Annotated in this window: 55 protein-coding genes (1 of these 55 cut by a window edge); 27 read left to right on the top strand and 28 right to left on the bottom strand. The window is 74.7% G+C overall.

What is annotated here, in order from left to right:
* From PH191_RS12755 to PH191_RS12810, 12 genes are all read right to left on the bottom strand, one after another.
* Positions 1-620 carry the 5' portion of a prepilin peptidase gene (locus tag PH191_RS12755; RefSeq protein ID WP_274194970.1) on the bottom strand. Its footprint begins 13 nt before the window's first position, so the window shows 620 of its 633 coding nt (coding positions 1-620); the start codon lies at positions 618-620; the stop codon falls past the left edge of the window.
* A gap of 240 nt (positions 621-860) precedes the next feature.
* Positions 861-1,727 (bottom strand): shikimate dehydrogenase, encoded by an 867-nt coding sequence (locus PH191_RS12760; protein WP_274194971.1) that lies wholly within the window; start codon positions 1,725-1,727, stop codon positions 861-863.
* Positions 1,728-1,729: 2 nt separating this feature from the next.
* Positions 1,730-3,349, bottom strand: coding sequence for an endolytic transglycosylase MltG (locus tag PH191_RS12765; RefSeq protein ID WP_274194972.1), 1,620 nt, complete (start codon positions 3,347-3,349; stop codon positions 1,730-1,732).
* Entirely contained in the window at positions 3,346-3,795 is a 450-nt protein-coding gene (gene ruvX / locus PH191_RS12770) for a Holliday junction resolvase RuvX (RefSeq protein ID WP_274194973.1), read from the bottom strand. The genes PH191_RS12765 and ruvX overlap by 4 nt, the downstream gene beginning before the upstream one ends.
* 19 nt (positions 3,796-3,814) lie before the next feature.
* The gene (alaS, locus tag PH191_RS12775) at positions 3,815-6,487 is read right to left on the bottom strand and encodes an alanine--tRNA ligase (RefSeq protein ID WP_274194974.1); all 2,673 of its coding nucleotides are present in this window, start codon (positions 6,485-6,487) and stop codon (positions 3,815-3,817) included.
* A 51-nt stretch (positions 6,488-6,538) separates the two neighbouring features.
* Complete coding sequence (locus tag PH191_RS12780) at positions 6,539-6,841, bottom strand: hypothetical protein (protein WP_274194975.1); 303 nt, start codon at positions 6,839-6,841, stop codon at positions 6,539-6,541.
* Positions 6,838-7,233 carry a DUF948 domain-containing protein gene (locus PH191_RS12785; protein ID WP_274194976.1) on the bottom strand — a complete coding sequence of 132 codons (396 nt, stop codon included), beginning with the start codon at positions 7,231-7,233 and terminating at the stop codon, positions 6,838-6,840. Before PH191_RS12785 ends, PH191_RS12780 begins: the two co-directional genes overlap by 4 nt.
* 156 nt (positions 7,234-7,389) lie before the next feature.
* Positions 7,390-8,151 carry a hypothetical protein gene (locus PH191_RS12790; protein ID WP_274194977.1) on the bottom strand — a complete coding sequence of 254 codons (762 nt, stop codon included), beginning with the start codon at positions 8,149-8,151 and terminating at the stop codon, positions 7,390-7,392.
* 177 nt (positions 8,152-8,328) lie between these two features.
* Positions 8,329-9,747, bottom strand: a complete 1,419-nt coding sequence (locus tag PH191_RS12795; protein WP_274194978.1) for a replication-associated recombination protein A — start codon at positions 9,745-9,747, stop codon at positions 8,329-8,331.
* Positions 9,748-9,766: 19 nt separating this feature from the next.
* Complete coding sequence (locus PH191_RS12800) at positions 9,767-10,204, bottom strand: hypothetical protein (protein ID WP_274194979.1); 438 nt, start codon at positions 10,202-10,204, stop codon at positions 9,767-9,769.
* A gap of 13 nt (positions 10,205-10,217) precedes the next feature.
* Positions 10,218-11,102, bottom strand: a complete 885-nt coding sequence (locus tag PH191_RS12805) for a polysaccharide deacetylase family protein (protein ID WP_274194980.1) — start codon at positions 11,100-11,102, stop codon at positions 10,218-10,220.
* 14 nt (positions 11,103-11,116) lie between these two features.
* Entirely contained in the window at positions 11,117-12,073 is a 957-nt protein-coding gene (locus PH191_RS12810; protein ID WP_274194981.1) for an asparaginase, read from the bottom strand.
* Positions 12,074-12,125: 52 nt separating this feature from the next.
* On the opposite strand from PH191_RS12810, the gene PH191_RS12815 reads away from it, so the two are divergent.
* Together PH191_RS12815 and PH191_RS12820 are read left to right on the top strand one after the other, a co-directional pair.
* The gene (locus tag PH191_RS12815) at positions 12,126-12,605 is read left to right on the top strand and encodes an Lrp/AsnC family transcriptional regulator (RefSeq protein WP_274194982.1); all 480 of its coding nucleotides are present in this window, start codon (positions 12,126-12,128) and stop codon (positions 12,603-12,605) included.
* Complete coding sequence (locus PH191_RS12820; RefSeq protein WP_274194983.1) at positions 12,605-13,774, top strand: aminotransferase class I/II-fold pyridoxal phosphate-dependent enzyme; 1,170 nt, start codon at positions 12,605-12,607, stop codon at positions 13,772-13,774. Before PH191_RS12815 ends, PH191_RS12820 begins: the two co-directional genes overlap by 1 nt.
* Before the next feature lie 39 nt (positions 13,775-13,813).
* Here the strand turns inward: PH191_RS12820 and PH191_RS12825 are convergent, their stop codons facing one another.
* On the bottom strand, positions 13,814-14,599 hold the full coding sequence (locus PH191_RS12825; protein WP_274194984.1) for an isocitrate lyase/PEP mutase family protein: 786 nt from the start codon (positions 14,597-14,599) through the stop codon (positions 13,814-13,816).
* Positions 14,600-14,779: 180 nt separating this feature from the next.
* Here PH191_RS12825 and PH191_RS12830 point away from each other — a divergent pair, with 180 nt between their 5' ends.
* The 13 genes from PH191_RS12830 (at position 14,780) to PH191_RS12885 (ending at position 24,749) form a co-directional block, all read left to right on the top strand.
* Positions 14,780-15,787, top strand: coding sequence for an NADH-quinone oxidoreductase subunit B family protein (locus tag PH191_RS12830; RefSeq protein ID WP_274195291.1), 1,008 nt, complete (start codon positions 14,780-14,782; stop codon positions 15,785-15,787).
* 10 nt (positions 15,788-15,797) lie between these two features.
* Positions 15,798-17,603 carry a nickel-dependent hydrogenase large subunit gene (locus PH191_RS12835; RefSeq protein WP_274194985.1) on the top strand — a complete coding sequence of 602 codons (1,806 nt, stop codon included), beginning with the start codon at positions 15,798-15,800 and terminating at the stop codon, positions 17,601-17,603.
* Positions 17,603-18,133, top strand: coding sequence for a NifU family protein (locus PH191_RS12840; RefSeq protein ID WP_274194986.1), 531 nt, complete (start codon positions 17,603-17,605; stop codon positions 18,131-18,133). Before PH191_RS12835 ends, PH191_RS12840 begins: the two co-directional genes overlap by 1 nt.
* Positions 18,130-18,816: a DUF5947 family protein gene (locus PH191_RS12845; protein WP_274194987.1), complete on the top strand. Its 687-nt coding sequence runs from the start codon at positions 18,130-18,132 to the stop codon at positions 18,814-18,816. The genes PH191_RS12840 and PH191_RS12845 overlap by 4 nt, the downstream gene beginning before the upstream one ends.
* Entirely contained in the window at positions 18,813-19,484 is a 672-nt protein-coding gene (locus tag PH191_RS12850; protein ID WP_274194988.1) for a DUF6084 family protein, read from the top strand. The genes PH191_RS12845 and PH191_RS12850 overlap by 4 nt, the downstream gene beginning before the upstream one ends.
* Entirely contained in the window at positions 19,481-20,830 is a 1,350-nt protein-coding gene (locus PH191_RS12855) for a hypothetical protein (RefSeq protein WP_274194989.1), read from the top strand. The genes PH191_RS12850 and PH191_RS12855 overlap by 4 nt, the downstream gene beginning before the upstream one ends.
* Complete coding sequence (locus PH191_RS12860; protein WP_274194990.1) at positions 20,827-21,354, top strand: hydrogenase maturation protease; 528 nt, start codon at positions 20,827-20,829, stop codon at positions 21,352-21,354. The genes PH191_RS12855 and PH191_RS12860 overlap by 4 nt, the downstream gene beginning before the upstream one ends.
* Positions 21,351-21,455 carry a DUF6893 family small protein gene (locus PH191_RS30080; RefSeq protein WP_420791802.1) on the top strand — a complete coding sequence of 35 codons (105 nt, stop codon included), beginning with the start codon at positions 21,351-21,353 and terminating at the stop codon, positions 21,453-21,455. The genes PH191_RS12860 and PH191_RS30080 overlap by 4 nt, the downstream gene beginning before the upstream one ends.
* Before the next feature lie 4 nt (positions 21,456-21,459).
* On the top strand, positions 21,460-21,831 hold the full coding sequence (locus PH191_RS12865; RefSeq protein WP_274194991.1) for a hydrogenase maturation nickel metallochaperone HypA: 372 nt from the start codon (positions 21,460-21,462) through the stop codon (positions 21,829-21,831).
* Entirely contained in the window at positions 21,831-22,121 is a 291-nt protein-coding gene (locus tag PH191_RS12870) for a HypC/HybG/HupF family hydrogenase formation chaperone (RefSeq protein WP_274194992.1), read from the top strand. The genes PH191_RS12865 and PH191_RS12870 overlap by 1 nt, the downstream gene beginning before the upstream one ends.
* Positions 22,118-23,269: a hydrogenase formation protein HypD gene (hypD, locus tag PH191_RS12875; RefSeq protein WP_274194993.1), complete on the top strand. Its 1,152-nt coding sequence runs from the start codon at positions 22,118-22,120 to the stop codon at positions 23,267-23,269. Before PH191_RS12870 ends, hypD begins: the two co-directional genes overlap by 4 nt.
* Positions 23,270-23,349: 80 nt before the next feature.
* On the top strand, positions 23,350-24,405 hold the full coding sequence (gene hypE / locus PH191_RS12880) for a hydrogenase expression/formation protein HypE (RefSeq protein ID WP_274195292.1): 1,056 nt from the start codon (positions 23,350-23,352) through the stop codon (positions 24,403-24,405).
* 20 nt (positions 24,406-24,425) lie between these two features.
* The gene (locus tag PH191_RS12885) at positions 24,426-24,749 is read left to right on the top strand and encodes a hypothetical protein (RefSeq protein ID WP_274194994.1); all 324 of its coding nucleotides are present in this window, start codon (positions 24,426-24,428) and stop codon (positions 24,747-24,749) included.
* A gap of 56 nt (positions 24,750-24,805) precedes the next feature.
* On the opposite strand, the gene hypF is transcribed toward PH191_RS12885, so the two are convergent.
* From hypF to PH191_RS12900, 3 genes are read right to left on the bottom strand one after another with little or no spacing between them, the layout of a single operon-like run.
* Positions 24,806-27,052: a carbamoyltransferase HypF gene (hypF, locus tag PH191_RS12890; RefSeq protein WP_274194995.1), complete on the bottom strand. Its 2,247-nt coding sequence runs from the start codon at positions 27,050-27,052 to the stop codon at positions 24,806-24,808.
* Between the two features lie 24 nt (positions 27,053-27,076).
* Positions 27,077-27,340, bottom strand: a complete 264-nt coding sequence (locus PH191_RS12895; protein ID WP_420791803.1) for a HypC/HybG/HupF family hydrogenase formation chaperone — start codon at positions 27,338-27,340, stop codon at positions 27,077-27,079.
* The gene (locus tag PH191_RS12900; RefSeq protein WP_274194996.1) at positions 27,337-27,684 is read right to left on the bottom strand and encodes a helix-turn-helix transcriptional regulator; all 348 of its coding nucleotides are present in this window, start codon (positions 27,682-27,684) and stop codon (positions 27,337-27,339) included. The genes PH191_RS12895 and PH191_RS12900 overlap by 4 nt, the downstream gene beginning before the upstream one ends.
* A 118-nt stretch (positions 27,685-27,802) precedes the next feature.
* Here PH191_RS12900 and PH191_RS12905 point away from each other — a divergent pair, with 118 nt between their 5' ends.
* A complete protein-coding gene (locus PH191_RS12905) occupies positions 27,803-28,456 on the top strand; it encodes a hypothetical protein (RefSeq protein ID WP_274194997.1) in 654 nt (217 codons plus the stop codon).
* 6 nt (positions 28,457-28,462) lie between these two features.
* Here the strand turns inward: PH191_RS12905 and PH191_RS12910 are convergent, their stop codons facing one another.
* From PH191_RS12910 to PH191_RS12930, 5 genes are all read right to left on the bottom strand, one after another.
* Positions 28,463-29,716 (bottom strand): hypothetical protein, encoded by a 1,254-nt coding sequence (locus PH191_RS12910; RefSeq protein ID WP_274194998.1) that lies wholly within the window; start codon positions 29,714-29,716, stop codon positions 28,463-28,465.
* 13 nt (positions 29,717-29,729) lie between these two features.
* Positions 29,730-30,695 carry a DUF389 domain-containing protein gene (locus PH191_RS12915; RefSeq protein WP_274194999.1) on the bottom strand — a complete coding sequence of 322 codons (966 nt, stop codon included), beginning with the start codon at positions 30,693-30,695 and terminating at the stop codon, positions 29,730-29,732.
* Between the two features lie 40 nt (positions 30,696-30,735).
* Entirely contained in the window at positions 30,736-32,550 is a 1,815-nt protein-coding gene (gene aspS, locus PH191_RS12920) for an aspartate--tRNA ligase (RefSeq protein WP_274195000.1), read from the bottom strand.
* A gap of 67 nt (positions 32,551-32,617) precedes the next feature.
* Entirely contained in the window at positions 32,618-33,031 is a 414-nt protein-coding gene (locus PH191_RS12925) for a PPOX class F420-dependent oxidoreductase (RefSeq protein ID WP_274195001.1), read from the bottom strand.
* Positions 33,032-33,119: 88 nt separating this feature from the next.
* The gene (locus tag PH191_RS12930; RefSeq protein ID WP_274195002.1) at positions 33,120-34,694 is read right to left on the bottom strand and encodes an Rv2578c family radical SAM protein; all 1,575 of its coding nucleotides are present in this window, start codon (positions 34,692-34,694) and stop codon (positions 33,120-33,122) included.
* A 65-nt stretch (positions 34,695-34,759) separates the two neighbouring features.
* Between PH191_RS12930 and PH191_RS12935 the strand changes: the two genes are divergently transcribed.
* The 4 genes from PH191_RS12935 (at position 34,760) to PH191_RS12950 (ending at position 40,072) form a co-directional block, all read left to right on the top strand.
* Positions 34,760-35,617: an SCO6745 family protein gene (locus tag PH191_RS12935; protein WP_274195003.1), complete on the top strand. Its 858-nt coding sequence runs from the start codon at positions 34,760-34,762 to the stop codon at positions 35,615-35,617.
* 63 nt (positions 35,618-35,680) lie between these two features.
* Positions 35,681-37,051 carry an acyl-CoA dehydrogenase family protein gene (locus PH191_RS12940; RefSeq protein WP_274195004.1) on the top strand — a complete coding sequence of 457 codons (1,371 nt, stop codon included), beginning with the start codon at positions 35,681-35,683 and terminating at the stop codon, positions 37,049-37,051.
* A gap of 337 nt (positions 37,052-37,388) precedes the next feature.
* A complete protein-coding gene (locus PH191_RS12945; protein WP_274195005.1) occupies positions 37,389-38,588 on the top strand; it encodes a YibE/F family protein in 1,200 nt (399 codons plus the stop codon).
* Positions 38,585-40,072 carry a hypothetical protein gene (locus tag PH191_RS12950; protein ID WP_274195006.1) on the top strand — a complete coding sequence of 496 codons (1,488 nt, stop codon included), beginning with the start codon at positions 38,585-38,587 and terminating at the stop codon, positions 40,070-40,072. Before PH191_RS12945 ends, PH191_RS12950 begins: the two co-directional genes overlap by 4 nt.
* Before the next feature lie 189 nt (positions 40,073-40,261).
* Here PH191_RS12950 and PH191_RS12955 read toward each other — a convergent pair whose 3' ends face one another.
* The 5 genes from PH191_RS12955 to PH191_RS12975 all read right to left on the bottom strand — a co-directional run bounded on the left by PH191_RS12955 (position 40,262) and on the right by PH191_RS12975 (position 45,525).
* Positions 40,262-41,248 carry a hypothetical protein gene (locus PH191_RS12955; protein ID WP_274195007.1) on the bottom strand — a complete coding sequence of 329 codons (987 nt, stop codon included), beginning with the start codon at positions 41,246-41,248 and terminating at the stop codon, positions 40,262-40,264.
* Positions 41,249-41,429: 181 nt separating this feature from the next.
* Positions 41,430-42,158 (bottom strand): ethanolamine ammonia-lyase subunit EutC, encoded by a 729-nt coding sequence (gene eutC, locus PH191_RS12960; RefSeq protein WP_274195008.1) that lies wholly within the window; start codon positions 42,156-42,158, stop codon positions 41,430-41,432.
* Positions 42,155-43,528: an ethanolamine ammonia-lyase subunit EutB gene (locus PH191_RS12965; protein ID WP_274195009.1), complete on the bottom strand. Its 1,374-nt coding sequence runs from the start codon at positions 43,526-43,528 to the stop codon at positions 42,155-42,157. The genes eutC and PH191_RS12965 overlap by 4 nt, the downstream gene beginning before the upstream one ends.
* Positions 43,525-44,961, bottom strand: a complete 1,437-nt coding sequence (eat, locus tag PH191_RS12970; RefSeq protein WP_274195010.1) for an ethanolamine permease — start codon at positions 44,959-44,961, stop codon at positions 43,525-43,527. The genes PH191_RS12965 and eat overlap by 4 nt, the downstream gene beginning before the upstream one ends.
* A 132-nt stretch (positions 44,962-45,093) precedes the next feature.
* On the bottom strand, positions 45,094-45,525 hold the full coding sequence (locus PH191_RS12975; RefSeq protein ID WP_274195011.1) for a MarR family winged helix-turn-helix transcriptional regulator: 432 nt from the start codon (positions 45,523-45,525) through the stop codon (positions 45,094-45,096).
* An 88-nt stretch (positions 45,526-45,613) separates the two neighbouring features.
* Between PH191_RS12975 and PH191_RS12980 the strand changes: the two genes are divergently transcribed.
* The 7 genes from PH191_RS12980 (at position 45,614) to PH191_RS13010 (ending at position 54,217) form a co-directional block, all read left to right on the top strand.
* Complete coding sequence (locus PH191_RS12980; RefSeq protein WP_274195012.1) at positions 45,614-46,390, top strand: crotonase/enoyl-CoA hydratase family protein; 777 nt, start codon at positions 45,614-45,616, stop codon at positions 46,388-46,390.
* Complete coding sequence (locus PH191_RS12985; protein ID WP_274195013.1) at positions 46,390-48,318, top strand: acetoacetate--CoA ligase; 1,929 nt, start codon at positions 46,390-46,392, stop codon at positions 48,316-48,318. The genes PH191_RS12980 and PH191_RS12985 overlap by 1 nt, the downstream gene beginning before the upstream one ends.
* On the top strand, positions 48,315-49,193 hold the full coding sequence (locus tag PH191_RS12990) for a 3-hydroxyacyl-CoA dehydrogenase NAD-binding domain-containing protein (protein WP_274195014.1): 879 nt from the start codon (positions 48,315-48,317) through the stop codon (positions 49,191-49,193). The genes PH191_RS12985 and PH191_RS12990 overlap by 4 nt, the downstream gene beginning before the upstream one ends.
* A 55-nt stretch (positions 49,194-49,248) precedes the next feature.
* On the top strand, positions 49,249-52,152 hold the full coding sequence (locus tag PH191_RS12995; RefSeq protein ID WP_274195015.1) for an ATP-binding protein: 2,904 nt from the start codon (positions 49,249-49,251) through the stop codon (positions 52,150-52,152).
* Positions 52,153-52,219: 67 nt separating this feature from the next.
* Positions 52,220-52,951: an oxygen-binding di-iron domain-containing protein gene (locus PH191_RS13000; RefSeq protein ID WP_274195016.1), complete on the top strand. Its 732-nt coding sequence runs from the start codon at positions 52,220-52,222 to the stop codon at positions 52,949-52,951.
* A complete protein-coding gene (locus tag PH191_RS13005) occupies positions 52,948-53,718 on the top strand; it encodes a maleylpyruvate isomerase family mycothiol-dependent enzyme (protein WP_274195017.1) in 771 nt (256 codons plus the stop codon). Before PH191_RS13000 ends, PH191_RS13005 begins: the two co-directional genes overlap by 4 nt.
* Before the next feature lie 82 nt (positions 53,719-53,800).
* The gene (locus tag PH191_RS13010) at positions 53,801-54,217 is read left to right on the top strand and encodes a DoxX family protein (protein WP_274195018.1); all 417 of its coding nucleotides are present in this window, start codon (positions 53,801-53,803) and stop codon (positions 54,215-54,217) included.
* Positions 54,218-54,225: 8 nt separating this feature from the next.
* On the opposite strand, the gene hisS is transcribed toward PH191_RS13010, so the two are convergent.
* Both hisS and PH191_RS13020 read right to left on the bottom strand, forming a co-directional pair.
* Positions 54,226-55,500 carry a histidine--tRNA ligase gene (gene hisS, locus PH191_RS13015; protein WP_274195019.1) on the bottom strand — a complete coding sequence of 425 codons (1,275 nt, stop codon included), beginning with the start codon at positions 55,498-55,500 and terminating at the stop codon, positions 54,226-54,228.
* Positions 55,497-56,189, bottom strand: coding sequence for an MBL fold metallo-hydrolase (locus PH191_RS13020; protein ID WP_274195294.1), 693 nt, complete (start codon positions 56,187-56,189; stop codon positions 55,497-55,499). Before PH191_RS13020 ends, hisS begins: the two co-directional genes overlap by 4 nt.
* Positions 56,190-56,261 lie beyond the last annotated feature (72 nt).

Below are 56,261 nucleotides of genomic sequence, written 5' to 3' on the forward strand. Positions count from 1 at the left end.
ACGGTCGCGGCGAGGGTGAGCCACGTCGCTGCGAGCAGCGGAGGGCCGTACGGGACGCGGCGCGCACCACCGGCGAGCACGAGGACGAGGACCCCGACGGCGGCCAGCACCGGGGCCGCCAGCAGCCCACCCCAGGACGCCGCGGCCAGGGGCGCGCCGAGCGCGGGGGCCAGCTTGACGTCGCCCGCCCCCAGGGCGCCCGGGGCGGCGAGGTGCACCGCGGCGAACGCCCCGCCGAGGACGACGGCGCCGACGAGGCCCGCGCCGAGGTGCCCCGCGCCGAGCGGGACCAGAGCGGCGAGGGCGAGCACCGCGCCCGGCACCGTGACGGCGTCCGGGAGGCGCCGGGCGACCAGATCGGTGGCGCTGCCGGCGACGACGACCACGCCGAGGACCAGCCACGTCGGGAGCCACGTCCCGGGCACGAGACCGGCGGCGACGACCCCCGCCGGCGCGGCCCAGAGCGCCGCCAGCGCCCCGGCGGTCGGCAGGGCCGGGACGAGCACCCCGCGCCGCGTCCGCGCGAGCACGACCCGCACGCCCACCCCCGCGAGAGCGCCCGCGGACCCGGCGCCGAGGACCGCTGTGAGGACCGCGGTGAGGGCCGTTCCGATGACCACGCCGTCGAGCCTGGAACAGCACGCCCACCCCCGTCACGCGTCGTCTCGAGGCCTGTGGACACCTCCGGCGGATGGGGACGGCGGACGGAGCAGCGAGCAGGGTCGAGCCCCGCCGGCAGCGCTGCGGACGCTTCGGTTCCCGAAGCATCTCGCGCGGAGGAGGCCGGGCCCGCCGAGCGACGTGGGGGATTCCCTGACGTCTGACGTGAGCGTGGCCCCCACGCTGACACCCGCGCGCGCTCAGCCCGGCAGCGGCAGGAGGGTCACGTCCGTGGTCGCGGCGAGGGCCTCGTGCATCGCCTCGCGCGGCGCCGGGAGGCCCGTGAACTGCTCGACCTGGCCGAAGGCCTGGTGCAGGAGCATGTCGAGGCCCGTGGCGACGGGCAGGCCGCGGGCCGCGGCGGCCGCGGCCAGGGGTGTCGGCCAGGGGTGGTAGATCGCATCGAGGACGACCGACCACGGGGGCAGTGCCGCGACGATGCGCTCGGCCAGCCCGGGCTCGAGGGCGTCGGCCGGGGTGGTGTTGATCAGCGACTTGGCCGTGACCAGGTGGCCGACGTCGAGGTCGTCCCAGGTGACGGGGCGGCGGTGGAACCCGTGGGAGCGGGCCACCGCGAGGGTGCCGGCGGCCCGGGCGACGTCGCGCACCACCAGCGTCACCGAGTCGCTGCCGACCTCGAAGACGCCGGCGATCGCGGCGCACGCCGTGGCCCCGCTGCCCAGGACGACCACGTCCGCGATGCCCGCGGCGATGCTCCGGAAGTCCCGGACCTGCGCCGCGCGCAGGGCGCCGGCGATGCCGTCGACGTCCGTGCAGTCCGCGGCCCAGCCGCCGTCCCGGCGCACCAGCGTGTTGGCCGCCCCGACCCGCCGGGCCCGGGGGGTCACGCTCGACGCCAGCTCGAGAGCCGCGCGCTTGCCGGGCATCGTCACCGACAGGCCCGCCCACGACGCGTCGCGGGCCGCGACCCAGCCGGGCAGCTCCTCGGCGGTGCACTCGACGGCCTCGTAGGTCCAGTCGTCGAGGCCCAGCGCGGCGTAGGCGGCGCGGTGCAGGACCGGGGAGCGGGAGTGCGCCACCGGCGATCCCAGGAGTGCGGCGCGCACGGTCAGTAGACCCCTCGTTCCTGGGCGAGGCGGCGGTTGGCGTCGTGCTCCTCGGGGGCGACCGCGAAGCAGGAGATGCCGTCGGTCTGGCACTTCACGAAGTACACCCACGGCCCGGGCGTCGGCTCGAGGGCCGCCCGCAGCGCCTCCGGGCTCACGGCGCCGATGGGGGTCGGGGTCAACCCGAGGTTGAGGTAGGTGTTGTACGGACCGGGCCGCGCGCGGTCGAACGGGCTGGTCAGGAGCGTCTGACGGTCGAGGGGATAGTTCACCGTCGAGTCGAACTGGAGGCGCATCGGGACGGCGAGCCGGTTGTAGATGACCTGCGCGACCTTCCCGAAGTCGGCCGCGACGCCCTCCCGCTCGGCGAGCGAGGCGACGATCAGCGCGTCGTAGGGCGGCACCCCGCGCGCCTCGGCCTCCTCCACGAGACCGGACGCCTCGATCCGCGGCACCGATGCGCGCACCACCTGCTCCAGCGCCTCCCGGGCACCGATCCCCGGTGCGAGGTCGACGGTGCCGGGGGCGAGCAGACCCTCCAGCCGGCGCGCCGGCTCGGCGCGCCGCACCCCGTCGAGCGCCCAGGTGGGCACACCGAGCTCGGCGGGGTCGGTGTCGACCATGGCGGCGCGCAGGTCCGCCACGGACGCGCAGCGCTCGGCGCCGGCGTCGTCGACGGTGCAGGTGGCCCGCGAGATCAGCGACAGGACGCCGGGCACCGTGGAGTCTCCGGCGCCGACGGTGTCGTCGAGCTGCACCCCGCTGCGGATCTCCAGGCGACCGACCCGGGTGGCCGGGTCGAGCAGGGCCTCGACCGCGCCGGCCGAGGACATCTGGCGGCGCAGCTCGTAGAAGCCGGGCTGGATGCCCCGGCCGTTCGGGTTGTCCTCGGCCGCGTCGCCGAACGACCGGGCCGAGGCCACGACGTCGTCCGCGACGAGCTGCTCGCCGATCTCGCGGGTGGACGAGCCGTCCGACACCTCGACGACGACCCGGCCGGTGCCGGGGCCGTCGTAGTCGGGCGGGAAGACGATCGGGAGCAGGTCGCGCGCGAAGAACACCCCGCCGGCGAGGACGACGACCAGCAGCACCGCGATGCCCGGCCACAGGAGCCGTCGGCGGGGCCGCTCCTCGCGCCCCTGCGGCAGGGCCTCGGTGAGAGCATCGCCCCGCGGGGCGGGCGGGTCGTCGCCGAGGAGCCAGCCGGGGTCCGCCTCCGGTTCGGCGGGCTCCGGCTCGGGCTCCGGGTCGCGACGGCTCGTGTCGCGACGGCTCGGGTCGCGACGGTCCGGACGACGGTCTGATCCGTACGCACCGAACGCGGTCCCGGCGACGTCGGTCTCGGCGTCGGCGTCGGCCGCGTCGCGCGCGATCTGCTCGGGGCGCAGCCACGCCGAGGCGTAGTGGCGCTCGGTCTCGGCGTCCCGGTGATCGCCGGAGCGGTCGACAGCGCGGTCGACCGGCCGCGCGACGACCGGCCGTCCCGTCGTCTGCCCGCGCCCGGCGACGGGGCGTCCGGCACGCACCCCCGGCCGCTGGGTGGTCGCCGACATCTTCACGATCCGACGCCCGGACGGCGTCCCGTTCTCCGGCGCGTCCGGCCGCCCGTGACGTCCGGTCACGTGTCCTCCGCGGTCGCGCCGCCGGCGGGACGCGCGCGGCGGGCGTCGAGGTAGCCCTGCAGGATGCCGACGGCCGCGGCCTGGTCGATCACCTTGCGCTGCTTGCGGCCCTTCACGCCCCGGTCCGAGAGCGTGCGCATGGCGGTGACGGTGGTCAGGCGCTCGTCGGACAGCACGACCGGCACGTCGCGCCCCGCCGCGGACAAGCGCCCGCGCAGGGCGGTCGCGTAGTCCTGGGCCTTCTGCGCGGCCGGACCCTCACGTCCGGCCAGCGTGCGGGGAAGCCCCACGACCACCTCGACCACCTCGTGCTCGTCGACGAGCTCCACCAGCCGGGCCAGGTCGGCACCGGCCGATTCATCGTGATCGAGGGTAACGAGCGGTGTCGCGAGCACCCCGCCGGGATCGGACAGGGCGACGCCCACGCGCACGCTGCCGACGTCCACGCCGAGGCGCCGGCCGCTGTCAGCCGCCAGCGCGGGCCACCTCCGTGCGCAGGGCGGCGATGGCGTCGTCGATGCCGCCGACACCGCTGCCACCGCCCTGGGCCAGGTCCGGCTTGCCGCCGCCCCGGCCGTTCACCGCGGGCGCGAAGGCCTTGACCAGGTCGCCGGCGGCCAGGCCGCGCTCGCGGGCGCCCTCGGTGGTGGCGACGACGAACGAGACCTTGTCCCCGTCCGGGGCGAACAGGGCCACGACGCCCGGCCGGGCCTGCAGCCGCCCGCGCACGTCGCCGGCGAGCGAGCGCAGGTCGCCCCCGCCCACGCCCTCGGGCGTGCGGGCGGCGACGAGCGCGATCCCGCCGACGTCCTCGGCGCCGTCCACGAGCGACCCCGCCGAGGAGAGCACCTCGCGGGCCCGGATCGTCTCGAGCTCCTTCTCGGCGGCGCGCAGGCGGTCGACGACCCCGCCGATGCGCTCGGGCAGCTCCTCGGGCTGGGCGCGGAACTGCTCGGCGAGCTGGTTGACCAGCACGTGCTCGCGGGCCAGGAACCGGAAGGCGTCGATGCCGACGAGGGCCTCGACGCGGCGGACACCGGACCCGATGGAGCCCTCGCCCATCAGCTTGACGAGGCCGAGCTGCCCGGAGCGACCCACGTGCGTGCCGCCGCAGAGCTCGCGGGAGTACTCGCCGACCTCGACGATGCGCACGGCGTCGCCGTACTTCTCGCCGAAGAGGGCGACGGCGCCGAGCTTGCGGGCCTCGTCCATCGACGTGACGAAGGCGCGCACCTCGTCGTCGCCGAGGAGCACGGTGTTGACCTCGTCCTCGACGTCGGCGAGCACGCTGGCGGGCACCGCGCCCTCCGGCGAGGTGAAGTCGAAGCGCAGCCGGCCGGGGGCGTTCAGCGAGCCCGCCTGGGCGGCCGAGTCGCCGAGGGCCTTGCGCATCCCGGCGTGCACGAGGTGCGTCGCGGTGTGGGCGCGCGAGATCGCGGCGCGGCGGTCGACGTCGATCTGGGCCGAGACCGGGGCGTCGCGGGTGGCCTCGCCGTGGAGCACACGTCCGCGGTGCACCGACAGGCCGGGCACCGGGGTCTGCACGTCGGTGATCTCGATGGTGAACCCGTCGCCGAACAGCCGTCCGGTGTCGGCCTGCTGGCCGCCGCCCTCGGCGTAGAACGGGGTGCGGTCGAGCATGACCTCGACCTCGTCGCCCTCGGTGGCGGCGGGGACGCCGACGTGGTCGACGATCAGCCCGACGATCGTGGCGTCGGCGCGCTGGTCGGAGTAGCCGAGGAAGTCGGTGAGCCCGGTGCGCTCCAGGACCTCGCGGTAGGCGCTGGCGTCGGCCCCGCCGTGCTTGCGGGCGGCGGCGTCGGCCTTGGCCCGGGACCGCTGCTCGTCCATCAGCGAGCGGAAGGCGCCCTCGTCGACCGAGAGCCCGGCCTCCGAGGCCATCTCCAGCGTCAGGTCGATGGGGAAGCCGTAGGTGTCGTGCAGGGCGAAGGCGCTGGACCCGGGCAGCGTCGTCGAGCCGGAGGCCCGGACGTCGGAGACCGCCGACTCGAAGATCCGCGAGCCGGTGGCGAGCGTGGCGAGGAAGGCCTCCTCCTCGCGGCGCACCACGGCGGCGATCCGCTCGTAGGAGGTGACGATCTCCGGGTACGACGGGCCCATGGCGTCGCGTACGACCCCGACGAGGTCGACGAGCACCGGCTCGGTGATGCCGAGCAGGCGGGCGTTGCGCACGACGCGGCGCAGCAGGCGGCGCAGCACGTAGCCGCGGCCCTCGTTGCCGGGCACGACGCCGTCGCCGATGAGCATGGCGCCGGTGCGGACGTGGTCGGCGATGACGCGGAACCGGACGCCCTGCTCCTCGGTCCCCTCGTCGTAGGAGCGGCCCGAGAGCTCCTGCACGCGGTCGATCACCGGGCGCAGCAGGTCGGTCTCGTAGACGTTCTCCACGCCCTGGAGCAGGAACGCGACACGCTCGACGCCGAGGCCGGTGTCGATGTTCTTCTGCGGGAGCTCGCCGATGGGGGCGGCCCCGTACTTCGGGCTCGCCTCCCCGCGGATGTCCTGCATGAAGACGAGGTTCCAGATCTCGACGTAGCGGTCCTCGTCGACCACCGGACCGCCCTCGAGCCCGTGCTCGGGACCGCGGTCGTAGTAGATCTCCGAGCACGGCCCGCCGGGACCGGGGATGCCCATGTCCCAGTAGTTGTCGCGCCCGTCGCGGCGCTGGATGCGCTCGGGCGGCAGGCCGGCGACCTCCTGCCACAGGCGCTCGGCCTCGTCGTCGTTCTCGAAGACGGTGACCCAGATGCGCTCCGGGTCGAAGCCGAACCCGCCGTCCTCGAGGGTGCCGGTGACCAGCGTCCAGGCGTGCCGGATCGCGCCTTCCTTGAAGTAGTCACCGAACGAGAAGTTGCCCGCCATCTGGAAGAACGTGTTGTGGCGGGTGGTGTGGCCGACGTTCTCGATGTCCCCGGTGCGCACGCACTTCTGGATCGACGTGGCCGTGTCGTAGGGCGCCGGGGCCTCGCCGAGGAAGTACGGCTTGAACTGGACCATCCCCGCGTTGACGAACAGCAGGGTCGGGTCGTCGAGGATCAGCGAGGCGCTGGGGACGGGGGTGTGGCCGGCGTTCTCGAAGTGTGCGAGGAAGCGTCGGCGGATCTCGTGGGTCTGCACGTCTGTCCTGCTTCGCAGAGATGCGGGTGGGGGTGAACGGGCGCGGGGGCCTCAGCGGGCGTGCGAAGCTCCCCGCCGCGGCGCTCGCGCGTGACGGGCGTCCGAGGCGGGCTCGGGCCGCACCGGGATCTCCGTCGTGTCCTCCACCATCGCGTACAGCTCCTCGGAGCGTTCGTTCATTCCGGCGCGCACCTCGGCGCCGAACGCCCCGAGCCCGGCGCCGAGCTCGCGCAGCCCCTCACCGAGGCTGGTGCCGATCCCCGCCGGCGTGGCCTTCTGCGTGATCTCGTTGACCTTGCGGGTCGCGGTGACCCCGACGGCCACCCCGACACCGACCCAGAACAGACGCTTCATGCGCGGGCACTCCGCTTCGACTTCTTCGGGGGCGGGGCGTTCTTCAGCCGGCGGGCCTGCTGGGCCTTGCGGACCCCGTAGGACAGCGCCGCGACCTTGACCAGCGGGCCGCCGAGCGTGGCGGTGAACAGCGTGCTCAGCGCCTTGGTGTTGGCCGCGACGGCCTGGGCGCTGGCGGTGACGCCGTCGACGCGCTCGAGCTGGGTGTTGACCGTCGTGAGCGTGACCCCGGCGTCGGAGAGCAGGGGCTCGGTGCCCTCGTGGGTCTTGCGGATCGCGATCGTGGCCTCGTCGAGCGTGCGACCGAGCTTGATCAACGGGATGGCGAGCAGCACCACCAGGATCACGAACGCCACCGCGGCGATGATCGCCGCGATCTGGCCGACCGACACGGGTCCTCCTCGGTGCTGGGTGCGATACAGGTCCCCGGACCGCCGCCCGGCGACACCACCCCAGGGGGCAGGGTCGTCGGCCGACACCTGGCGCAGGTGGCGGCAGGTTACCGTGCGCCGTCCGGACCTCTCGGGGGGACGGGATCAGTCCGGTGATCAGCAGGGCGGCAGCCCGAGACCCCCGCGGTAGGCCGGCGCGAGGGAGACCTCGGAGATGTAGCCGACCCGCCCGTCGGGGGCCCGCGCGCCCAGCCAGAGCTCCGAGACGGCCGCGTTCGGGTTCTGCCCGATGCTCGTCGACGTGAGGTCGGCATTGGTGATCGACTCGCCCGTGAGCTGGCAGACCGCGACGAACGTGGCCCCGGTCCCCACGTCGGTGCCGGGGATCTTGCAGCCGGGCATGGTCGCGCAGCGCGCGACGGGCCGCGCCCCCAGGTAGGACGGCGTGCGGTCCTCGACCAGCTGCCCCTCCCCGATCGCCACCTTGTTCTGCACCACGACGGTGCGGGTCTCGACGGCCGGCGGGCTCGTCAGCACGACGACGAGCGCGGTCGCGAGGCCGACGACGAGCACGGCGAGGGCGGCGACCACCGCGATCTCGACGCGCCGCCGGGTGGTGCGCCGTCCGGCCGGGGGTCCCGGGGCGTGCCCGGGCTCCGGCGGCGCGGAGGGAGCCGGGCCCCGCAGCGCCTCGTGACGGGCCCCCCAGCCCTCGACGTCGGCGGCCTCGACACCGATCGCGGCCAGCACGTCGGTGACGAGGTCGACGTTCGGCAGCCCGGGCCCGCGCGTCGCCGCCGCGATCGTCGACTTCCCCCAGCCCGAGAGCCCTTCCGCACGCCGGAACGAGACGCCGCGGCGCTGCATCGCGGCGAGGAAGTCGGCGCAGAACTGCGCGGGGGTGTCGCCGGGGGTCACCGCGTCGCCTGTCCGGGACGTCGGCGTCGTCGCAGGTCATGGGCGTCCGGACGGTGTCCCGGACAGCGGCGGACGCCGCGTCGCGAACCGTCGGGGATCACAGTGGGAAGGCTACGACGAGGCGGGCTCGCGGCGATGCGGGCCACGGGTGCTTCCGGGGGGCGCACCTGCGGGACCTCACCGCTCGGGCCCGCCTCCCCGCACCACCTCGCGCAGGCGGGCGAGCCGCTCGCCGCGGTTCCGCTCGTCGCCCCGGCCCGCCGGCCGGTAGTAGTCGCGGCCCACGAGCTCGTCGGGCGGGTACTGCTGGGCGACCACCCCGGCGCGGTCGGCGTGGGGGTAGACGTAGCCGACCGCGTTGCCCTGGGCCTCGGCCCCCGCGTAGTGCCCGTCGCGCAGGTGCGGGGGCACCGGCCCGGCGGCGCCCTGGCGGACGTCGCTCATGGCCTCGTCGATGGCCGTGATCACGGCGTTGGACTTCGGGGCCGTCGCGAGGTGGATCGTCACCTGCGCGAGGTTGATCCGGACCTCGGGCAGGCCGATCAGGGCCACCGCCTGGGCGGCGGCGACCGCGGCCGGCAGGGCGGTGGGGTCGGCGAGCCCGATGTCCTCGCTGGCGTGGACGACGAGGCGGCGCGCGATGAAGCGCGGGTCCTCCCCCGCCACGATCATGCGGGCGAGGTAGTGCAGGGCGGCGTCCGGGTCCGAGCCGCGGATGGACTTGATGAACGCCGAGATGACGTCGTAGTGCTGGTCCCCGGCACGGTCGTAGCGCACGGCGACCTCGTCGACGACGCGCTCGACGTCGGCGAGGGTCAGGGGCCCGGCGTTGCCCACGGCGTCGGCGGCGGCCTCGAGCGCGGTGAGGCTGCGCCGGCCGTCGCCCGCGGCGAGCCGCACGAGGTGGGCGCGGGCGTCGGGGTCCAGGGTCACGGCGCCGCCCAGCCCGCGCGGGTCGGCGACGGCGCGGTCGAGCAGCAGCCCGACGGCCTCGTCGTCGAGGGCGTGCAGGCCGAGGACGAGGCTGCGGCTCAGCAGGGGGGCGACGACCGAGAAGCTCGGGTTCTCGGTGGTGGCGCCGACGAGCAGCACCACGCGGTCCTCGACGGCGGCGAGCAGCGCGTCCTGCTGGGTGCGCGAGAACCGGTGGATCTCGTCGATGAACAGCACCGTGCGCCGGGGCTCCGACGCCGCCAGGCGGCGGCGGGCGACCTCGATGACCCCGCGCACCTCCTTGACCCCGGCGTTGAGCGCGGACAGCGCCTCGAACGCGCGGCCCGTGGCCTGGGAGATCAGGCGGGCGAGCGTCGTCTTGCCCGTCCCGGGCGGCCCGTGCAGGACGACCGACGCCGGGGCGGCGCCCTCGACGAGGCGGCGTAGTGGCGCCCCCGGCGCGAGCAGGTGGTCCTGGCCGACGACCTCGTCGAGGCTCGCCGGGCGCATGCGGACCGCCAGCGGCGTCCCGTCCCCGCTGGTGGGGGCGGGGCGGTCGTCGACCACACCGCGCGTCACCGGACGGCCAAGATCTCTCTGGCTCTCGGGGCCCGTCACCGGCGCCTCCGGCACCTCGACCTCGAACAGCCCGTCCTCGCCCATGCGGCGCACCGTACTGCCGTCAGCCGACGCTCCAGGTCGCGCCGGCCCGCGGGACGACGTCGACCGCGACGCGGCCGTGGGCGTGCAGCCGTCGCGGCACGCCGGGGTCGGGTCCGACGAGGAGCAGTGGCCCGTCCCGGTACAGGGCGGTCACCGAGACGCGCACGACGGCGTCGGCGAGCTCGAGGTCGTCCGCGGGCCCCGCGAGCAGGCCCGGCAGGTCCGGACGGGCGGCCCGGGCACGCTCGACGACCTCGTCGACGCCGCCGGCGGGCGCGAGGGCTCCGTGCGGTCCGGAGAGCGTGTAGCCGCCCGCCCACGGCGCCACCCGCCAGCGCCACGGCGCCAACCACCGGGTCATGGCGGCGGCGAGGCGCCGGGCCGCGCCGGGGTCGGGCGGGCCGACGGTGTCCTCCCACGGGGCGCGGACCCGGCCCGATCCGCAGGCACCGCACATCAGGCGGGGCACATCAGGCGGAGCGGGGGGACCGCGTGACGAAGTCCTGCGCGATCGCGTCGAACGTCGACCAGCGCACGCCCTCGTGGCCGTTGATGTGCTCGATGAGCCGCTCGAGGGCCATCAGCACCTGCGGTCGGCCCGAGACGTCGGGATGGATCGTCATGGTGAAGGCCGCGTAGTCGCACTCGCGGTAGGTCCAGTCGAACTGGTCTTGCCACATCTGCTCGATGTCGCGCGGGTTGACGAAGCCGTGGCTGTTCGGGCTGCCCTTGATGAACATCATCGGGGGCAGGTCGTCGAGGTACCAGTTCGCGGGGATCTCGACGAGGTCGGTCTCGTGCCCGCGCTCGAGGGGTTTCATCCACGTCTGCGCCGGCTGGTCGTAGTCGATCGGCGTCCAGGTGTCCCCGACGCGGACGTAGTACGGCGTGACGTCGCGGTGCATGAGCGAGTGGTCGTAGCGGATGCCGCGGTCGAGGAGGATCTCGTTGGTGACCCGGCTGAACTCCCACCACGGCGCGACGTAGCCGGTGGGACGGCGCCCGCTGCGCCGCTCGATCAGCTCGACGCAGTAGTCGAGGATCGTCTCCTCCTGCTCGCGGGACATGGCCAGCGGGTTCTCGTGGCTGTAGCCGTGCACGCCGATCTCGTGGCCCGCGGCGACGCAGGCGTCGAACTCGTCGGGGAAGGTCTCGACGGAGTGGCCGGGCCAGAAGAACGTCTGGGTCATGTCGTGGCGGCGGAACAGCTCGAGCAGCCGCGGGACGCCGACCTCGCCGGCGAACAGCCCGCGCGAGATGTCGTCGGGCGAGTCCTGCCCGCCGTACGAGCCGAGCCAGCCGGCGACGGCGTCCACGTCCACCCCGAACGCGACGAAGATCTCCTTCTCGGCCATGCGGTCTCCTTCGATCAGGTCAGGTGCTCGTCGAGGAGTGCCCGCGGGCGCGCCGGGTCAGCCGCCAGGGCGAGGCCGAGCAGCATCCGGGCCTGCCACGGGCTCAGCTCGCCGGCGAGGAGCGCCCCGCGGTCGGCCAGCGCGCCGCCGCCGGCCGCGTAGCGCGGCGAGACCGGGCCCTCGGGGACACGGCTCGCGACGAGCACGACCACACCGGCGTCGGCGGCCTCGCCGACCGCCGCGACGACGTCCGGGCTCGCGTTGCCGATGCCCACGGCGGCGAGCACGACGCCCCGGGCGCCCGCGGCGACGGCGGCGCGCACCAGCGTCCCGTCGGCGCCGTGGTGGGCGGCGACGACGTCGACCCGCGGCGGGTCTGTCTCGGTCGCCGGCAGAGTCGCCGGCAGGGCGGGGCGGCGCTCCGGCCGGGTCACGCGCCGGACCGTCCCGTCGACCACGCGGTGCACGACGGTCCCGCCGAAGGCACCGGCGGCGAGCGTGTGGCGCTTGGCGACGCCGCGGGCCGCGAACGCCTCGCCGTCGAAGCAGACGAGCACCCCGTCGCCCCTGGCGGCGGGGTCGGACGCCAGGGTCAGCGCCGCCCGCAGGTTGGCCGGGCCGTCGGCTCCGGGCTCGTCGGCGGCGCGCTGCGCACCGGTCAGGACCACGGGTCGGTGGTCGGCGAGCAGGAGGTCCAGCCCGTACGCGCTCTCCTCCATGGTGTCGGTGCCGTGGGTGACCACGACGCCGTCGGCCCCCTCGTCGAGGGCCGCCGTCACCGCCGTGCGGAGCCGTCGGAGGTCGTCCCACCCCATCGCGAAGCTCCCGGCGGTCGCGAGGTCGGTGACCGCGACGTCGGCGTCCGCTCCCGCCGCGGCCAGGAGCGTGCGTCCGTCGCGCGCGGCGCGCAGCGGGCCCGGGAAGCCGGTGCTGGCGATGGTGCCGCCGGTGGCGACGAGGTGGACGGGCATCGGTGCGCCTCCGCAGGCCGGGAAGGACGGTGGACGACTAGGGTCGTTCCCCATGCGCGAGATCCTCACCGTGCTCGAGGCCGACGCCCGCGCCACGCCGGAACGGATCGCGGCGCTGACCGGGATCGCGGAGGACGAGGTGCGCGCGGCGATCGCGGCCTGGGAGGCCGAGGGCGTCATCCGCCGGTACAAGACGGTGGTCGACTGGGACCGCCTGGGCGACGAGCGCGTCACCGCGTTCGTCGACGTCACCGTCGCCCCCGAGCGGGGTCGCGGGTTCGACGACGTCGCCGAGCGGATCGCGCGGTTCCGGGAGATCCGGGCGGTGCACCTCGTGTCCGGCGCGCAGGACCTGCGGGTCGAGGTGGAGGGCTCCTCGATGAAGGAGGTGGCCGACTTCGTCGCGCAGAAGCTGTCGGGCGTCGAGCGCGTCACCGCGACGAGCACCCACTTCCTGCTGCGCCGCTACAAGGACGACCACCAGCTGCTCACCGAGCCCGAGCCCGACCAGCGCCTGTCGGTGATGCCCTGATGGCTCCCCCGGCCAAGCCCCTGTCGCGGGTCGTCGAGGCCTGCCCGCCCTCGGGCATCCGCAAGTTCTTCGACCTCGCCCAGACGATGACGGGCGTCATCACCCTGGGCGTCGGCGAGCCGGACTTCCCGACGCCGTGGGGCGTGCGGGAGGCGGCGATCCACGCGCTCACCCGCGGGGCCACCACCTACACCGGCAACTCGGGGCTGCTCGAGCTGCGCGAGCTGATCTGCGCCGACCTCGAGAGGCGCCACGGCACGAGCTACCGCCCCGCCGACGAGTGCCTGGTGACCTCCGGGGTCTCCGAGGGCCTCGACCTGGCCCTGCGCGCGCTGCTGAACCCCGGCGACGAGGTGATCGTCCCGGAGCCGTCGTACGTGGCCTACCAGCCGTGCGTGGCGTTCGCGGGCGGCGTGGCCGTGCCGGTGGCGAGCGACCCGGCGCAGGGTTACCGGCTCGACGCCGCGCGGATCGCCGAGGCGGTGACCCCGCGGACCAAGGCGGTGCTGTTCGGGTCGCCGTCGAACCCCACCGGCGCCGCGCAGTCCGCCGACGACCTCACCGCGCTGGTGGCGCTCGCGGAGCGCGAGGACTTCTGGCTGGTCAGCGACGAGATCTACGACCGGCTGACCTACACCGGCACGCACACCAGCACCGCCGCGGTGCCGGGCGCCCGGGACCGGACGGTCGTCCTCAACGGCTTCTCGAAGTCCTACGCGATGACCGGCTGGCGGGTCGGTTACGTCTGCGCGCCCGAGCCGCTGGCGGCGTTGATGCACCGCATCCACCAGTACACGATGCTCTGCGCCCCGCACGTCAGCCAGGTCGCCGCGATCGAGGCGCTGCGCAGCGCGGACCCCGACGTCACCGAGATGGTCGCCGACTACGACCGGCGCCGGCGGCTGTTCGTCAAGGGTCTCGACGAGCTGGGGCTGAGCTGCCCGGAGCCCGGCGGCGCGTTCTACGCGTTCCCGTCCATCCGCTCGAGCGGGCTGTCCTCGCAGGACTTCGCCGAGCAGCTGCTCGAGGAGCAGAAGGTCGCGGTGGTGCCGGGTGACGTGTTCGGCCCGTCGGGCGAGGGCCACGTCCGCTGCTCCTACGCCACCGCGCTCCCCCTGCTCGAGGAGGCCCTCGAGCGGATGGGCCGGTTCCTCAGCACCCGTACGTGAGCGAAGTTCCCGGCTATGGCCGGGAACTTCGCTCACGGGTCAGTTGAGCTTGCGCGTGCCCTCGGGCAGACCGCCGCCGGCGTAGGCGTCCTCGGCCAGCTTGGCCAGGGCCGTGAGGGCGACGTTCTGGCTCCACGGGCCGAAGGAGCAGCGGGCGACGCCGAGCTCGCCGAGACGCCTGGTGCTCGGCACCCCGGGCACGCCGATGACGTTCACCTTCTGCTCGCCGAGCTCCGCGACGAGCGCCTGGATCGTCTCCTCGTCGAGCTTGCCGGGCACGAAGAACGAGGTCGCGCCGGCCTCGAGGTAGGCGCGGCCGCGCTCGATCGCGTCGTCGAGGATCACCTTCGGGTCGCGGTCGCCGCCGCGCACCCACGCGTCGGTGCGGGCGTTGAGGGCGAACGGCACGCCGGCCTTCTCGCCCGCCGCGACGGCCGCCTCGACGGCCTTCACCGCCTCGGACAGCGGCTTGAGCTGGTCCTCGAGGTTGGCGCCGACGATCCCGACGTCGATGGCGCGGGCGATCGTGCCGCCCGGGTCGCCGTAGCCGGCCTCGAGGTCGGCGCTCACGGGCAGCTCGGTCCGGCGGGCGATGAGCCCGACCTCGGCGATCATCTCGTCGCGCGGGATGACCTCGCCGTCGGGGTAGCCGCGCGAGGCGGCGATGCCGTGGCTCGCCGTGGCGAGGGCCTTCGTGCCGGGAGTGTTCGCGACCGTGGTCGCCGTGATCGCGTCCCACACGTTGACGACCACGAGCAGCGCGGGGTCGCTGTGCAGACGCTGCAGTTCCCGGGCCTTGTCGATGTTGCTGTCGGCGGTGCTCATGCCTCCGTCGTACGCCTTCCGGCGGCGCACCTAGGTGATCGCGTCACTTACCGGTGACCGGCGTCACTGTCAGCCTCTCTGGGTCAGCAGCCCACCACCTGCTGGCTCGCCCTCGACCAGCTGGGGGATCTCGTGACGACGTTCGCCGACCACCGCGACACCACCGTGCACATCCTCTGGATGAACGCCGGACTGTCGTGCGACGGGGACTCGGTGGCCCTCACCGCGGCCACCCAGCCGAGCATCGAGGAGATCGCGCTCGGCGCGCTCCCCGGTCTGCCGACGGTCGCCGTGCACTGGCCGCTGATCGACTTCGAGTCCGGCCCGGTCGGCGGCTCCCAGTCGTTCATCGACTGGTTCTTCAAGGCCGAGCGGGGCGAGCTGGACGGGCCCTTCGTCCTGGTGATCGAGGGCTCGATCCCCAACGAGTCGATCAAGTCCGAGGGGTACTGGTGCGGCTTCGGCAACAACCCGCTGACCGGGCAGCCGATGACCACGAGCGAGTGGATCGACCGGCTCGCCCCCAAGGCCCTGGGCATCCTCGCCGTCGGGACGTGCGCGACCTACGGCGGCATCCACGCCATGGCCGGCAACCCGACCGGCGCGATGGGCGTCGCGGACTACCTGGGCTGGGACTGGAAGTCCTCCGCCGGCCTGCCGATCGTCAACGTGCCGGGCTGCCCGGTGCACCCGGACAACCTCTCCGAGACGATCCTCTACCTGCTCTACCAGGCCGTGGGCGACGCCCCGATGATCCCGCTCGACGAGGCCGGCCGACCGACGTGGCTGTTCGGGGCCACCGTCCACGAGGGCTGTGACCGCGGCGGCTACTACGAGCAGGGCCAGTTCGCCACCGAGTACGGCTCACCGGAGTGCCTGGTCAAGCTGGGCTGCTGGGGCCCGGTCGTGAAGTGCAACGTCCCCAAGCGCGGCTGGATCAACGGCGTCGGCGGCTGTCCCAACGTCGGCGGCATCTGCATCGGCTGCACGATGCCCGGCTTCCCCGACAAGTTCATGCCGTTCATGGACGCCCCGCCGGGCAGCAAGGTCTCCGGGGCCGCGAGCGGCGCCTACGGCGTGGTGATCCGCAAGCTGCGCGACATCACGGCGAAGACCGTCGACAAGGAACCCCGCTGGCGGGCGAAGGGCCGGCGGCTGCGCACCGGCTACCAGCCCACCGCGTTCTGAGAGGCCAGCCATGACCGCCACCGCACCGAAGCCGACCACCGGCCAGAAGACCGGCCTCGTCGAGATGGCGTGGGACCCGATCACGCGCATCGTCGGCAGTCTCGGCATCTACACGAAAATCGACTTCGCGGCGAAACGCGTCGCCGAGTGCCATTCGACGTCGTCGATCTTCCGTGGCTACTCCATCTTCATGAAAGGCAAGGACCCGCGGGACGCGCACTTCATCACGAGCCGGATCTGCGGAATCTGCGGCGACAACCACGCGACGTGCTCGGTCTACAACCAGAACATGGCCTACGGGGTGCGCCCGCCGCACCTGGGCGAATGGATCATCAATCTCGGCGAGGCCGCCGAGTACATGTTCGACCACAACCTCTACCAGGACAATCTCGCCTGCGTGGACTACTGCGAGAAGATGGTCGCGGACACGAACCCCGGGGTCCTCGAGCTCGCGAACCGGACGCCGAGCCCGCACGCCGACGACCACGGCTTCCGCACCATCGGCGACATCATGCGGGCCCTCAACCCGTTCACCGGCGAGTTCTACCGCGAGACGCTGAAGGTCTCCCGCTACACGCGCGAGATGTTCTGCCTGATGGAGGGGCGACACGTCCACCCGTCGACGCTCTATCCCGGCGGGGTCGGCACGGTGGCGACGATCCAGCTCTTCACCGACTACATGACCCGGCTCATGTGGTACATCGAGTTCATGAAGCGGGTCGTGCCGATGCACGACGACCTCTTCGACTTCATGTACGAGGCCCTCCCCGGTTACGAGGAGGTCGGACGGCGGCGGGTCATCATCGGCTCGTGGGGGGCGTTCAACGACCCGGAGCACTGCGACTTCGACTACTCGACGATGTCGCACTGGGGACGCAAGATGTTCGTCTCCCCCGGGGTCGTGGTCGACGGGAAGCTCGTCACCACCGATCTCGTCGACATCAACCTCGGCATCCGCATCCTGCTGGGCAGTTCCTTCTACCGCGGCTGGGAGGACCAGGAGAAGTTCGTCGACCGCGACCCGCTCGGCAACCCGGTGTCGATGGACCACCCCTGGAACCAGCACACGATCCCGGCGCCGCAGAAGCGCGACTTCGACGACAAGTACTCGTGGACGATGTCGCCGCGCTGGTTCGACGGCACGGACCACCTCGCGATGGACACCGGCGGCGGCCCGCTCCCACGGCTCTGGGTCACCGCGCTCGCCGGGCTGGTCGACGCCGGCGGCTACGTCCGGTCGACCGGGCACAGCGTCGAGCTCAACCTCCCGCGCACCGTGTCGAAGCCCGAGACGACGTTCACGTGGACCCCGCCGGTGGACAAGCAGGGGCGTCCGCTGTCCAACGCCATCGAGCGGGACCGCGCCCGCACCTACTTCCAGGCCTACGCGGCCGCCGCGGCGATGCACTTCCTGGAGAAGGCGCTCGCCGAGGTCCGCGGCGGGAACACCAAGACCTGGGAGTCGTTCGTCGTGCCCGACGAGTCGGTGAGCGTCGGCTTCACCGAGGCCGTCCGCGGCGTGCTCTCGCACCACATGGTCGTGCGCGACGGGAAGATCGCGAACTACCACCCGTACCCGCCGACGCCGTGGAACGGCAGCGTCCGCGACAAGTTCGGCACGCCCGGCCCGTACGAGGACGCCGTGCAGAACACCCCGATCTTCGAGGAGAACGGACCGGACACCTTCAAGGGCATCGACATCATGCGGGCGGTGCGCAGCTTCGACCCGTGCCTGCCGTGCGGGGTGCACATGTACCTCGGCAACGGCAAGCAGCTGCACCGGGAGACCTCGCCGACCCAGCTGAACCTGCCCTGATGGAGCCGCCGGAGACCGAGCGGGTCGCCGAGACCATCGCCGAGCTGCTCGACGGGATGTCGGCCGACCCCGCCGCGCGCGAGGCCGGCGAGGACCTCGTGCGCGTGCTCATGGAGTTCTACGGCGCGGGCCTGGACCGGATGGTGTCGATCGTCCGGCTCGGGTCGGGCGACGCGCTCGTCCACCGCCTCGCCGCGGACCCGCTCGTGGCGGCCCTGCTCGCCCTGCACGACCTCCACCCGGTCGACCTCCCGACACGGGTCGGCCACGGCGTCGACACGGCCAGGCGGCGCCTGGGCCACCACGGCTCCGGCATCAGCCTCGAGCGCGTCGACACCCACACCGGCACCGTCCACGTCGCGCTGGCGCCGGGCTGCGGCTCGTCGTCGGACACGGTGCGCGACGTCGTCCGGACCGCCGTGTCCGAGCTGGCCCCGGAGGTCGTCGCCGTCGAGTTCGTCACCGAGCCCGCCGGGCCGGCGCTGCTGCAGATCGGGGTGCGGCCCCCGAGTTCGGTGGCGGGGTCGTGACGGCCGGGCCGGCAGGGCTGCGCCGCTTCCTGGCGCCCCGGGAGGCGCCGCCGGTCGAGCCGGCGGTGGAGCGGTGCGAGCTGTGCGCGGCCGAGGTCGCCCCCGAGCACCCGCACCTCGTCGACGTCGCCGGCCGGGCGTTGAAGTGCGCGTGCCGGCCGTGCGCGCTGCTCTTCGTCGACCGTCCCCGGGAGATGGCCGGCACGGCGTACCGCACGGTGCCCGACCGCTACCGGTACGACCCGGAGTTCACCCTCGACGACGCGCAGTGGGACGCCCTGCAGATCCCGGTCGGGATGGCGTTCTTCCTGCGCAACTCGCTGCGCGACCCTGTCGACGGAGCGGTGGTGGCCTGCTACCCGAGCCCGGCCGGCGCGACCGAGAGCGAGCTCGACCTCTCGGAGTTCGTCGACGGCGTCGGCGCCGGGCGGCTCGGCGCGATGCTCGAGCCCGACGTCGAGGCGCTGCTGGTGCGGCACGGTGACGTCGCCGGGGCGACGCGGTCGGAGTGCCTGCTCGTCCCCGTCGACGCCTGCTACCGCCTCGTCGGCCTGGTCCGGCGGCACTGGCGGGGGTTCGACGGCGGCGCCGAGGCGTGGATCCACATCGACCGCTTCTTCGACGACGCCCGCGCGCGGGCCCGCGACGTGGGGAGCAGCCACCGAGGAGGGCCGAGCCGATGACCCTGCCCTTCCCCCGCGCCGCGCCGGGACCCGCGTTCGGGTTCGCGGTGACCCACGCCGACCACGACCCGCAGGCCGCCGGCCCGACCCTCCGGCTGCACACCACGATCACCGAGACCACGGGCACACGGGTGCACGCCCTCGCCCTGCGCGCCCAGATCCGGCTCGAGCCCGCCAGCCGCCGCTACTCCCCCGACCAGCAGGAACGCCTCGTCGAGCTCTTCGGCGACCCGTCGCGCTGGGGCCGCACGCTCAACCCGATGCAGCTGGCGACCGTGTCGACGGTGACGCCGTCGTTCTCCGGCGAGCAGCAGGTCGTGTTCGAGGTCCCGCTGACGTTCGACACCGACGTCGCGACCACCCGGTACTTCCGCGGCGTCGGCGACGACGGTGACGCCCCGATGCGCCTGTTGTTCAGCGGCACCGTCTTCTACGAGGCGCCGTCCGGCGTGCAGATCGGGCTCGTCCCGTGGCACTCGGAGGCCACGTTCCGGCTCCCGGTCGCCGTGTGGACGGACATGATGGACGCCCACCAGCACGGGATGGCGTGGCTGCGGCTCCCCGAGCACACGCTCGCCGAGCTCAGCGCCTGGCGGGCGGCGCGGGCACTGCCCACCTGGGAGCAGACGTTCACCGCTCTCCTCGCGGCCGCGGGTGACGAGTCATGAGGACGGACCCGCTCGACGCCGCGGCCGCGATCGCCGACGCCGTGCTGTTCGAGGGCTACCTGCTCTACCCCTACCGCGCCTCGGCTCAGAAGAACGCGCTGCGCTGGCAGTTCGGCGTGCTCGTGCCGCCGGCGGTGTCGACGGCCCTCGCGGAGCCCTCGGCCAGCCGCACCGAGTGCGTGATCGACGCCCGCCCCGGCGCGACACTCCGGCTGCGCCTGCGCTTCCTCGGCCTGCAGCGACGGAGCGTCGTCGACCTCGACGGCACCGAGCACGACCGCCTCGAGGTCGACGGGGTCCCCCACACCGCCTGGGAGGAGGGCGTGCCGCGCCAGGTCGACGCCGCCGTCGCACTCGAGTCCCTGGCCGACGCGCCGGTGACCGTCGACGTCGCGTGCCCGGCCACCACGACGTCGGAGTGGATCCGCGACGCGACGGGCGCGCGGCGCGGGCACCTCGTCCGGCGTGCCGAGGCCGTCACCGGGCGGGTGGTGCTCGCGACCGAGCCGCTCCCCGGGCCCTACGGCGCGCTGCGCCTGCGCCTCGACGTGGTCAACGACGGCGTCGCCGACCCGTCCGCGCCGCGCGCGGAGGCCCTGCGCACGGCTCTGATCTCGGCGCACACCGTGCTGGGCCTCGACCGCGGCGCGTTCCTCTCCAGCGCCGACCCGCCGCAGTGGGCCGCGCCCGCCGTCGCGGCCTGCGTCAACGCGCACAGCTGGCCGGTGCTGGCGGGCGAGCCGGGCGACGGCTCGCTGCTGCTCGCGACGCCGATCATCCTCGAGGACCACCCGCAGCTCGCCCCCGAGAGCCCGACGAACCTGTTCGACGGCACCGAGAACGACGAGATCCTCGCCCTGCGCACCCTCGCCCTCACCGACGACGAGAAGCGCGAGGCCCGGGCCACCGACCCGCGCGCCGCCCACATCGTCGACGCGGTCGACGCCATGGGGCCGGCGATGTTCGAGCGGCTGCACGGCGCGATCCGGCCCGACGGCCGCGCACCGGACGACATCCCGACGATCGCCACCCCCGGCACGCCGTGGTGGGACCCGGGTGCCGACGCCTCGGTGGACCCCGATTCCGACGAGGCGATCGTCGACGGGCGTCCGGTCGCCCGCGGCAGCTCCGTGATCCTCCTGCCGGGCCGCGGCAGCGACGCGCAGGACACCTTCCTGCGCGGTGCCGCGGCCACCGTCCAGGCCGTCCTGCACGACGTCGACGGCGGCACCCACGTCGCCGTGTCGCTCGACGACGACCCGGGCGCCGACCTCCAGGCCACCCACGGCCGCTTCCGCTACTTCCGGCCGGACGAACTGGCCCTGGTCGACGGAGGGCCCTCATGAAGATCCTGGTCGCCGGGGTGGGCAACGTCTTCTTCTCCGACGACGGCTTCGGCTCCGAGGTGGCGAGGCGGCTGCTCGCCGCGCCCGGAACGATGCCGGCGTCGGTGGACGTCGTCGACGTCGGCATCCGCGGGATGCACCTCGCCTACCAGGTGCTCGACGGCTACGAGGCGCTCGTCGTCGTCGACGCGGCGCCCCCGCTCGATGACACCGCTGAGGGTGAGCCCGGGACGCTGACGCTCGTCGAGCACGTCCTCACGGCCGCCACCGGCGACGCCGCCTTCGACCCGCACGGCATGGAGCCCGACGCCGTCCTCGAGCTCGTCGGCGCGCTGGCCCGCGGGGTCGGCGAGGGCGGCCTCGACCGCGTGCTCGTCCTGGGCTGCGTGCCCGCCGACGTCGGGGCCGGCATGGGGCTGAGCCCGCCGGTGGCCGCCGCCGTCGACGAGGCCGTCGACGCCGTCGGCCGGATCGTCGAGCGCCTGATCGAGCACCGTCCGTTCACCGAGGTGGGAGCGTCATGACCAAGAAGATCTTGTTGCTGGGACTGCTCGGCGGCGTCGGCTGGATCGCGTGGGAGTCGCGCACCGACGTCCAGCGCTACCTGCGCCTGCGGGCGATGTAGCGCCGTGCACGAGTTCGGGGTGGCCGCCGCGGTGCTCGAGGCCGTCGACGCCCGGGCCGCCGGGCGGGGCGTCCGCGCGCTGCGGCTGCACGTCGGCGCGCTGCAGCGGCTCGACCGGTCGGTGTTCGACCAGGCCTTCGCGATGATCGCCGACGGGGGCGTCGCGCAGGACGCGGCGGTCGACGTCGTCGAGGTCGCCGTCGAGGTCCGCTGCCACGGGTGCGCCGCGACGGCGACCGGCCCCGAGCTGATCACGACGTGCCCGGGCTGCGCGGGTCACGACCTCGAGCTCGTCGCAGGCGACGACCTCGTCCTCGAATCGATCACGCTCGCGGACCGGGACGCCCCGGTCCGCGCGGAGCAGGAGGTGGGCTGATGTGCCTCGGCATCCCCGGTGAGCTCGTCGAGCTCGCCGACGACGACACCGATCTCGCGACGGTCTCCGTCGCCGGGGTCCGGCGGAAGGTCAACGTCGGGCTCCTGGCCGACAACGAGGAGAAGCTCGCCGTCGGCGACTGGATCCTCATCCACGTCGGCTTCGCGCTGGCCAAGATCGACGAGGCCGAGGCGGCCGCGGCCCTGGAGATGCTGCACAGCATGGGCCCGGCCTACGACCAGGAGCTCGAGGAGTTCGTGGCCTCCTCGACCGGGAGGGAGGGACTGTGAAGTACGTCGACGAGTTCCGCGACGGCGACACCGCCCGCGCGATCGGCACCCGCATCGCCGCGCTGGCCGAGCCGGGCAGGCGGTACGCCTTCATGGAGGTGTGCGGCGGGCACACGCACACGATCTACAAGCACGGCCTCGAGGACCACCTGCCCGAGTCGATCCGGCTCGTGCACGGGCCCGGCTGCCCCGTGTGCGTGCTGCCGATGGGGCGGGTCGACGACGCGATCGCCATCGCCCGCGACCCGGACGTGATCATGACCGCGTTCGGCGACATGATGCGTGTCCCCGGCAGCGACGGCTCCTTCTTCGACGCCAAGGCCGAGGGCGCCGACATCCGGATGGTCTACTCCCCGCTCGACGCCCTGAAGATCGCGCGGGCGAACCCGGAGCGCCGCGTGGTGTTCATGGCCATCGGCTTCGAGACGACCACCCCGTCGACGGCGATGACGATCCTGCGGGCGGCGCGCGAGGGTCTCGAGAACTTCTCGGTGTTCTGCAACCACGTCGTCGTCATCCCGCCGATGACCGCGATCCTCGACTCCCCCGACCTGCGCCTCGACGGCTTCATCGGGCCCGGCCACGTCTCGACGATCATCGGGTGCGAGCCCTACCGCTTCATCGCGGCCGAGCGCGGCAAGCCGCTGGTGGTCGCGGGGTTCGAGCCGCTGGACATCCTGCAGTCGATCCACCAGCTGATGGTCCAGCTCGCCGAGGGCCGCTGCGAGGTCGAGAACCAGTACGGCCGCGTCGTGCCGTGGGACGGCAACCGCCGCGCCCTCGAGGTGGTCGACGAGGTCATGGAGCTGCGCGACACCTTCGAGTGGCGGGGTCTCGGATGGATCCCGGAGTCGGCGCTGCAGCTGCGCGAGGCCTACGCCGCGTTCGACGCGGAGCGGCTGTTCACCATCCCCGGCCGGCGCGTCGCCGACCCGAAGGCGTGCCAGTGCGGCGACGTGCTGCAGGGGGCGCTGGAGCCGTGGGAGTGCGGTGTGTTCGGGACGGCCTGCACCCCGGAGACGCCGATCGGCACGTGCATGGTCAGCTCCGAGGGCGCCTGCGCGGCGTACTACAACTACGGGCGGTTCAGCCGCTCGCGAACCCGCGGTGCGACGTCGTTGCCCGACCCGGTGGTGGTGGGCCGGTGAGCAGCGACGTGACGGCGGGCTGGGCCCAGGACGCCCTCGACCGGGCTCCCCGGCAGGGTCCCGACCGCAGCGAGGAGGCGGTGCTCGCCCGCATCGAGAAGGTGCGACGGCGTCGCCCGCGGGTCCGCGAGGAGCGGATCACCCTCGCCCACGGGGCGGGCGGCAAGGCCACGGCCACGCTCATCGACGCCGTGTTCCTCGAGGCGTTCCGCAACCCCGCGCTCGAGCGGCTCGGCGACGGCGCGGCCGTGGAGGTGGACGGCACACGCCTGGCGTTCACCACCGACTCCTACGTGGTCTCGCCGCTGTTCTTCCCCGGCGGCGACATCGGGGACCTCGCGGTCAACGGCACCGTGAACGACCTCGCGATGTGCGGGGCGCGCCCGCTGTGGCTCTCGGCGGGCTTCGTCCTCGAGGAGGGCTTCGCCGTCGCCGACCTCGAGCGGATCGTGGCGTCGATGGCCCGCGCGGCGGCCGCGGCCGGCGTCAGCATCGTCACCGGCGACACCAAGGTCGTCGGACGCGGCAAGGCCGACGGGCTCTTCGTCACCACGGCCGGGGTCGGGGTGCGCGAGCGACCGACGGTGCTCGACGCCGCGGCCGCCCGGCCCGGCGACGTCGTCCTCGTGTCCGGTCCGATCGGCGACCACGGCGTCACGATCCTCATCGCCCGTGGCGAGCTGGACATCGACGCCGACCTCGCCTCGGACACCGCGCCGCTGCACGAGCTCGCCGCGGCGGTCCTCGACGCGGGCGGCGAGGGGGTCCGGGTGCTGCGCGACGCGACGAGGGGCGGCGTCGCCACGATCCTCAACGAGATCGCCGTCGACTCGGACGTCGCCGTCGTCGTCGACGAGACGACCATCCCGGTCCGTCCCGAGGTCGCGGGGGCGGCCGAGCTGCTCGGGATCGACCCGCTGTACGTGGCGTGCGAGGGCCGGATGGTGGTCGTCGTCGACGCGGAGCGCGCCCCGGCGGTGCTGGCGGCGATGGCCGACCGGCCCGACGGCGCCGGGGCGGTGGCGATCGGGCGGGTCGCCGACGACCCGCCGGGCCTGGTGCTGCTGCGCACCGGCTTCGGCGGCACGCGGATCGTCGACGTGCTCGTCGGTGATCCGCTGCCCCGAATCTGCTGAGCACACCGAAGGAGGCGCAGATGAGTGAGGACGAGAGCGTCCACAAGGCGTTCCGCGCGCAGGAGTACGCCCCGGAGCCGGGACCCGGCCGGGAGGCCTCGCCCGAGGAGGCCGCGGGGACGACCGACACCGACCCGACCCCGGAGCCCCCGCTGGGCGTCGGGGAGAGCCTCAACGAGCGGGCGGAGGACGTGGCGCGCCAGGCCGAGGAGCGGGCGGGGCGCAAGGGCGCGGCCGACCGGCCCCACGCCGAGGGCACCGGCAAGGATGCCCGCGGCGTGCACCCCACGCCGTCGGTCACCGAGGGCAGCCCGGACCTCCCGACGGGCGATCAGGGCGGCTGAGCGGGGTGCGCTCCGCGCATGTGAGCACTTTCGGGGGCTCTGGCACCTCATAGTGCTCACATGCGCGCAGCGCACACGGCGACCTGGCCGAGGGCGATGCCGCCGTCGGTGCACGGCACCCGGGTGGGCACGAGGACCCGCAGGCCCGCGGCCTCCAGCCCGGCGCGGACCCGCTCGAGCAGCACGGCGTTGACGAAGACCCCGCCCGAGAGGGCCGCGGTGCCCACCCCGTGCTCGCCGGCGAGCCGGGCCACGGCGGCGACCGTGGCGTCCGCGAGCCCGTGGTGGAAGCGCGCGGCGATCCGGCCCGTCCCGACGCCGGCCGCCAGGTCCTCGACGACCGCGGCGACCAGCTCGCCACCGGGCAGGACGTCGCCGGCGGTGACCGGGTAGGTGCCGCGCTCGTCGGGGTCGACGCGCTGCTCGAGCTCGATCGCGGCCTGGCCCTCGTAGGTGACGGTGTCGCGCACGCCGAGCAGCGCCGACACCGCGTCGAACAGCCGCCCCACGCTGGACGTGGGCGGCGACGCCATGCCGGAGCGCGCCAGGGCGACCACGGCGTCCCAGCGGTCGGCGTGGCGGTCGCGCACGGGCGACCGGACGTCGCCGAGGTGGGCCGCGGCCATCCGCCAGGGCTCGCGGACGGCCGCCGCCCCGCCGGGCATCGGGACCGTGGCCAGGTGCCCGACGCGGCGGTGGCCCGCGAGGCCGGCGAGCAGCAGTTCGCCGCCCCAGATGGTGCCGTCCTCGCCGAACCCGGTGCCGTCGTAGGCGACGCCGAGCACCGGCGGGTCGTCGGGCGTCGCCCCGTGCTCGGCGAGGCAGGCGGCCACGTGGGCGTGGTGGTGCTGCACGCCGACCGTCTCGAGGTCGGGCTCGGCGTCGGCGCGGTCGAGCGCGTACCGGGTCGCGAGGTAGTCGGGGTGCAGGTCGTGCGCGAGCACGAGCGGGGTGATGCCGAACAGGCGGCCCAGGTGCCCGGTCGCCTCGTGGAACGAGCGCAGCGCGGCCGGGTTCGTGAGGTCCCCGAGGTGCGGGGACAGGAACGCCCGCCGGCCTGCCGCGAGGCAGATCGCGTTCTTGACCTCGGCGCCGCAGCCCAGCACCGGGCGCCCGACGTCGAAGGCGAGCGGCACGGGTTCGGGGGCGTACCCGCGGGCGCGACGGACGGGCAGCTCGGCGCCCCGGTGCAGGCGCACCACCGAGTCGTCGGTGCGGACGTGGACCGGCCGGTCGTGGGTGAGGAACCCGTCGGCGAGGCCGGCCAGGCGCTCGCGGGCGTCGTCGTCGACGTGGGCGATCGGCTCGTCCGAGGCGTTCCCGCTGGTCAGCACGAAGGGGACGCCGAGCTCCGCGGCGAGCAGGTGGTGCAGGGGGGTGTAGGGCAGCATCACCCCGAGGTCGCGGTTGCCCGGTGCGACGGCCGGCGCCACCGCCGCCCCCGGCCTGCGCGGCAGCAGGACCATCGGCGCCCGGCGTGACCCGAGCGCCTCCGCCGCGCCCGGCCCGACCTCCACCAGGGCGCGGGCCTCGTCCAGGGAGCCCGCCATCAGCGCGAACGGCTTCTCTTCGCGGTGCTTGGCGGCGCGCAGCCGGGCCACGGCGTCCGCGTCGTCGGCGCGGACCGCGAGGTGGTAGCCGCCGAGCCCCTTCACGGCGAGCACCGCACCGTCGCGCAGCCGGGCCGCGGCCTCGCGGAGCGGATCGCCCGGCCCTCCGGGCTCCAGGACCAGCGTCGGCCCGCAGTCGGGGCAGCACGTGGGCTGGGCGTGGAAGCGCCGGTCGGCGGGGTCGTGGTACTCGGCGGCGCACGGCGCGCACATCGTGAAGCCCGCCATCGTCGTCGTCGCCCGGTCGTAGGGGACGTCGCGGACGATCGTGTAGCGGGGTCCGCAGTTGGTGCAGTTGACGAACGGGTAGCGGTACCGACGGTCGGCGGGGTCCCGCATCTCGGCGAGGCAGTCGCCGCACGTGGCGGTGTCCGCCGACACGAGGGCGGTCCGCGCGCCGGTGACCGCGCTGCCCGTGATCACGAGGCCGCGGGCACCGGTCGGCGGAAGAGCCTCCGACCGGACGGACTCGACCACGGCCAGGGCGGGCGGCCGCTCGCGGAGGGCGAGGACGAAGTCCCGGACCGCGGCCTCGCCGCCCTCGACCTCGACGACCACCCCGGCGGCGTCGTTGCCGACCGAACCCGCCAGGCCCAGCTCCCGGGCGAGGCCGTGCACGAAGGGCCGGAAGCCCACGCCCTGCACGATGCCCCCGACGTGCACCCGCACGCGGACCGGCGGCGGGACGGTCACGGCTCGATCCTCACGGCGGCACCCTCACGGCGGCCCCAGCGCAGCGATCGCCTCCCCGGCGTGCACGAGCACGACGTCACCGACCGCGGCGTCCACGAGGGCCACGGACACCTCCTCCTCCCCCGCCCCGGTGTCGACGCGGGCGGTGCCGTCGGGGTGCAGGGCCACCACGGTCACCCGGACCGCCTGGTCGGAGCAGGTGATGCAGACCGGGCCGTCGCGGGGCGCCCGGGGCGGGTCCGGTGGCGCCGGTGGCTCGGCGGCCTCGCAGGCCAGGAACCAGGTCACGACGTCGCCTCCGATCCCATCGCGCGCCCACAGCGCCCGAGGAACGAGTGCAGCAGCTGGTGGGTGGCCTCCAGCGTCTCGACCTGGCGTCGCAGGCTGTCCGACCCGGCCGGGGTCAGTGCGTAGGTCCGGCGGGCGGGCCCGGTGGCCGGGATGCTCCACGTCGACCGGACGAGGCCTTCGCGCTCGAACGAGCGCAGGGTGCGGTAGACGCCGCCGGCGTCGGTGTCGTCGATCAACGAGGCGTGGAGTCGCTCCACGAGGTCGTAGCCGTGCGCGGCCCGCTCCTGGATCAGCAGGAGCAGACAGGGCCGCAGGAAGTTCCGGGGTTCGCACTCGCCCATGGCCGCCCCCTGGCGAGGGTCCCGAGGTCCAGGGGATCCGTTGCTCGTGTGGTGTGTATCACATAGGGTCGCACTGGTCGTGACGCCGAGCAAGGCCGCGAGCGAGGTGCTGGGACCGATGGACGATGCGACACGGGCCCTGATGGGGCTCTGGGACGTGGCCGGCGAGAACGTCCGCGGGCTGGGGGACGAGGACTGGGCGCGGCCGCTGCCCGGCGCCGGCGTCGGGCCCGCCGACGTGGCGGAGCTCGCGGTCCACCTCACCGGGGTGCACTACGCCGGGCCGGAGACCCTGCGCGAGGCCGTCGCGGCGGCGCGTCACCGCGCGGAGACCCAGCTGGCCGGCCGCACGAGCGGTGACCCGGTGCTGGGCGCCCAGTGCCTCGACATGTGCCTGCACGTCCACGACCTGACCGCGGCCCTCGGCGCCCCGGCGGACCTGCGCGATCACGAGGCGGCCGCCCGCGAGGCGTGCCGGCTCGTCCTGCGTGTGCTGCCGCGCCTGCTGGTCGCGGCGGTGGGGGCTGACGACGCGACGCTGCGCGTGGCGGTGCGTCTCGGCGACGACCGCGCCGTGCACGTCGACCACGGCACCGTCGTCCCGGGCCGCCCCGAGGATGCCGCGGACGCCGTCGAGATCGATCCGGGCGGACTCCTGCTGTTGCTCGCCGGCCGTCGCGACGCCGAGTCGTTGCGCGACGCGGGTGCGCTGAGCTGGACCGGCCCGGCGGCAGAGGCGTTCGTCCACCGCGCGCGGCTGGTCGCGGCGTAGCCGGCTCTACTCCTGGCCGCAGCCGGCGAACGCCGGGTAGGGCGGCAGCACGGCCTCGCCGCCGTGGCGCCCGAGGGCCCCGACGACGGCCGCCGCGACCTCGGCGGTGGCGACGTGCCCGGCGCGCTCGGCGTCCGTACCGAGGCGCCGCCAGAGCGCGCTGAGCACCGCGGGCGCATCCTCGCCCGGGTCGGCGACGACCACGCGGGCGACCCGGCCCGAGGGCCGGACACCCACGACGGCGGGCAGCAGCGCGCGCGTCGAGAGCCACACCCAGAGCACCTCGGCCTGCAGCAGGCGCTCGCGCAGGACCTCGGGGTCCGCGAGCTCGCCCCAGACCGGCGTGATCTCGGCCTGCCAGGCGGCCACCATCGCCTCGGCCATGCCCGCCGGCTGGGCGCGCGCCGGGCCGCCGCTGGGCAGCGGCAGGCGCAGCGAGGCGCCCATGAGCGCGACGTCGCGGAAACAGCCCCACTCGAAGTCGAGGAAGCGCGCGCCGCTGCCGGTGAGCAGGCAGTTGTCGGGCCGGACCTCCGCCGGGCTGAAGGCGCGGTGGCCGGACCCGCCCAGCAGGCGGGCCGCCTCGCGCGCCTCGGCCACCCCGGCCGGCGCCGCCTCGACGCGCAGCAGCTGGGCGAGCTGGTCGGGCACCTCGGCCAGCGCCGCGCGGGCGTCGTCGGCCAGGGGGTCGCGCCACGTGCGCTCACCGAAGCGGCGCAGCAGGGCCCCGAAGTCGTTCTCGCGGCCGGCCGTGGCCGCCTGCATGCGCCCGAGGGCCCGGGCCCAGCCGAGCAGCGCACGCTCGGCGGCCTTCGGGTCACGCTCCTCGAGGCGGTCGGCCAGGGTGGCGCAGCGCCCGAGGTCCTCGAGCACCAGCAGGCGGTGGGCCGGGTCGTTGGCCACCAGCATCGGGCTCGCCCGCTCCTCCGACGGCATCGCCGTCAGCAGCTGGCACGACGCGGCCTCGTAGTGGAACCGGTCGATGCTCTGCTCGCCCGCCCCCGGCTCGTCGTGGAAGTGCTTGATGACGAGCGTGCGCGGCAGCGAGAAGGGGTTCTCCGCGACGCGGACCCGCACGACCAGCGAGCGCGTGCTGCCGCCGAGGTCCTCCGGATCCGCGAGGCGCACCGTGGCGCCGTGACGCCGCGTGAGGAGCTCTTCGGCCAGGTGCACCACCTCGGTGGTGCGATCGTCCGCCCCGGCCGGGCCGGTGGAGCGCCCGTTCGAGGTATCCGCGTCGTCCGTCATCTGGGGAGCCATCAGCCGGAGGAGTCTACCGGTCCGGGCGGCCCGCCGGGAGGGAATCGGGGAGCCCGCGGCGCCGCCGCGAGCGGCGGACGAGGACCAGCACGACGAGTCCGGCCAGCACGACACCCGCGACGTTCACGGCCAGCTGGAGCAGCGAGCTCAGCGCCCGCCCCCAGTCACCGACCACTGCGGCCACCGCCGCGAACCCGGCCGCGGGCACCGTCGTCACCGAGATGAAGACCCCGACCAGGACGCCGGTGCTCTCCCCCGCGATCAGCGCGACCATGCCGGCGACGCCGGCCAGCAGCGCCACCACCAGCGAGAACGGTCCGACCTGGTAGATGAACGAGACCCCGGAGAGATTCGTCAGCACGTCCTCGGGGATCAGGGCGATCGCCTCCGCCCCGGCCGCGGCGAGCGCGGTGACCGCGACGGCGATGGCGAATCCCGCGCCGAGCGCCACCCCCGCGGCGCGCGCCTGCGGGCCGTCCCACCGGACCGCGGCCACGGCCAGGGCAGCCAGCGGGCCGAACTCGGGCCCCAGCACCATCGCGCCCACGACGGTGACCGGGGAATTGGTGACGACACCGACCGCCGCGAGCAGGCACGCGATGCTCAGCATGATTACGAACGTCACCGAGAGCCGGGCGCCCTGCCCGGTGCGCGCGAGCAGCTCGTCCCACACCACGGCGTCGGCGCCCTCGCCCGGCGCGGCCTCCTCGGCGCGGTCGGCGGCGTCGGACACGACGGTGTCCAGGGTCTCGAGCACGATCCCCCCGCGCTGACCGCAGCCGAACCCGCGCAGGGCCTCGAGCACGCCGTCGACGGACTCGCGGGCGAGGTCGGCCTCCACGACGTCACCGGGCGGATCCACCATCACGCCGCGCAGGCGCACGACGTGCACCGCGCCCGCCTCCTGCGCCAGCACGTCGAGCACCTTGTCGACCAGGCCGGGCTCCGAGGCCGGGCACAGGACCCGCAGGCGGATCACCGCGACGTCGGGTCGAGCCCCGCGGCGCTGCCTCCCACGGTCACTGGACGGGTCGCTCCTGCGGCTTCACCGGCGCAGCCGGCTTCGTCTGTGACCCGGGTGCGGGAGCGTCGACGCCCGCCTCCTTGCGCTGCAGCGACGTGATGGGGGCCGGCGCGGCCGTGAGCGGGTCGTATCCGCCGCCGGTCTTCGGGAAGGCGATGACCTCACGGATCGAGTCGACCCCGGCGAGCAGGGCGCAGATGCGGTCCCAGCCGAACGCGATCCCGCCGTGCGGCGGCGGGCCGTAGGCGAACGCGTCGAGCAGGAAGCCGAACTTCTCCTCCTGCTGCTCGGGCGTGAGGCCCATCAGCGCGAAGACGCGCTCCTGCACGTCGCGCCGGTGGATACGGATGGACCCCCCGCCGATCTCGTTGCCGTTGCAGACGAGGTCGTAGGCGTAGGCCAGCGCGTTCTCGGGGTCGGACTCGAAGGTGTCGATCCACTCCGGGGTGGGCGAGGTGAACGCGTGGTGCACCGCCGTCCAGGTGCCCGACCCGACGGCGACGTCGTCGGTGGAGCCCGCGGCCTCGAACAGGGGCGCGTCGACGACCCAGACGAACGACCAGGAACCCTCGGGGATGAGGTCGAGGCGGCGCGCGATCTCGCCGCGGGTGGCGCCGAGCAGGGCGCGCCCCTCGGCGCGCGTGCCGGCACCGAAGAAGATGCAGTCGCCCGGGTTGGCACCCGCGGCCTTGGCCAGGCCCTCGCGCTCGGCGTCGGTGATGTTCTTGGCGACGGGGCCGGTGAGCGTGCCGTCCTCGCCGACCAGCACGTAGGCGAGGCCCTTCGCGCCGCGCTGCTTGGCCCACTCCTGCCAGCCGTCCAGCGTGCGCCGCGCCTGCGAGGCGCCGCCGGGCATGACCACCGCGCCCACGTAGGGCGCCTGGAAGACCCGGAAGGTGGTGTCGGCGAAGAACTCGGTGAGCTCGGTCAGCTCGATGTCGAAGCGCAGGTCGGGCTTGTCCGAGCCGTAGCGGGCCATGGCCTCGGCGTAGGAGATCCGCGGGATCGGCGTCGGGATCTCGTGGCCGCCGAGCTCCGACCACAGCGCGCCGACGATCGCCTCGCCGAGCGCGATGACGTCGTCCTGGTCGACGAAGCTCGCCTCGATGTCGAGCTGGGTGAACTCCGGCTGGCGGTCGGCGCGGAAGTCCTCGTCGCGGTAGCAGCGCGCGATCTGGAAGTAGCGCTCCATCCCCGACACCATGAGCAGCTGCTTGAACAGCTGCGGCGACTGCGGGAGCGCGTACCAGGACCCCGGCCGCAGGCGGGCCGGGACGAGGAAGTCCCGCGCGCCCTCGGGGGTCGACCGGGTCAGGGTCGGCGTCTCGATCTCGAGGAAGTCGCGGTCGGACAGCACGTCGCGCGCGATCTTGTTGGCGCGGCTGCGCAGGCGGATGACCGACGCCGGGCCCTCCCGGCGCAGGTCCAGGTAGCGGTAGCGGAGGCGGACGTCCTCGCCGACCTCGGCGTGCTCGTCGAGCGGGAACGGTAGCGGCGCGGACTCCGAGAGGACCGTCAGCTCCGTGGCGCTGATCTCGACGTCCCCGGTGGCGAGGTCGGCGTTCTCGCTGCCCGCGGGGCGCTGCTCGACCGAGCCGGTGATCTGCACGCAGAACTCGGCGCGCAGACGGTGCGACTCCTGCGCCACCTCGCCCGCGCGGAACACCACCTGCACCACGCCCGAGGCGTCGCGCAGGTCGATGAACACGACCCCGCCGTGATCGCGACGGCGGGCCACCCATCCAGCGAGGGTGACGGTGGCGCCGACGTGCTCGGCGCGCAGCGTGCCGGCGGGGTGCGTGCGCATCATCGGCGGTGGTGCTCCTGGATCGGTCGGGCGAGTCGCCTCAGGCTATCGACCGGGTCGACGCGGAACCTCAGCCGCTCTTGTCGGGGCCCGCCCGGTCGAGGTGCACCCGCAGGAGGACCCGGCGCTCGCGGTGCATGGCCTCGTCGAAGTCCGCCCAGTCGGGGTGCTCGCCGCCCTGCACCTGTCGGTAGAGGGCGCGCAGGCCGTCCAGCGCCGCGGGCAGCTCGACGATCTCGACGTCGCCCTCCACCTGGACCCACCGGCCGAAGAAGGCGTCGGGCAGGACGCAGAGCCACGCCCGCCCCTCCCGGCGCAGGTTCTTCGTCTTGAGGGCGGTCTCGCGCGTGCTGATCGTCGCCGCGCCGTCGTCGTCGACGCCGACGACCACGGGCGAGAGCTGGGGCGCGCCGTCGGTGCGGCGGGTCGCGAGGACGGCGCGGTGCTGCTCGCGCAGCACCTGCCGGGCGTCGTCGAGGTCCACGGTGTCCTCCGTCGGGGTCGGGGTGCTGCGAGGAGCAGACACCACCACACCGGTCGCCGGGAATGCTCCGGAAACCGGAGCGTCCCGTTCACAGCAGGGAGAGCTGCTCCGGCGGCGCCTCGACCACCTTCTCCGGGATCTCCGGCACCGCACCCTCCGGCCACGACCGCTCGGTCTCCCGCCCCTCGTCCCCCTGCCGACCACCCATGGCGTGGCCGCCACCGGTGAGGCCGTGGCGGGTGAGCAGCGGCCCGACGCGCGCGGCGAGGTCCTTGCGGTAGGCCGCGTCGACGTAGGCCCCGCGGCGGTAGAGGGCGGCGTAGCGCTCGACGAGGGCGGGGTGCTCGCGGGCGAGCCAGGCGTGGAACCACTCCCGCGTGCCCGGCCGCAGGTGCAGGGCGAGCACCGACGCGCCGCTCGCCCCCGCCGCGGCGATCTCGCCGAGCAGGGCGTCGAGCGCTTCGTCCGAGTCGGTGAGCCCGGGCAGGACCGGGGCGACGAACACCCCGCACGGCAGGCCGGCGTCGCGGATGCGGCGCACGAGGTCGAGCCGGGCCCGGGGCGTCGGCGTGCCGGGCTCGACGCGGCGGTGCAGCTCCGGATCCAGGAGGGCCAGCGACACACCGACCCCGACGGGCACGTCGCGCGCGGCGGCCGCGAGCTCCGGGAGGTCGCGGGCCAGCAGTGTGCCCTTGGTGAGGATCGACAACGGCGTGCCGCTGGCCCCCAGGGCCTTGATGATCCCCGGCATCAGCGCGTACCGGCCCTCCGCGCGCTGGTAGGGGTCGGTGTTGGTGCCCATCGCGACGTGCTCGCGGGCCCAGCGCGGCGCGCGGAGCTCGCGGGCCAGCACCTCGGGCGCGTTCAGCTTGACCACGACCTGGCGGTCGAAGTCGTCGCCCGCGTCGAGGTCGAGATAGGTGTGGGTGTTGCGGGCGAAGCAGTTGTGGCTGATCACCCCGTCGGCGACGAAGTCGCCGGTGCCGGTGGTGAGGTCGCCGAGGGCGCGCTCGCCGGGCAGCTCGTCCACCCCGACCACGACGCGCCCGCCGGGCTCGTCCCCGGGCGGCGCCGGGGCCACCGGCGGCGACCCGGGCCGCCGGAACGCCTCGTCGGCCAGGGTCTCGGCGCCGACCAGGGCCTCGCCGATCCGCAGGTGCGGCCGCTCGTCACCCCCGCACCCCTCCGGACGCACGTGGACCCAGCCGCGGCGCGTGAGGAAGCGGTGGTCGGCGCTGGCGACGATGGCCGTGCCGTCGAGCAGACGGACGCGCCAGGCCGCCTTCGTCGTGGTCCACGCGGCGTGCACCGGCGTCGGCACCAGCGACCGGATGCCGTTGCTGCGCACCTCGGAACCGACCACGAGATCGCCGACCCGGACGTCGGCCAGCCGCACGCTGGTGCCGTCGACCATGAGGATCCGGGTGTCGAGCGAGAGACAGTAGGTGCACGCGTGGCTGCACCCGCGGTAGGGGTTCACGGTCCACGCGAAGGGCATCGGCGAGGCCCCGGGCACGCGGTTGAGCACCGAGCGCGCCCGCACCTCGTGGAAGGTGATGCCCGCGAACTCCGGCGTGCGGACGCTGCGGACGAGGCCCTTGAGCGCCGGCATGCCCGGCAGCTCCTCGGGGCCTCCCGCGACCTTCTGCTCGTCCCACCGCACGCCCACCATTCGAACACGTGTTCGAGCGGTAGGCAAACCCCCGTCCGGCGGCCACCATCGTGCCCGTGGACGACGCCCGGCGCCTCTGGACCTTGCTCGAGCCCCTGCACGCGGTCACCTACTTCGCCCCGGAGGCCCGCGCCGCCGGCGACGCCATCGGGCTCAAGGGGTTCTGGATGGGCTACGTCGCCCAACGCGCGGCGCCGCTCGGGCCCGTCGGCCCCGAGGTGGCGTGGGCGTCGTTCCACGGCTTCCACCGCGACCGCATCCACCGCGCGTTGCCCGACGCCTGGGCGCTCGCCTCCCCCGCGACCTGCCTCGAGGCACGCCTCGCGGGCGTCGACGCGACGCTGCGACGGCTCCTCGCCGACCTCCCCGGCGGCGTCGACTCCGAGGCGGTCGCGGAGGCCGCACGGCTCGTCGGCGAGGCCGCCGACGCCGCGGACACGGCGGGGCGCGTCCTCGCGGCGGCGAACCAGGCCCTCCCCCGCCCGGCCCCGCCGCACCTCGCGCTGTGGCAGGCCGCGACGACGCTGCGCGAGCACCGGGGCGACGGCCACGTCGCGGCGCTCGTCGCCCACGACGTCGGTCCGGTCGCGGCGCACCGGCTCAAGATCGCCGCCGACGAGTCGTCGGGCAGCCTCCGGGAGTCCCGGCAGCTCGACGACGGGACGTGGGCGGCGGCCGGCGAGGAGCTGGCGGTGCGCGGGTGGCTCGACGCGCACGGCGCGCTCACCGCCGACGGGCGTCGTGCCCGCGACGACGTCGAGCGCGCCACCGACCGCGCCGCGTCCGGGCCGTGGCGGGCGCTCGGGCGGGCGGGCACCGACCGCCTCGCCGGCCTCCTCGGACCGCTCGTCACGGCCGTCGTCGACGCGGGCGCCGTCCCCTACCCCAACCCGATCGGCCTCCCGCGGCCCTGAGATCCCGGGTTTCGGTACCAGCGGTACGCGGTACTAGTCGGTAACACCAGAACGGAGTAGCCGATGAGTGCCTTCACCCTGGAACTGACGCCCGCCCACCACGAGCTCATCCGGCGGACGCACGCCTTCGCCGAGGACGTCGTCCGGCCGGCCGCGGCGAAGTACGACGCCGCCGAGGAGTGCCCCTGGGAGATCGTCGACCGGGCCGCGCAGGAGGGCTTCTACAACGCCCTCTTCTACGCCGACCTCATCGCCGACCCCACAGGGCTCTCGCTCCCGCTCTTCCTCGAGGAGATGTTCTGGGGCTGCGCCGGCATCGGGCTCACGGTCGTGCTCCCCGCCCTCGCGCTCTCCGCGCTCAACCAGGCCGGCACCCCCGAGCAGCTCGCCCGCTGGGCCCCCGAGATGTTCGGCAAGTCCGGCGACATCAAGCTCGCCGCGCTCGCCGTGTCCGAGCCCCAGGGCGGCAGCGACGTCGCCAACCTGCAGACCCGCGCCCGCAAGGAGGGCGACGAGTGGGTCCTCGACGGCGAGAAGATCTGGATCGGCAACGGCGGGATCGCCGACGTCACGATCGTCAACGCCGTCGTCGACCCCGAGCTCGGCACCAAGGGCCAGGCGATGTTCGTGGTCCCCAAGGACACCCCGGGCATGGAGCAGGTCCGGCGGCTGCGCAAGCTCGGGCACCGGGCGTCGCACACCGCGGAGCTGCGGTTCCAGGACTGCCGCATCCCCGCCGAGAACCTCCTGGGCGGCGAGGACAAGCTCGAGCACAAGCTGGAGAAGGCGCGCCGCGGCGAGGGCAAGCCCGCGGCGCTCGGCACGTTCGAGCAGACGCGGCCGATGGTCGCCGCCATGGCGCTCGGGGTGGCGCGGGCGTCGTTCGAGTACGCCTGCTCCTACGCCCGGGAGCGCGAGGCCTTCGGCGCCCCGGTCATCGACAACCAGGGCGTCGCGTTCCCGCTCGCCGACCTCGCCGCCGACATCGACGCCGCGCGGCTCCTCACCTGGCGGGCGTCGTGGATGGCCGCCAACGGTGTGCCGTTCCAGGCCGGCGAGGGCTCGATGTCCAAGCTCAAGGCCTCCGAGGTCGCCGTGCGCGCCGCCGAGCAGGCCGTCCAGACCTGCGGCGGCTGGGGCTACGTCGACGACCTCCCGGTCGAGAAGTGGTACCGCGACGCGAAGCTCTACACGATCTTCGAGGGCACGAGCGAGATCCAGCGGATGGTCATCGGGCGCACGCTCACCGACCCCGAGGCCACCGCCACGCCGCTGCACCACCACCTGCCCGGCGACCGTGGCGGCGTGAGCCGGAAGTTCGGCCACGGCTCGCTCGCCCGCGCCCGCGCCGGAGGGGCGCTGATGAATCTCGCGAAGAAGGCGCCGGACTCGGTGCTGCGGCTCGGCGGGAAGCTCGCCTCCCCCGGCGCGTGACGGGATCGCTCCCCGAGATGATGTCCGGGTGACCTCCTCCCGGCCCGCGGGGCGCCGCGTGCGGTCCACGACCACCGAGGAGGACGCCGGCGACGACGCGGTGACCGGTCCGATCGAGGTGCCGCGTGAGCGACCGGCCCGCCGGCGAGCGGGGGAATCTGCTGACGTCGAACGCCAGCGTGGCCCCCAGGCTGACACTCGCCGGGCTGACACACCCCGGCCGGCGCGACGGCGCGGACGACGGCGAGGCGCGGACCCGGCCCGCGAGGCGAGCCACGGGCACGGACACGGCCACGGGCACGGCGGGGGCTCGCTGGACGGGGCGTCGGCCACGCGGGTGCGACGCCTCCTGGCGCTGCTGCTCGTGCCCTGCGGGCTCGCGGTGCTGGTGGGCCTCGTGATGCTCGCCCCGTCCCCGTCCGAGTACGCCCGGGTCGCGGAACGGGCCGCGACCGGCCAGGGCGCTCCCGGGCTCGGGGCGCAGACCCCGGTCGACGCCGAGGTGCTGCGCGCCGCCGGGGAGTCCGACTGCACCGACCCCAACCTGCCCTCCCCCGGGGAGGGCGAGGGCTGCGTCGCGGTGACGCTGCGCCTGCAGGACGGGCCGGCGGCCGGGGCCACGATCGTCACCCTGGCGCCGACGACGCCCGGCTCGCCGCGCTTCGCCGTCGGCGACGCCGTCGTGCTCGGCTGGGGCGGCGGGGACCCGGCGGACCCCCTCACCTACACGATCGTCGACTTCCAGCGCGGCCTGCCGCTGCTCCTGCTCGGCGGCCTCTTCGCGCTCGCGGTGCTGCTGCTCGGCCGCTGGCAGGGCCTCGCCGCGCTCGTCGCCCTGGGCGCGACGCTCGGGGTGCTCGCGGTCTTCGTCCTGCCCGCCCTGGCCACCGGGGGCCCGCCGGTCCCGGTCGCGCTCACGGCCTCCGGGCTGATCGCCGGCATCGTGCTGCCCCTGACGCACGGCCTCTCGGCCCGCACGGCGACCGCGGCGCTCGGCACGCTCGCGAGCCTCGGGCTCATCGGCGTCCTCGCCCTGGTCTTCGCCGCGTCGTCGCGCCTCACCGGTCTCGGCGAGGAGGCCTCGGAGCTCGCCGGGGTGGTGGGCCCGGGGCTCGACCTGCGCGGCCTGCTGCTCGCGGGCGTGATCATCGGCGCGCTGGGGGTGCTCGACGACGTCACCGTCACCCAGACCAGCGCCGTCTGGGAGCTGCACCGCGCGGACCCGGCCGCCCGGCTCGCCGACCTCTATGGTGCCGCCATGCGTGTCGGTCGTGATCACGTCGCCTCGGCGGTGAACACGCTCGTGCTCGCCTACGCCGGGGCGGCGCTGCCCCTGCTGCTGCTGTTCGCGCTGGCGGGCCGGGGTCTCGGCGACCTGCTCACCGCCGAGGACGTGGCGCAGGAGGTCGTCCGGACGCTGGTGGGCAGCATCGGCCTGGTCGCCTCGGTCCCGCTGACGACCGTCCTCGCCGCCGTCGTCGTCCGTGCCGTCAGCGCCAGCACCACCCCGACCACGAGCCGGAGCCGTCCCGCATGAGCCGCCCCGCCCTGCCCCGCTCCGTCGAGGCCCCGCCGAGCGGCGTGCTCGACACCGCCCGCGCCCTGGTCGTCGCGTCGACCCGCACGGCCGTGGAGCTCACCCTGCAGGGGCCGACGATCGTGCGGGGCCTCGCCGACCTCGCCCGCACCGGCGCCGGGACGGCCGCCGACCTCAGCCCCCTCGTCGTCGACGCCCTGCGCGCGCTCCCGAGGCTCGTGCGGCTGCTGGAGCAGCTGGCGCCGGTGGCGTCCGGGCTCCAGCACACGCTCGACGAGATCGCGCCCGACCTCACCCGCCTGTCCTACGCCGTCGACGCCCTCGACCGGCTCGGCGGCGCCGTCGACGACCTCCACACCCTGGCCCGCGCCGTCCCGGCGCTGCAGGCGATCGCCGGGGCGGCGCCCGACATCCGCGTCCTCGGCGAGGCGGTGCCGGCACTGCAGGAGATCGGCCGGGCCCGCGAGGACATCGCGGCGCTGGCGAGCGCCGTGCCCGCGCTCCAGGAGATCGGCCGGGCCCGCGGCGACATCGCGACCCTCGCGAGCGCCGTGCCCGCACTCCAGCAGATCGCCGGCGCCGTCCCCGACATCCACGCCCTCGGCGAGGCCGTCCCCGCGCTGCAGGAGATCGCCGCGGCCCGCGAGTCCATCGCGACCCTCGCGAGCGCCGTGCCCGCCCTGCAGCAGATCGCCGGCGCCGCGCCCGACATCCGCGCGCTCGGCGAAGCCGTCCCCGCGTTGCAGGAGATCGCCGCGGCCCGCGGCGACATCGCCGCCCTCGCGAGCGCCGTGCCGTCCCTCGAACGCCTCGGCTACGCCACCGACGACCTGCAGGTCATCGCGAGCGCCGTGCCCGCCCTCCAGCAGATCGGCGAGGCGGCCGGGCAGCTGGAGACCCTGGCGGGCGCGGTCCCGTCCCTCGAGCGCCTCGCCGGCGCCGTCGACGACATCGGGACCCTGGCCGGCGCCACCGGCACCCTGGAGCGGATCGCCGACGGCGTGACCACCGTCGGGCGCCTCGCCGACGCGGTCCCCACCATCGTCCGGCTGGCGGAGGCGATCCCGACGCTCGAGACCCTCGGCGGCGCGGTGGACGACCTGCACGTGCTCGGCACCGCCGTCGCCGACCTCCACCACCTCGCCGAGGCCGCCCCGGCCCTGCAGCAGATGGCCGGCGCGGTCGACGAGGTGCGCAAGCTGACCGGGGCCATCGAGCACGTCGAGGTCCTCGCCCGGCACGCCGACACCACGTTCCCCGACGTGCCGCCGCGCCTGGCCAACCTCGACGCCGGGCTGTCGACCGCCGCCGGCGAGCTGCAGAAGGTCAGCCCCGACCTGCGCACCCTCGCCGGTCGGATCGACAACCTCGACGAGCAGATCAAGGTCCTCGCCGACGCCCTCGCGCCGCTCCAGGGCACGACCGAACGCCTCGGCCGTGTCGTCGACCGCCTGCCCGGGCGCAAGAGGTCGGACGACCGGTAGCGCGTCCCGGTCGAGCCGGCGGGTGCTCTCCAGTTCGATCTCTCGACAGTGCCGTCGGTGTTCCCGCGCTGGTGGCACTCCGGAGAGATCGAGATGGAGAGGTCGCCGATGCCCGTGGCCGACCCGCGGCGCCCCCACGCCGACGGCCCCCTCGCCGCGTGGACGAGGGGGTCGTGGCGTCAGGAGTTGCTACTTGCAGGGGTCGTCGGGCTCCGGCTGGGGCTCCGGGTCCGGCTGGGGCTCCTCGTGGCCGCCGTCGTCGGGCTGCTCGTGACCGCCGCCGTCCTCGTGGCCGGCGTCGGGCTGCTCGTGGCCGCCGTTGTCCTGGCCGCCGTCCTCGTGACCGCCGTCCTGCTGACCGCCGCCGTGCTCACCCTCGGGCACCTCGGGGAGCTCCGGCACCTCGGGCAGGGTCGGCTCCTCGCACTCGCCCCCGCCGGGGATGACCTCCGGCGCGGTGAGCTCGAAGTCGTAGGTCGTGCTCGGCGTCGAGACGAGGTCGACGGCGGCATCGAGCTCCGCGTTGCCGCTGCCCTGGTTGACGACCACGCCGTTGACGATGATGTCGGACTGACCCGCGATGTAGTCGGCGAGGGGAAGCGCACCGCCGTTCGAGCAGAAGGTCTTGGACGAGTCGATCACGTCGGGGATGACCTTCGTGGAGCACCAGCGTCCGGCACCCGCCTGGTAGCGGTGCCAGGTATCCGGGGTGGTGCTGGCGCCCTCGTTGTAGACCGGCTCGTAGAAGAGCGTCGCAAAGCCGCCCTCGGCCGCGCCGTTGAAGTCGACGATGAGCTGCAGGCTCGGGAACTGGAACGGAGCAGCAGGGTTGACCGCGCCCTGGTACGCCGAGTACGCCGCCGTCGGGATCCACTCCGCGAGCGGCGAGCCCGCATCCTCCCGCGAGACGATCGACGCCTTGTCGTTCGCACCCGGCGTCGTCAGCCGGAGCGCGGCGTCGCCACCGCCGGTGGGGGCGCCGAACGCGTCCGTGACCTCCAGGGCACCACCCTCGCGCGTCCCGTTGTCCGTGAACGGCGCGAGATCCGGCAGCACGTAGGTGGTGCCGACCACCGGCACACCCGGCAGGTCCAGCGGGTCCGCGTTGCCGGACCCGACCATCGCGACGGCACTGCCGCCGACGATCAGGGCCCCGGTGGCCGCGAGCGCAGCCATCCCCCGACGTCCGAGTTTCGCCCTGTGAAGACCCATGTGTGTGATGCCTTTCCGCCCCTCGGGTGATGTGGCCGCAGTCGGACCACACGCCGAAGTAACGAAGAGGACACGGAGGGGTGACGAAGAATCCGTCCGAAAGACGTAATCCGGCGTCGGCGATCAGACGATCACGGTGGGATCCTCAGCCCGCTCCCGACGGCAGGGCGGCGCCGGTGTCCTTCAGCCCGATACCCGAGAGCTGCAGGCGGAAGGACTCGGTCATGAGCGCGGCGAGGATCTCCGCGGCGCCGTCGTAGGTCAGGCCGTCGGGCGGGCGGATGTTCGAGACGCAGTTGCGCTCGGAGTCCACGCGCCCCGGACGCGGCTCGAAGGTCAGGTACGCGCCGAGGGAGTCGGGCGACGACATCCCCGGGCGCTCGCCGATGAGCACGAGCACCATGCGCCCGCCGAGCGCGACGGCGATCTCGTCGCCCAGCGCCACCCGGGCCTGCTCGGCGACGACCACCGGGGCCACCGACCAGCCCTCCAGCCGCGGCAGCAGGGCGTCGACCACCGCCACGGCGTGGTCCTGCACCGCGCGGGCGGAGAGCCCGTCGGAGATCACGATGACCAGGTCGTCCTCACCGGCCTCGAGCCCGTGGCCGGGGGCGAGACGTCGCCCGAGGTCCGGGCGCTGCAGGTACTCGGCGCGGTCGGCGGCCTGCGAGTGCACGACGGGCCCGGCCCGCTCGCCGAGCGCGGCGACGATCGCGTCGGCGTCGAGCGCGGTGTGCACGGCGTCGCGGGCCTGGGCATGGGCGGCGGCGAGGCGGAGGTTCTCGGCGGTGGACAGGCCGTCGCCGGCCCGTCCGAGACCCACGCGCGCCCGCGTCGCGGCCCGCAGCGCGTCCCAGGGATCGACCTCGCTCATCCCATCAACGCCCGGATCGGCTCGGGCACCAGCTGCGGCACGCGGCCGGCATCGTCGAGCAGCCCCACCGACCCCAGCCACGCCTCGAACTCGGGCGCGGGCCGCAGCCCGAGCGTCTGGCGGACCTGCAGCACGTCCTGGAACGACAGCGACTGGTAGTTGAGCATGATGTCGTCGCCCCCCGGCACGGTGATCACGAACGAGCAGCCCGCGGCGCCCAGGGTGAGCAGCAGGGTGTCGGTGTCGTCGGCGTCGGCCTCGGCGTGGTTGGTGTAGCAGACGTCCACGCCCATCGGGACGCCGAGCAGCTTGCCGCAGAGGTGGTCCTCCAGGCCGGCGCGCAGGATCTGCTTGCCGTCGAAGAGGTACTCCGGGCCGATGAAGCCGACGACGGTGTTGACGAGCAGCGGGTCGAACGCCCGGCACACGGCGTAGGCGCGCGCCTCGAGGGTCTGCTCGTCGACGTCGTGGTGGGCGTCGGCCGACAGCGCCGAACCCTGCCCCGTCTCGAAGTACGTGACGTTGTTGCCGACGGTGCCGCGGTGCAGCTCGGACGCCGCGGCGTGCGCCTCGCGCAGCTGGTCCAGCGTCACCCCGAAGCCCCGGTTGGCGGCCTGTGTGCCGGCGACGGACTGGAAGACGAGGTCGACCGGCGCGCCCTGTTCGAGCAGTTCCAGGGTGGTGGTCACGTGCGTGAGCACGCACGACTGGATCGGCGCCCCGAGCCGCTGCCGGGCGTCGTCGATCAGGTCGAGCAGCGCGCGCACCGTCGAGGGCCGGTCGGTGGCGGGGTTGATGCCCACCACCGCGTCGCCGGCCCCGTGCAGCAGCCCGTCCACCAGTGACGCGGTGATGCCGACGGGGTCGTCGGTCGGGTGGTTGGGCTGCAGGCGCGTCGCCAGCCGGCCCTCGAGGCCGATCGTCGTGCGCAGACCCGTGACGACGCGGGTCTTGCGTCCCACGGCGACCAGGTCGCCGACGCGCATGAGCTTGCTGACCGCCGCCACCATCTCGGGCGTGAGCCCCGGCGCGAGGTCGGTCAGCACGGTGGTGTGGGCCTCCCAGGACAGCAGCCAGTCCCGGAAGCCGCCGACGGTCAGCGATCGCACGGGCGCGAACGCGGCGGCGTCGTGGGAGTCCAGGATCAGGCGGGTGACGTCGTCGTCCTCGTAGGGCACGACGGCCTCGTCGAGGAAGTGCGCGAGCGGCAGGTCCGCGAGCACCGTCTGGGCGGCCACCCGCTCGGCGGCGGACTCGGCGGCCACGCCGGCGAGCACGTCCCCCGAGCGCGCCGGCGTCGCCTTGGCGAGCAGCTCGCGCAGGTCGGCGAAGCCGTAGGAGTGCCCGCCGAGCGTGGTCGTCCAGGTCATCCGATCTCCTCCTCGGCCTTCGCCAGGGCCGCGAACTCCTCGTCCGGGGCCGACGCGACGAGGTGGTGGCGTGAGTAGAACCCGAAGTAGGCCATGAAGACCGCGAAGGCGCCGAGCGCGCAGAGCGCGGCGACGACGTCGACCAGGAACGTCGCCACGACGGCGGCGAGCGCCAGCACCAGCGCGACACCCGTGGTGATCCGCCCGCCCGGCGTCCGGTACGGCCGGGGCATGTCGGGGTTCCGGACGCGCAGCACCTGGTGCGCCACCATCATCAGCACGTAGGACAGCGTCGCCCCGAACACCGCGAGGTTGATGAGGATGTCGCCGTTGCCGGTCGCAGCGAGGACGAAGCCGATGGCACCGGGGACGATCAGCGCGAGCGTCGGCGCCTTGCGGCTGTTCGTGCGCGAGAGCACCCGCGGCAGGTAGCCCGCGCGCGAGAGCGCGAAGGTCTGGCGCGAGTAGGCGTAGATGATCGAGAAGAAGCTCGCGATCAGGCCGAGCAGACCGATGTAGTTCACGGTCGTCGACAGCCACGTCGACCCGCCGGAGCCGGCCTCGAGCGCGCTGACCAGCGGGTTCTCGCTCTCGGAAAGCCCGAGGGAGCCCTGCGCGCCGGGCGCCAGGAAGAGCACGGCGGCCGCCGAGAGCGCGAGGACGCCCATCGCCACGATGATCCCGCGCGGCACCGCGCGCACGGGGTCGCGCGCCTCCTCGGCGGCCAGCGGGACCCCCTCGACGGCGAGGAAGAACCAGATCGCGAACGGGAAGCTCGCCCACACGCCGACCAGGCCGAACGGCAGGAACGGGGACGCGCCGACGGCGTCGCCGGCCGGGATGTCGGTGAGGTTCGCGGTGTCGAAGGACCCGATGGCGCCGAACGCGAAGAGCAGGAGTCCGGCCAGCGCGATCGCGGTGATCACGAAGGTGACCTTGAGGGCCTCGCCGACGCCGAGGAGGTGGATGCCGATGAAGAGCACGTAGCAGGCGAGATAGACCCACCAGCCGTCGGTGATCCCGAACAGGCCGAGCGACTCGACGTAGCCGCCGATGAACGTCGCGATCGCGGCGGGCGCCACGGCGTACTCGAGCAGGATCGCCGCGCCCGTCGCGAAGCCACCCCACGGGCCCATCGCGACGCGGGCGAAGGTGTAGCCGCCACCGGCCGCCGGCAGCGCCGAGGACATCTCGGCGAGCCCGAGCACCATGCAGGCGTACATCACGGCCATGAGCACGGCGGCGATGGCGAGACCGCCCCAGCCGCCCTGCGCGAGCCCGAAGTGCCAGCCCGCGTAGTCGCCCGAGATCACGTACGCGACGCCCAGGCCGGCCAGCAGGACCCAGCTCGCGGAGCCGGCCTTCAGCTGCCGCGCCGCGAGGTAGTCACTCCCCGCGCCCGTCCCCGGGCTCGACTCCACCCGATCCGCCATGTGTGTCCCCTTCCGCCATCCCCCGGATGCCACAGCGTGAGGCAGGTGTGAAGTCCGTGGGTGACGATGGGGTTGCGATCGCCGACGTGCGTGATCTCCTCAGCGACAGCTCAGAAGATCACGCACGAGAGGTCAGTCGGTGAGGTTCGTGCGGCAGCGGTTGAGCAGGGCGCGCAGGTCGGCGCGCTCGGCGTCGTCGAACCCGTCGACCATGGCCGCCTCGACCTCGGCGGTCACAGGGGCGAGCCGCTCGAGCAGCGCCCACCCCTCGTCGGACAGGCCGATGAGCACGCGCCGCCCGTGCGCGGGGTCCGGGGTGCGCGTGATCCAGCGCCCGCGCTCGAGGGCGGCGACCAGGTCGCCCATCGCCTGGGCGCTGACGAAGGCGTTGCGGGCGAGCTCGGCGCTGGTCTGCCCCTCGCGGCGCGCGAGCACCGTCAGCGCCGTCCACTGGGGCACCGTGATGCCCGATCCCCGCAGCTGCTCGTCGAGGCGGGCGCGTACCGCGAGCTCCACCTGCTTGACGGCGTAGAGCAGGGAGGGCGGTCCCTCGGTCCTCGTCACCGCACCCTTCCCGGCGCCTTCCGTCGAGGCGACCGCCCGGATAATATCAACCTCCTTGACATTTCAGGTATCGCCCGGAAGGGGATCGATGGCGCCGCAACTGCCCCCGTCGCTGACGCTGGAGCACGACGGACCGGTCGCCGTCCTGCGCCTCGCGCGGCCAGGCAAGCGCAACGCGCTCGACGACGCCACCGTCCGGGGGCTCGAGGCGTTCTTCACCGCGCCGCCGCCGGACGTGCGCTCCGTGGTGCTCGACGCCGAGGGCGACCACTTCTCCGCCGGGCTCGACCTCGCGGAGCTCGGGGCCACCGACGGCGTGGCCGGTGTCGAGCACTCGCGCTTCTGGCACCGCGTCTTCGACCGGATGGAGCGTGGGCGCCTCCCGGTCGTCTCCGTCCTCAAGGGCGCCGTGGTGGGCGGCGGCCTCGAGCTCGCCGCGGCCACGCACGTCCGCGTCGCGGAGAGCTCCGCGTTCTACGCCCTGCCCGAGGCGCGCCACGGCCTCTTCGTCGGGGGCGGCGGCTCCGTCCGGATCCCGCGGCTCATCGGCGTGCACCGCATGACCGACCTGATGCTCACCGGCCGCGTCCTCGACGCCCACGAGGGCCTGGCGCTGGGCATCTCCACCTACCTCACCGAGCCGGGCGAGGGCTTCGCGAAGGCCCTCGAGCTGGCCCACCGCATGGCCGACAACCCACCGGTGAGCACCTTCGCGGTGCTCCAGGCCCTGCCGCGCATCGCCGCGGCGCGCGACGAGGAGGGCTACCTCATGGAGTCGCTGATGGCCGCCATCTCCTCGAGCAGCGCCGAGGCCCAGGACCGCATGAGCGCCTTCCTGGACGGACGCGCGGGGAAGGTCCGCTGATGACGACACCGGCTCCCCCACCGGCGGGCACCGTCATCGCCCGCTTCGTCGACTGGCTCGCGGCCGAGCGCGGCCTGGTGTTCGACGACTACGACGCCCTGCAGCGCTGGTCGGTCACCGACCTCGACGGCTTCTGGTCGGCGATCGCCGAGTTCTACGCGGTCCCGTTCCACGAGCCGCCCCGCACGGTGCTCGAGAGCCGCCGGATGCCGGGGGCGGTGTGGTTCCCGGGGGCGACGCTGAACTACGCGGAGCGCGCCGTGGAGGGGCCCGAGCCCGACGACGACGTCGCCCTGCTCGCGTACTCCCAGACCCGCGAGCCCCAGCGCTGGACCCGCGGCGAGCTCCGCGACGCCGTCGCCCGCGCCCGGGCCGGCCTGGTGCGCCTCGGCGTGGGACGCGGGGACCGCGTGGTCGCCTACGCCCCGAACATCCCCGAGACGGTGGTCGCGCACCTCGCCGCCGCAAGTCTCGGCGCGGTGTGGGCCTCGTGCGCGCCGGAGTTCGGGGCGCGCAGCGTGATCGACCGCTTCGCCCAGGTCGAGCCGACGGTCCTGATCGCCGTCGCCGGCTACGTCTACGGCGACAAGCCCGTCGACCGCAGCAGCGAGGTCGCGGCGCTGCGCGCGGCCCTCCCGAGCGTGCGCCATGTCGTCGCGGTGCCCTACGGCCCCGGCGAGGTCCCGGACGCGGTGGCGTGGTCGGACCTGGTCGGGACCCCGGCGGCGCCGGCCTACGACCCGGTGCCGTTCGACCACCCGCTCGTGGTGCTGTTCTCGTCGGGCACGACCGGGCCACCCAAGGCGATCGTGCACGGCCACGGCGGGATCACCGTCGAGCACCTCAAGAACCACGGCCTCGCCTGGGACGTGCAGCCCGGCGACCGGATGCTCTGGTTCACCACGACCGCCTGGATGATGTGGAACGCGCTGGTCTCCGGGCTGCTCCACGGCGCGGCGCTGATCCTCGTCGACGGCAACCCGCTGCACCCCGACCTGGTGTGGCAGTGGCGCCTCGCCGCCGAGGCCCGGGCGACCCACTTCGGCTCCTCCCCCGGCTTCCTCATGGCCTGCCGGGCCGAGGGCGTGCACCCCGCGCGCGACCACGACCTGTCCCCGCTGCGCCAGGTCTGCGTGGCGGGCAGCCCCCTGCCGCCCGAGGGCTACCGCTGGGTCGCCGAGGAGTTCGGCCCCGACGTCCTGCTGCTCGTGGGCAGCGGCGGCACCGACGTGTGCTCCGGGATCGTCCAGGGCGGACCGTGGCAGGAGGTCGTCGAGGGCGAGATCTCCGGCCGCGAGCTCGGGGTCGACACGGCCGCGTTCGACGAGGCGGGCCACGAGGTGGTGGGCGAGCGCGGTGAGCTGGTGATCCGCGCGCCGATGCCGTCGATGCCGTTGTTCTTCTGGGGCGACGACGACGGCTCGCGGCTGCACGCCGCCTACTTCGACACCTACCCCGGCGTGTGGCGCCACGGCGACTGGGTGCGGTTCTCGCCGTCCGGGTCGGTCGTGGTCTCCGGCCGCTCGGACGCCACCCTGAACCGCGGCGGGGTGCGCCTGGGCACCGCCGAGTTCTACGCCGTCGTGGAGGAGCTGCCCGAGGTGGCCGACAGCCTCGTGATCCACCTCGAGGACCCGGCCGGCGGGCCCGGCGAGCTGCTGCTCTTCGTCGTGCCGGCCCCGGGCCACGAGGTCGACGACGCGCTCGTCGCCCGGATCCGCGGCGAGCTGCGCTCGTCGCTCTCCCCGCGCCACGTGCCCGATCGGATCCACGGCGTGCCGGCGGTGCCCCGCACGCGGACGGGCAAGAAGCTCGAGGTCCCGGCCAAGCGGATCCTGCTCGGCGCCGATCCGGACACGGTCGCGTCGCGGGACGCGCTCGTCGACCCGGCGGCGCTGGAGCCGTTCGCGGCGCTGGCCCGGCCGTGAGGATCGCGGTCGTCGGGACCGGCGTCATCGGCGAGAGCTGGGCGCGGCTCTTCCTCGCCCACGGCCACGAGGTCACGGCCACCGACCCCGCGCCCGGCGCGGAGGACCGCCTGCGCGCCTCGCTCGGGCCGTCGGAGCGGCTGCGGTTCACCGACGACCTCGCCGCGGCCGTCGCCGACGCGGACTTCGTGCAGGAGAACGGCCCGGAGCGTCTCGAGGTCAAGCACGAGCTGCTCGCGGTCGTCGACGCCGCAGTCCGGCCCGACGTCGTCGTCGCCAGCAGCTCGTCGATGCTGCGCCCCACCGACCTCGCCCGCGGCGCCCCGGGGCACCCCGAGCGCGTGCTGGTCGGGCACCCGTTCAACCCGCCGCACCTCGTGCCGCTGGTCGAGGTCGTGCCCGGGGAGGCGACGTCACCGGCGGCGGTCGATGCCGCGATGGCGTTCTACGCCTCGGTCGGCCGCTCGCCGCTGCGCCTGCGCGCCGAGCTCCCGGGCCACCTCGCGAACCGCCTGCAGGCCGCGCTGTGGCGCGAGGCGTACTCGCTGGTGGCGCGCGGGGTGGCGACGGTCGCCGACGTCGACACCGCGATCACCGAGGGACCGGGCCTGCGGTGGGCGGCGCTCGGCCCGTTCACCAACCAGCACCTCTCCGGCGGCCCCGGCGGCATCGCGCACGTCCTCGAGCACCTCGGGCCCGGCACCGAGGCGCTCTGGGCCGACCTCGGGACGACCTCGCACACCCCGGAGCTCGTCGCCCGCATCGTCGCCGGCGTCGACGAGGCCCTCGCCGGGAGCGACTCCGCCGACCTCCTCGCCCGCCGGGACGCGATCATCGCCGCCGTGCTCGCCGCCCGTCGGGAGACCGGCCGGTAGGCGGGGTCGCCCGCCCTATCCTGAGCGGGCCGGAAGGGGCGCGGACGGAGCGGCGATGGACGGCGAGCACGGGACGTCGCCGTCGATGCTGTGTCCGGACCTCGTCGACCGCACCCGCGAGCTCACGGCGCTGCGCGGCCGGCTGGCGTCGGCGTCGGACGGTCACGGCGGCGTCCTGGTCCTGCGCGGCGAGCCCGGGACGGGGAAGACGCGGCTGCTGCGCGAGGCGGTGGCGCTCGCCCACGATCTCGGTGTCCGCGTGCTCGCCGGGCGCTCGGTCCCGGACCGGGGATCCGTGCCCTATCGCCCGCTCACCGAGGCGTTCCTCGCCGCGTACCGCTCCGCGCCGCGGCCGACCTCCCCCGAGCTCGCCGGGTTCGGGGCCCACCTCGCCCGTCTCGTACCGGCGTGGTCCGCCGCGGAGGCGGGCGTCGACGACTCGCCCCTGATGATGGGCGAGGCCCTCGTGCGGCTCCTGCGCCCGATGGGCCCGTGCCTGCTCGTCCTCGAGGACCTGCACTGGGCCGACGCCGAGACGGTGGCCGTCCTCGACCACCTCGCCGACGCGCTGGCCGACGAGCCGACGCTGGTCCTGGGCACGACAAGGACCGAGGGCGCGCTCACCGAGGTGCTCGAGCGTCTCGTGCGCCGCGACCCGTCCTCGGTGCTCCCGGTCGCGCCCCTGGAGGACGGCGGGGTCGACCGGATGGTGACGTCGTGCCTCGGCACCTCGGCGCCGCCGCCGGAGGTGGGGGCCTTCCTCCGGGCACGCAGCGAGGGAATCCCGCTCGTCGTCGAGGAGCTCCTGGCGGGTCTGGTGAGCGCCGGCGAGCTGCGCCTCGAGCAGGGCCGGTGGAGCAGCCCGGGCGAGCTCACCGCCCGCGTGCCCGCGAGCCTGCGCGAGTCGGTGGCCCGGCGGCTCGCGGCGCTGGACCCCGTCCCCCGCCGGGTGGTCGGCGCCGCCGCGGTGCTGGGACGGCGGTTCGACTGGGAGCTGGTGCCCGGGATCGCCGACGTCGACGGGCGCGCCGCGGCCGAGGCGTTGCGGACGCTGGTCGACCGGCAGCTCGTCGAGGTCGACGGCCACGGGTTCGCGTTCCGGCACGCCCTCACCCGCGAGGCGGTCCTCGACGACCTCCTGCCGCCCGACCGCCGGGAGCTGGCCCGGCGCGCGCGGCCGGTGGTCGAGCGCGCCAACCCCGGCCTCCCCGGCAGCTCCTGCGAGCTCGTGGCCGAGCTGGCCGAGGCCGCCGGGGACCCCGTGGCCGCCGCGTCCTCCCTCGTCGAGAGCACCCGACGCGCCCTGGCCGACGGGGCGGTGGCCAGCGCCGAGATCACCGTGCGGCGCGCCCGCCGCCTCGCCGGCGACGACGAGACCGTCCGGCGCGAGGTCGACGAGGTCGCCGTGGACGTACTCGTCGCCGCCGGCAAGCCCCGGGAGACGCTCGAGATCGGGCGGGGCCTGGCGAGCCGGATGGGCGACGCCGGGGTCGCGCCGGAGCGGCGTGTGGCGCTCCTGCTCACCCTGGCCCGCGCCGCGGTCGGCGCCGGGGACGTGCCCGGCGCGGTGGGCGACCTCGCGGCCGCACGGGCCGCCGCGGACGGGCACGTCGACGACGCGCTGGCCGCCCGCATCGCGGCGGTCGACGCCCACGTGGCCCTCGAGCAGGGCCGCGCCGGCGACGCCGAGACGCTGGCGCGGGGCGCCGTCGACGCCGCCGTCGCCACCGGGCAGCCCGCCGTCGAGTGCGAGGGGCTCGAGGTCCTCGGGCGGATCGCCCGCGACCTCGGTCCCGGTGCCTCGACGGGATGGCTCGAGCGCGCCGCGCGGGTCGCGGAGCGGGCGGGGCTGGCCACCTGGCACCTGCGGGCCCGGCACGAGCTGGCCCTGAGGACGTGGGAACCGGAGGCCCTGCGCGCGACCCGCGACCTCGCCGCGCGGTACGGGGCGCTGACGACGGTGGCGGTCATGGAGCTCGGCCTCGCCGACCTCGCACTCGGCGACCTCGACCGGGTGGAGAGCCTGCGCGCCGCGCAGGCCTGCGTGGACGCCAGCACCCGGTACGGCCTGGCCACCGCGCCCGTCGCCCACCTGTGGCTCGCGGGCGCCCACGCCCTCGCCGGCGACGACGCGGCCATGCAGGTCGCCCTCGATCGCGCGCTCGCCCCGGATCCCACCGATCCGCGGGTCCTCGGAGACCTCTACGGACGGGTGCTCGCGACGCGCTCGTTCGTCGCCGACGACCTCGGCGCCCTGCGTGGCCAGCTGGACACGATGATCGGCCACGTCCGCGCCGCCGACCCGGGCCGGTCGGTGTTCCCCGGGCGCGTGCTCTGGGCGATGGTCCACACCGCCGAGGACGACGACCTCGGCGTGGCGGCGCGGGCGGAGAACGCCGACGCGACCGAGCACATCGAGATGGCGGTCTTCCGGTGCACCGCCGACATGATCGAGGCGGTCGCGCTCGGACGGGCGGGGGCCGACGCCGACGCTGCGTCGCTGATGGAGCGGGCGCGCGCGACGGACCTCACCGCCGGCGTCCTGGGCCTGCGCCACTGCGTCCAGTTGCTGGCCGCCCGCGCCGCGATCCGGGACGCCTGGGGCGATCCCGTCGCCTGGCTCCGCGAGACCGAGGCGTTCTTCGCCACGCGGGGCCACGAGCGGACCGCGCGCCGCTGCCGACTCCTGATCGGCGAGGCCGGCGCACCCGTCCCGCGGCGCGGGAGGGGCACGTCGGTGGTCCCCGCCGCGCTGCGCGCGCTGGGCGTGACGAGCCGGGAGGTCGACGTGCTGGAGCTCGTCGCGCTCGGCCTGTCCAACCGGGAGATCGGCACCCGGCTGTTCCTCTCGCCGCGGACGGTGGAACGCCACCTCGGGAGCCTCTTCGCGCGCACCGGCCTCCACGACCGCGGCGCGCTCGGGGCGCTGGCCCGGTCGCACGGCCTCCAAGATGGGTGATGCCCGGCGCTAACTGCGGGGTCCGGTCCCGATGTCGGACCGCGGTGCGGGCCCCACGCTCGACGCCGTGAACACCTCCGTGCACGAGATCGCCGACGGCGTCTACCGCCTGTCGACCTGCCTGCCCGACGTCGCCACCGGCGGCTTCACCATGAACCAGTACCTCATCGACGCCGACGAACCCCTGCTGTTCCACACCGGCCTGCGGGGCATGTTCCCGCTGGTCTCCGACGCGGTCGGCCGCGTTCTCGACCCCGCCCGGTTGCGCTGGATCAGCTTCGGCCACGTCGAGGCCGACGAGTGCGGCGCGATGAACGAGTGGCTCGCCGCGGCACCCGACGCACAGGTGCGGTTCCACCGTCTCGGGTGCATGGTGTCGCTCGAGGACATGGCCGACCGTCCGCCCGAGCCCGTCGACGACGGCGACCGCCACGACCTCGGTGGTCACGTGATCCGCACGGTCGCCACGCCCCACGTCCCCCACGGATGGGAGGCCCAGGTGCTCTACGACGAGACGACCCGCACGCTGCTGTGCGGCGATCTGTTCACCCAGCTCGGCGACGGCCCGGCGCTCGTCCACGACACCGACCTCGTCGGCCCCGCCCTCGAGGCCGACGGCGTCTTCGGCGCCACCGCGCTCACCCCCTCGACCGCCCCGACGCTGCGCGGCCTCGCGGACCTCGAGCCGCGCACGCTCGCCCTCATGCACGGCCCGGCGTTCGTCGGGGACTCCGCCGGAGCCCTGCGCGAGCTCGCCGACGCCTACGAGGCGCGGGTGACCCGAGCGGTCGCGTCGTGAGCGCGCCGTCGTCGCCGGGGCGCGTCCACGTCGAGGACGTCCCGGAGATCGCGCCGCCCGAGTCCGTCCGGCTCGCCGAGACCGAGACCGCGCGCATGCACACCCTGCTCGCCGCGCTCGACGCCGACGAGTGGCGCCGGCCGACCGACTGCCCCGCGTGGGACGTCCGGGCCCTGGCCGGGCACGTGCTGGGCATGACCGAGGGCTTCACGAGCCTGCGCCGGATGGCCACCGCGATGATCGCCGCCACCCGGCGGGCCGGGGACGGGCCCGTCGTCGACGCCCTCACCGCGCTCCAGGTCGAGAAGAACAGCGCCCTCGACGTCCCGGAACTCCTGCGTCGCATGGAGGTCGCCGGGCCTGCGCAGGCGCGGTGGCGCGGGCGGGCCCGCCTCGTGCGCCCGATGCCGTCGAAGGAGGAGGTCAACGGCGCGACCGAGACGTGGCGCATGGCCTACATCCTCGACGTGGTCCTCACCCGCGACACCTGGATGCACCGCGTCGACGTCGCGCACGCCACCGGGCGGGAGCTCGCCCTGACCCCGGAGCACGACGGCCGGCTCGTCGCCCACGTGGTGGCCGAGTGGGGGCGTCGCCACGGTCGCCCGTTCGCGCTCCACCTCACGGGCCCGGCGGGCGGGACCTTCGTCCAGGGCGACCGGTCCGGCCGGGGCGAGCAGATCACCCTCGACGCCGTCGAGTTCTGTCGCACCCTCTCGGGGAGGGCGCAGGGGCAGGGCCTGCTGGCGACCGAGGTGCCCTTCTGACCGATCGGTCACATCCGCGACCGCCCGTGCGTCTCCTCGTCGACGTCCCCGACGACGTCCCCGACGACCCGAGGAGCCCACGATGGACGCCCGCACCCTCACCTACCGGACCACCACCGCCGTCACCGTGTTCGTGCTGCTCTCGGGCGGCCTGGCCGACCTGCTCGGCGCCGAGTGGGCCGTCACGGGCGTGACCGCGCTCGGCTACCCCGCCTACGTCGTCACCCTCCTCGGCGTGTGGAAGGTGCTCGGCGCGGTCGCCCTCACCGTCCCCGGCTACGCGCGGCTCAAGGAGTGGGCCTACGCCGGGGTCGTCTTCGACCTCAGCGGCGCCGCGGTCTCCCACCTCGCGTCGGGCAGCCCGGCGTTCCACCTCGTGGTGACGACGACGCTGCTCGTCGTTGCCGGGATCTCGTGGGCGACCCGGCCCGCATCCCGACGGCTCGCGGCGGCCACCGAGCGCCGCGAGCGCGTGGCCGAGCCCGTTCCCGCGGTCTGAGCGGGCGGTCAGGAGTCCTCGAGGGCCCGGTCCACCGCGGCCGCGGCGCCGTCGAGGGCGATGGCCTGCTGGGAGCCGTCGGTGAGGTCCTTGAGCTGGATCTCCCCGGCCTCGAGGTCGCGCTCGCCGAGCACGAGGGCGAAGCGGGCGCCCGAGCGGTCGGCCGCCTTCATGGCGCCCTTCAGCCCGCGGCCGCCGTAGGCGAGGTCGGCGCGGATGCCCGCGTGGCGCAGCGCCCCGATGATCCCGACGAGGCGGTCCTTGGCCGCGTCGCCGAGCGGGACGCCGAAGACCTCGACCCGCGAGGCCGTGTCGAGCCCCGCCTCCTCCACCCGGCAGGCGAGGAGCGCGCGGTCGACACCCAGGCCGAACCCGACCCCGGACAGGTCCTGCCCGCCGAGCTCGGCCATCAGGCCGTCGTAGCGCCCGCCGCCTCCGATGCCCGACTGCGAGCCCAGGCCGTCGTGGACGAACTCGAAGGTCGTCTTCGTGTAGTAGTCGAGCCCGCGCACCATCCACGGGTTCTCGACGTAGGCGACGCCGAGGTCGTCGAGGTGACGCTTGACCGCCGCGTGGTGCGCGGCCGCCTCGTCGGAGAGGTGGTCGATCATCAGCGGGGCGTCGGTGAGCTGCTCGCGGACCTCGGGGCGCTTGTCGTCGAGCACGCGCAGCGGGTTGATCCGGGCGCGCTCGCGGGTGGCCTCGTCGAGGTCGAGCTTCTCGAGGAACCGCGTGAGCTCCTGGCGGTACTGCGGCCGCGTGGTGGCGTCGCCGAGGCTCGTGATCTCCAGTCGGTAGCGGCGCAGGCCCAGCGCGCGGAACCCGGCGTCGGCGACGGCGAGGACCTCGGCGTCCAGGGCCGGGTCGTCGACACCGATGGCCTCGACGCCGACCTGCTGGAGCTGGCGGAACCGCCCGGCCTGCGGGCGCTCGTAGCGGAAGAACGGCCCGGTGTAGCGCAGCTTCACCGGCAGCCCGCCGCGGTCGAGGCCGTGCTCGATCACCGACCGGACGACGCCCGCCGTGCCCTCGGGCCGCAGGGTGACCGAGCGGCCGCCGCGGTCGTCGAAGGAGTACATCTCCTTGCTGACGACGTCGGTGGACTCGCCGACGCCGCGCGCGTAGAGCGCGGTGTCCTCGAAGACCGGCAGCTCGATGTGGGCGTAGCCGGCGCGGTCGGCCTCGCGGACGAGGGTGTCACGGACGCTCGTGAACTCCGGACCGACGTACTCGGGGACGCCCTTGGGCGCGCTGAAGCCCCCGGGCGGGACGGCCGCGGTCACAGGTGGCGTCCGGGCGCGTTCGTGAGGCCCCGCACGAAGGGGTTGCTGTCGCGCTCCTGGCCGACCGTCGTCATCGGCCCGTGACCGGGCAGCACGGCGGTGTCGTCGGGCAGCGTGAGGATCTTGTCGCGCAGCGAGGCCATCATCTCCTCGGTCGACCCCCCGGGCAGGTCGGTGCGACCGATGCTGCCCTGGAACAGGGTGTCCCCCGCGATGAGGAACGGGCGGTCGTCCTCGGTGGCCGACCGGAAGACCACCGACCCGCGGGTGTGGCCCGGGGTGTGGTCGACGGTCAGGCGCAGGCCGGCCAGCTCGAGGTCGGCGCCGTCGTCGAGGACCTCGACCGAGCGCGGCTCGCGGAACTCCAGGCCCGGGTACATCTGCGCCAGCTGCGCGCCCATGGGGCCGACGGCCTTGAACGGGTCGGCGAGCATGAAGCGGTCCTCGGGGTGGATCCACGCCGGGATGTCGTCGCCGTCGCACACCGGCGTGACCGACCACATGTGGTCCATGTGGCCGTGGGTGAGCAGGACGGCCACCGGGGTCAGCTTGTGCCGGGCGATCACCTCGCGCAGCCCGTCCTCGGCGTCCTGCCCGGGGTCGACCACGATGCACGGTTCCCCGGGGGCGGGCGCGACCACGTAGCAGTTGGTCTCGAACACCCCGGCCGCGAAGGCCTCGACCAGCACGTCCTCGTCCTCCTCGGACAGATCGGTTCGATTCCCCACCCTAGTCGAGCCCACACTCCGGGCCCGTCGGCG

It is taken from the genome of Actinomycetospora callitridis, assembly GCF_028737265.1.
GTDB classification, from domain to species: domain Bacteria; phylum Actinomycetota; class Actinomycetes; order Mycobacteriales; family Pseudonocardiaceae; genus Actinomycetospora; species Actinomycetospora callitridis.

Excerpts from the sequence above, each read along its gene's own strand:
- PH191_RS12780 (WP_274194975.1), bottom strand. The coding sequence starts at position 6,841 with ATGAAGCGTCTGTTCTGGGTCGGTGTCGGGGTGGCCGTCGGGGTCACC.
- PH191_RS12795 (WP_274194978.1), bottom strand. The coding sequence starts at position 9,747 with ATGGGCGAGGACGGGCTGTTCGAGGTCGAGGTGCCGGAGGCGCCGGTG.
- PH191_RS12800 (WP_274194979.1), bottom strand. The coding sequence starts at position 10,204 with ATGTGCGGTGCCTGCGGATCGGGCCGGGTCCGCGCCCCGTGGGAGGAC.
- PH191_RS12805 (WP_274194980.1), bottom strand. The coding sequence starts at position 11,102 with ATGGCCGAGAAGGAGATCTTCGTCGCGTTCGGGGTGGACGTGGACGCC.
- PH191_RS12810 (WP_274194981.1), bottom strand. The coding sequence starts at position 12,073 with ATGCCCGTCCACCTCGTCGCCACCGGCGGCACCATCGCCAGCACCGGC.
- PH191_RS12815 (WP_274194982.1), top strand. The coding sequence starts at position 12,126 with ATGCGCGAGATCCTCACCGTGCTCGAGGCCGACGCCCGCGCCACGCCG.
- PH191_RS12820 (WP_274194983.1), top strand. The coding sequence starts at position 12,605 with ATGGCTCCCCCGGCCAAGCCCCTGTCGCGGGTCGTCGAGGCCTGCCCG.
- PH191_RS12825 (WP_274194984.1), bottom strand. The coding sequence starts at position 14,599 with ATGAGCACCGCCGACAGCAACATCGACAAGGCCCGGGAACTGCAGCGT.
- PH191_RS12830 (WP_274195291.1), top strand. The coding sequence starts at position 14,780 with ATGAACGCCGGACTGTCGTGCGACGGGGACTCGGTGGCCCTCACCGCG.
- PH191_RS12835 (WP_274194985.1), top strand. The coding sequence starts at position 15,798 with ATGACCGCCACCGCACCGAAGCCGACCACCGGCCAGAAGACCGGCCTC.
- PH191_RS12840 (WP_274194986.1), top strand. The coding sequence starts at position 17,603 with ATGGAGCCGCCGGAGACCGAGCGGGTCGCCGAGACCATCGCCGAGCTG.
- PH191_RS12850 (WP_274194988.1), top strand. The coding sequence starts at position 18,813 with ATGACCCTGCCCTTCCCCCGCGCCGCGCCGGGACCCGCGTTCGGGTTC.
- PH191_RS12855 (WP_274194989.1), top strand. The coding sequence starts at position 19,481 with ATGAGGACGGACCCGCTCGACGCCGCGGCCGCGATCGCCGACGCCGTG.
- PH191_RS12860 (WP_274194990.1), top strand. The coding sequence starts at position 20,827 with ATGAAGATCCTGGTCGCCGGGGTGGGCAACGTCTTCTTCTCCGACGAC.
- PH191_RS30080 (WP_420791802.1), top strand. The coding sequence starts at position 21,351 with ATGACCAAGAAGATCTTGTTGCTGGGACTGCTCGGCGGCGTCGGCTGG.
- PH191_RS12870 (WP_274194992.1), top strand. The coding sequence starts at position 21,831 with ATGTGCCTCGGCATCCCCGGTGAGCTCGTCGAGCTCGCCGACGACGAC.
- PH191_RS12885 (WP_274194994.1), top strand. The coding sequence starts at position 24,426 with ATGAGTGAGGACGAGAGCGTCCACAAGGCGTTCCGCGCGCAGGAGTAC.
- PH191_RS12900 (WP_274194996.1), bottom strand. The coding sequence starts at position 27,684 with ATGGGCGAGTGCGAACCCCGGAACTTCCTGCGGCCCTGTCTGCTCCTG.
- PH191_RS12905 (WP_274194997.1), top strand. The coding sequence starts at position 27,803 with ATGGACGATGCGACACGGGCCCTGATGGGGCTCTGGGACGTGGCCGGC.
- PH191_RS12910 (WP_274194998.1), bottom strand. The coding sequence starts at position 29,716 with ATGGCTCCCCAGATGACGGACGACGCGGATACCTCGAACGGGCGCTCC.
- aspS (WP_274195000.1), bottom strand. The coding sequence starts at position 32,550 with ATGATGCGCACGCACCCCGCCGGCACGCTGCGCGCCGAGCACGTCGGC.
- PH191_RS12940 (WP_274195004.1), top strand. The coding sequence starts at position 35,681 with ATGAGTGCCTTCACCCTGGAACTGACGCCCGCCCACCACGAGCTCATC.
- PH191_RS12950 (WP_274195006.1), top strand. The coding sequence starts at position 38,585 with ATGAGCCGCCCCGCCCTGCCCCGCTCCGTCGAGGCCCCGCCGAGCGGC.
- PH191_RS12955 (WP_274195007.1), bottom strand. The coding sequence starts at position 41,248 with ATGGCTGCGCTCGCGGCCACCGGGGCCCTGATCGTCGGCGGCAGTGCC.
- eutC (WP_274195008.1), bottom strand. The coding sequence starts at position 42,158 with ATGAGCGAGGTCGATCCCTGGGACGCGCTGCGGGCCGCGACGCGGGCG.
- PH191_RS12965 (WP_274195009.1), bottom strand. The coding sequence starts at position 43,528 with ATGACCTGGACGACCACGCTCGGCGGGCACTCCTACGGCTTCGCCGAC.
- eat (WP_274195010.1), bottom strand. The coding sequence starts at position 44,961 with ATGGCGGATCGGGTGGAGTCGAGCCCGGGGACGGGCGCGGGGAGTGAC.
- PH191_RS12980 (WP_274195012.1), top strand. The coding sequence starts at position 45,614 with ATGGCGCCGCAACTGCCCCCGTCGCTGACGCTGGAGCACGACGGACCG.
- PH191_RS12985 (WP_274195013.1), top strand. The coding sequence starts at position 46,390 with ATGACGACACCGGCTCCCCCACCGGCGGGCACCGTCATCGCCCGCTTC.
- PH191_RS12995 (WP_274195015.1), top strand. The coding sequence starts at position 49,249 with ATGGACGGCGAGCACGGGACGTCGCCGTCGATGCTGTGTCCGGACCTC.
- PH191_RS13010 (WP_274195018.1), top strand. The coding sequence starts at position 53,801 with ATGGACGCCCGCACCCTCACCTACCGGACCACCACCGCCGTCACCGTG.